Raw genomic sequence first — 57,512 nt, 5'->3', positions numbered from 1 at the left:
GGGGAACCACCTTTCACACACGGTCGTCACGACGTGACGTCGCGGTCGGCCCGCCGTCACTCGCGCTGACCCCGGCATGCCCGCCCCGCCGCGGATCGGCGCGGTCTGTGCCGCGTCACACCCCACGGGCAACGCTCCCCGCGCGAGGGACGCCTGACATGCGGACAGGTGCCTGTCCCACGGTGCGGAGCCCGCCCACGACCCCGCCCTCCCCGGCCGGCAGGTAGGTTCTTGACCCTCACACCGTGTCAGGCGGTCGACTCGGAGACATCATGTTCACCATCGGAGACTTCGCCCGGCACGGCCGCGTCTCGGTCCGGATGCTGCGTCACTACGACGCGACCGGTCTGCTGCGCCCGGCCCATGTCGACCCCGTCAGCGGCTACCGTCACTACACCGCCGCCCAACTGGCCCGCCTCAACCGGATCATCGCTCTCAAGGACCTCGGGTTCTCCCTGCGACAGGTCCGGGACATCGTGGACGAGAAGGTCGCCGCCGAGGAGCTGCGCGGCATGCTGCGACTGCGGCGGGCCGAACTCGAGAGCGCCATGGCCGCGGCGGGAGCACGGCTGGTCCAGGTCGAGGCGAGGCTCCGAGCCATCGAGAGCGAGGGGCACATGCCCACGAACGACGTCGTCATCAAGAGCGTCCCCGGCGTCCGGGTGGCCGAACTGGCCGCGACCGCGGACAGTTTCTCACCCGAGGACATCGGCCCGGTCATCGAGCCGCTGTACGCCGAGCTGTTCCGGCGCCTGGACTCGGCCGGCATCGCGCCCACGGGCCCCGGCGTCGCCTACTACGAGGACGCCCCGGAGGGCGGCGGCAGGATCACCGTCCACGCCGCCGTCCAGGTCTCCGCCCGCCTCCAGGACGACGGTGCCTTCCGCGTCCTGGACCTGCCGGCCCTGGACCAGGCGGCGACCATCGTGCACCGCGGCTCCCCGGACACCGTGCTGCCCACCGCGCAGGCCCTGACCCACTGGATCGACGCGGGCGGCTACCGGTCGACCGGGTACCCCCGCGAGGTCAACCTGGAGTGCCCCGAGAACCGCGACGACTGGGTGACGGAACTCCAGGCGCCGGTGAGCCGGGCCTGACCACCGGCGGGAGGAACGGCCCCCGCGCGGTTCCCGCCGTCGCGGGGGCCGGCCACCGCAGCAGCCCGGGCACCGGCCCGGCACGCCGCCGGCACCGGCCACCGCACCCCGAGTCCGGTGTCCGCGCCGCCTCTCGACGGGCGGCGCGGCGAGGCAGGCCGGTCCGACGCCCTCGGCTATTACGGCGTAATCGTCTCCTGATGTCTCCGTACCCGGACGCGGCGGGTGGAAGGATCGGCGACAGGATCCGGTCCAGGAACGCCAGGAGAAGGAGACGCCGTTGTCCGGACGTACCGTGCTGATCACAGGAGCGTCGAAGGGGATCGGCCTCGCCACCGCGCACCGGCTCGCCGACCGCGGACACCGGGTGCTGGGCATCGCCCGCGGGGTCCCGGACGGCGACTTCCCGGGGGTGCTGCACGCCTGCGACCTCGCCGACGCCGGGGCGACGCGCGAGCTGCTGGAGACGGTCACCCGCGAGGAGCGCGTGGACGCGGTCGTCAACAACGTCGGCGTCGTCCTGCCGGAACCGCTCGGCGAGATCACCCTCGACGCGCTGCACGAGGTGTACGACCTGAACGTACGCGTCGCCGTACAGGTCACCCAGGCGTGCGTCGGCGGGATGCGGGAGCGCCGCTGGGGCCGGATCGTCAACGTGACGAGCCGGGCGCAGCACGGGTCGCGCACCCGCAGCGGTTACGCGGCGGCCAAGAGCGCGCTGGTGGGGCTGACCGGCACGTGGGCGCTGGAGCTGGCGGAGCACGGGGTGACGGTCAACGCGGTCGCCCCGGGCCCGGTCGAGACCGGACTCTTCCGCCTGCAGCACCCGGTGGGCGGCGCGGAGGAGGCCAGGGTGCTGCGCTCGGTGCCCATGGGCCGCTTCGGCCGCCCGGAAGAGGTCGCAGCGGCCATCACGTTCCTGCTGGGCGAGGACGCCGGCTTCATCACCGGACAGGTGCTCGGCGTGGACGGCGGGGGGACGCTTCCCGGCCGGTGAGGCGCGGGGCCGCGACCCGGACGACCCGCCCGGCCCACGGGCGCACCCGGGGACCGAGCCGGTTCGTTCGTCCGTACGCGGCGCCGGCCGGTGGGGTGTTCAGCCGCAGCTGAGGAGGCCGGCGGCGGACTTGGCGGCGAGGATGCGGTGCACGCTGTCGGCGACGTCGGCGCGGAACGCGGCGTCGGTCTTCATGCGGGCGCTGACCGCCTGCGCCATCGCCGGTACGGTGGACGCCTTCACGGTGAGGATCATGTTGCCGCCCGCGGAGAGGAAGTTGACGGCCCGCTGGCCCGGGGTGAACGACTTCACGGCGACGGCCTGTCCGAGGTCGTCCGAGATGACGACGCCCTTGAAGCCGAGCTGGGTGCGCAGCAGTTTGCGGATGACCGTCGGCGAGAAGGCCGCGATGTGATGTGCGTCGATCTTCGTGTAGGTGGCCGAGGACATCATCACGAACGGCGCCCCGGACTTGATGCCGGACCGGAAGGGCCCGAGGTAGGAACTGGACGTCGTCGTCACCGAGTCCACGACGTTCGCGGTGGTGTCGGTGTTGCCGGTCACCCGGCCGAGACCGGGGAAGTGCTTGAGCGTCGTCATCACATGGGCCTGCTTGAACCCCTCGGCGAAGGCCCCGCTGTGCGAGGCGACGACCTCGGGGGTGTGGCCGAACTCGCGGTTGTAGCGGCCGATGGGCGCGTTGCGCGTGCCGAGGCTGGCCGGCACCGTGTCCGCGACGGGAGCGAGGTTGAGGTTCAGCCCGGCGGACTTCAACTGCGTCGCCCAGTCCGCGGCCCGGCTGCGCAGCGTCGACGTCGACCAGGTGCCCTGGGTCAGCGCGGCCGGCATGGTGGAGAACCCGGGGCCGCTCAGCACCTGGACCTGGCCGCCTTCCTGGTCGGTGGAGACCATCAGGCCCACCCGCCGGCCGGACACCGTGTCCGCCTGGCCCCGGAAGCCGTCCACCACCTTGCGCGTCGCCTTGGTGCCGGCGCTGCTGCGCCCGGTCAGCATGACGGAGCCGACGTGGTAGTCACGCAGCGTGCGCAGGTCGGTCGCGCTGGGGTGCGCGGCGGACACCCCGCCCATGAAGAGCTGGCCTATGCGCTGTGCCTGGGTCATACCCGTGTACACGCGGTCGGCGCAGGTGGTGGCGACGGCTCCCGGACCCGGATCGGCGACGGCGCCGACCGGCTGGACGGTATGCGCCTGGGCGGCCGGTTCGCCGACGGCGACCGCGGTCAGCAGCAGGGTGACGAGCGGGATGCCGGTGCGCAGAGCCGCCGAACGGCCCCTTCCGCGCCGGCGGACACGTGCTGTCATGGATGGCGCTCCTGTCTCGGACGATGGGCGGGCAGGGAATCGGTGGCCCGCTGTTCCTGTACGGCGGGGGCAGACCGCTCCGCCACGCGCCCCCGCTCCCACACGCTACGCCGCACGGCCGGGAGATGCGCGCCTTGCCTGCCAGGAAGCCGTGAACCGGCCCTCCGGGGCCGCGCTTCCGCCCTGGGAGGGGGCTCGGATCCGTCCTGGGAGGAGGCGCGGATCGTCCTGGGAGGAGGCGCCGATCCGTCCTGGTCTAGACCGAAATCGGTAAGCAAATCAGACATTGATGACTATTGCTTGATATAAAGATCACGTATAGGCGTGGCCGGTCCTGGGGGGCAGCGCGGCCGCGCCGGTTGTCTGGGATTGGAGCTCCTAAGGAGAGGCATGCGGCCCTTCAGAATCGCGGCAACCCGACAGACCCCGGTTTCCGTGCCGCGTCGGCCGGCCCATCCGGAAGGCACCCACGCTCGCTGGTACGGCCCCCTGTCCGTCTGCGTGGACCTGGCCGGCGCCGCACTGCCGGTGACGGCGGCGATCGTGGAGGTCCACGAGCCCCACCCCCTGCGGCTCGCGGCCGTCGCCACCCTGCTGTGGCCGCTGATCAGGGCGGTCGGCAAGCGGTACACGCCCGCCGCCTGGGGTGACGGCGGCGGCCTGGGAGCCGTGCTGCGGGACTGGCTGCTGCTGGTCGGCGCGCTGGCGACGCTGCGTGTGCTGTGCGGGCTGGAAAGCGTGCCGGCCGAGGCCTTCACCGCGCTGATCCCCGCCCTGGTCCTCACCGCGGTCTGCCACGAGGTGATCCACCGTCACCTCCTGGCCGCCCGCCGCAACGGCCGCGCGCTGCGCCATGTCCTGGTGGTCGGGGAGGGCCCGACGATCGACGCGGTGGTCGGTCAACTGGCCCAGCGCACCGACCACGAGTACGCGATCGTCGGCTGCTGCCCGGTCGGGGAGGACGAGGTGTTCTCCGGCGTCCCCGTGTACGCGCGGCTGCCCCGCGAGGAGCCCGGGATCCCGGGTGAGGACGCCGCCACGGTGCTCGGGGCGGCCGACGGACTCTGCGCCGACCTGGTCTTCGTGGCGACGGGCCCGCACCTGTCGGGCGAGCGGCTGCGCCGGCTGTCCTGGTCGATGCACGACCGGGGCTGCCCGGTCGTCGTGCTGCCCGGCATCGTCGAGGTCGCCCGCCGGCGGGTCCGGCTCACCTCGGCGTCCGGGCTCACTCTGCTGCACATCTCGCCGCCGCTGCGCCGTGGCGTGCCGGCCCTGCTGAAGGCGGCGGTCGACCGCGTCGGCGCGCTGCTGCTGATCGTGCTGCTCTCGCCGCTGCTGCTCCTGCTGGCGCTGGCCGTGCGGCTCGGCTCCCCCGGTCCCGCCCTCTACCGTCAGATCCGGGTCGGGCAGTACAAGACGCCGTTCCCCATGTGGAAGTTCCGCACGATGGTGGTCGACGCGGAGAGCCTCAGGAACGAGCTGGAGGCGGCGAACGAGAACGACGGCCACATGTTCAAGATGCGCCGCGACCCCCGGGTCACACCGGTGGGACGCGTCCTGCGCCGCTACTCGCTGGACGAGCTGCCCCAGCTGTTCAACGTCCTGCTCGGCCACATGTCCCTGGTCGGCCCGCGCCCCCCGGTGCCGGAGGAGGTCGTCAAGTACGACCCGGTGGAGATGCGCCGGCTGCACGTCAAGCCGGGGCTGACCGGGCTGTGGCAGGTGAGCGGACGGTCGGACCTGTCCTGGCACGAGACGGTCTCGCTCGATCTGCGCTACGTCGACAACTGGTCCCCCGCCATGGACATGAACGTGATGGCCCGCACCGTACGCGCGGTGCTGAACGGCCAGGGCGCCTACTGAAGTTCGTCCATCCGGGCAGGCCTGCCGCCAACACGCGCCGATCGCGACGGCGGAACGGGCGGGGAACCGGCAAGGTACCGGGGAGGAACCGGGAGGAACACCGTCATGGCGCAGACCGCAGCCGCCCCGCACCGGCCCGTCGTCGAACGATCCCTGCGCGGCTTCACCGGCGCCGGTTACGACAAGGGACGCCCCCTGCTCGTCCAGGCCGCCTGGTTCGCCGTCCTCCACCTGGTCTTCGTCAAATGGTGGTGCCCCGACCGCTGGCGCCCGGTGCTGCTGCGCGCCTTCGGCGCCCGGGTCGGACAGCGGGTGCTGATCCGGCACGGGGTGCGGGTGCACTGGCCGTGGAAGCTGGAGGTCGGCGACGACGTGTGGATCGGCGAGGAGGCGTGGATCCTCAACCTCGAACCCGTCACGATCGGCAGCGACTGCTGTGTCTCCCAGGGCGCGTTGCTGTGCACGGGCAGCCATCGCGCCCGTTCCGCCACGTTCGAGTTCGACAACGGCCCCGTCCGGCTGGAGCCGGGCAGCTGGGTCGCGGCCCGTGCCGTCGTCCTGCGCGGTGTCACGGTCGGCCGGGGCGCGGTGGTGGGCGCCGCCGCCGTCGCCCACCGGGACCTGGCGCCCGGCGAGGTCCTGACGACGAAGGGACGTACGGCATGAGACTGCTCCACGTGGTCACGCTCCTCAGCGACGACGGTGCCTTCGGCGGTCCGCCGAGCGTCGCCGTCGCCCAGGCGCGGGAGCTGGCCGCGCGCGGTCACGACGTCGCGCTGATGTCGCTGTGGCGGGGCGGCGGCCGCGCGCCGGAGCGCGTCGGCACGGTCCGGCTGCGCTCCCGTCCGGCCCGCACGCTGCTGCCGGGACGGGGTTTCATCGGTCTGCTGCACCCCCTGCTCGTACGCGATCTGTGGCGGGCCATGGGCGGTGCCGAGGTCGTGCACGTGCACGCGGGGCGCGACCTGGTCTCCCTGTCCGCCCTCGCCGTCGCCGCCCTGCGCCGCGTGCCGTGTGTGGCGCAGACGCACGGCATGGTGGAGCCGCGCACCGCGCTGCCCGTCCGGCTGTTCGACCTGTTGTACCTGCCGTTGCTGCGCCGGGCGCGCGCCTGCTGCGTCCTGACCGAGCAGGAACGCGGTCTGGTGGCGCGGGTGCTGGGGCCGGACGGTCCGCCGCTGCGGCTCCTGCCCAACGGCATCGAGCCGGGGCCGCCCGAACCGGCGCCGCGGCGCCCGCGCGAGCCGCATGTGCTGTTCCTGGCCCGGCTGCATCCCCGTAAACGTCCCGAGGCCTTCGTGGAGATGGCCGCGCTGGTCCACAAGGAGATGCCCGAGGCCCGCTTCACGCTGTACGGCCCGGACGACGGATCGCTGCCCGCCGTGCGCCGGCTCATCGCACAGGGGCCGGCGGGCGTGGTCCGCTACGGCGGTGCGCTCGACCCCTCCGAGGCGCGCGAGGCGTACCGTACGGCGGCCGTCCACGTGCTGGCGAGCGTGAACGAGCCGTTCGGCATGACGGTCATCGAGGCGCTGGCCGCCGGTACGCCCGTGGTCTGCACCGACACCTGCGGCATCGCCGACGAGCTGGCCCGCCGTGGCGCCGCCCTGGTCACCGACGGCAGCCCCGGGGCCATGGCGGCAGCGGTCCGCCGGCTGCTCGGTGATCCGGAGCTGTGCGCGCGGATGGCGGAAGCCGGCCGCCGGGTGGTCGAGGACGTCTACTCCATCGGCGCCGTGGTCGACCGGCTGGAGGAGATCTACCGGGGCAGCCGCCGGAACGAGCCGGTCGGCCGGGGCGACACGCGCGGCGCGGCACGCCCGGCCGCCGGCCGCCCCCGGCAGCAGCCGGCCCCGCTCGCCTGACCCCGCCCACCCGGGCCCACCGCTGTCCGGCAGGCACCCGCCCACGCCCGCTCCCGCGCCGCGCGCACACCGGGGTACCTCGACACGCTCGCGCGCGAGCCTCCCGCCGCCGCTTCACGGAACGCGGTGGCGGGAGGCTTCGTTCAGGGGCGGTGGCGGGTGCCGCCGGCGCTCGCGTGCAGGATCGCCTCGAAGCGGGAGGCGCAGTCCTCCAGGGCGAACTCCCGCTCGGCCAGGGCGCGGCTCTCCTTGCCCAGCCGCTCGGCGCGGGCCGGGTCGGACAGCACCTCCCGGACCCAGGCGGCCGCGGCGTCCAGTGCGGACTCCCGCGGGGGGAAGACCGCCGACCCGGCCTGCCGGAGCAGCCGCGCGGCGAGGTTGTCGGCGGGCATCAGGCCGAGCACCGGCCGCCCGGCGCACAGATAGGACAGCGTCTTGGACGGGACCGAGAACTGTCCCGCGCCCGGGTCGAGCAGGACGACGAGGACGTCACCCGTGCCCAGCACCTCGGGCAGCCGCTCGTACGGCTGGAACGGCAACAGGGTGAGGTCGACGCCCCGTGCCGCGGCGGCGTCCCTGAGGACGGGTACGGCGGGGCCGTCGTTGACGACGACGAGTCGCACCGGGCCGCCCTGCTCGCGCAGTCGCTCGGCCAGCCGCACCAGCAGCTCCGGGTTGTGCTTCAGTCCGAGCGTGCCGGAGTACAGCACCGTCCGCACGTCGTCCAGACCGTGCTCCGCCGACCAGCCGTTGGCCCGTGCCACCGGGACGATCTCGTCCAGTGGCGCCCAGTTGGGGATGACGGTGACCCTGTCCGCGGTGCCCCACTCCTCGTGGACCCGTACGAACGAGTCGGCGATCACCACGACGGCCGCGGCCTGCCGCGCCGACCACTTCTCGCCCGCCTCGAACACCTTCGCCGCCAGGCCCATCGACTTGGCGACGTCGGCGGCGGCGAAGCTCTTCAGCGCCACCGCGGTCACGTCCTGGTGCCACAGCACCCAGGGGATGCGCAGCCGCTTCAGGACGGCCGCGGCCACCACCAGGACCGGGATCGGCAGGTTGGACAGCAGGGCCACGTCGGGTTTCTCTCGGCGTACCTGCCGGGCCAGTTCGAGCCCGAGCCGGGTCTCCTGGCCGAGCCGGCGGAAGTAGGCGTCCTTGCGCAGCCTGACGCCGTCCCCGATGGTGGCGAAGCGCAGGCCCGCCGTGGATCCGGCGAGGTCGCCCTTGCCGGAGACGTAGGCCGTGCACGTCGAGTGGACGACCCGGTGACCGCGGCGGGCCAGCTCCCGGCTCAGCTGGGCCTGGAACGGGTGGCCGCTGTAGTCGTGGACGAGGATCCTCATCGTCCCGTGTCCCCGCAGCGCGTCCGGTGTCACTGGTGGGAGCGCTTGACCTGGTCGTAGACCCACGCGTAGGTCTGTTCCAGCCCGTCGGCCAGGGAGACCGACGGCTCCCAGCCGTAGATCTCGCGGATCAGGGTGTTGTCGGAGTTGCGCCCGCGCACGCCCTGGGGCGCGTCCAGCCGGTGGCTGCGCTCGCAGCGGATGCCGGCGATCCGTTCGACGATGTCGACGAGCTGGTTGATGGTCACCAGCTCCGAGGAGCCGAGGTTGACCGGTTCGCCGCTGTCCCCCTCCATGATCATCTGGGTGCCGTGGAGGCAGTCGTCGATGTACATGAAGGAGCGGGTCTGCAGGCCGTCGCCCCAGATCTCGATCCGGTGGTCGCCGGAGAGCACCGCCTCGGCCACCTTGCGGCACACCGCGGCGGGGGCCTTCTCCCGGCCGCCGGCCCAGGTGCCGTGCGGGCCGTAGACGTTGTGGTAGCGCGCGACGCGGGTGGTGAACCCGTAGTCCTCCGTGTAGTGGCGGCACATCCGCTCGGAGAAGAGTTTCTCCCAGCCGTAGCCGTCCTCGGGCTGCGCCGGGTAGGCGTCCTCCTCGCGGAGCGCGGTGACGTCCGGGTCGGTCTGCTTGGCGGCGGCGTAGACACAGGCGGAGGAGGAGTAGAAGTAGCGCTCCACCCCGGCCTCGTGGGCGGCCTGGAGCATGTGGGTGCTGGTCAGCACCGACATCATGCACGCGGCCTTGTTGTTCTCGATGAAGCCCATGCCGCCCATGTCGGCGGCCAGCATGTACACGTGCCGCGCGTCCCGGACCCCCGCGCGGGCGTTCTCCAGGAGCGACAGGTCGGCGATCACGTTCTCCGCGGCGTCGTGGACCTGGTACCACTCGTGCCGGGGCTTGATGTCGATGGAGCGTACGGTCAGCCCCTGGGAAAGCAGGGAGCCCACGAGATGGCCTCCGATGAATCCCCCGCCACCGGCAACGACGACGTCGACCTGCTTGCCCATGGGCAACTCCCTTGTCCGAAGATCCGATGACCTGGTGCGATAAAGCAATGCATATTTGTCAGGATTTGGTGCAAATGGCACGCCGACCTGTCCCCCGCGTCACCCGATGACGACGCTGTGCGGACGGCCGCGCGCGGCTTCCGGCTTCGCGCGCGCCTGTACGGCTTCATGAGGTACGGGCGCTATAACCCTGTTGATGAGCTTTCAGGGGAAATACCCGGCTGGTGAAGACCTTCGGTGGCGCGAGGTCCCCGTCCGCAGCGTGGCCGCGGTCTCCCTGTGGGCCGTGGCGCTGCTGGTCCTGCTGCCGGGACTGATCCTCCAGTCGGACGGCGCGCACCCCTCGGTCCCGCTCGCCGCCCAGGGTGTGGTGCTGGGACACACCGGCGTGGCCCTCGTCCGTGTGCTGACCGCGACGACGGTGCGGCTCACCGCCCTCGGGTTCTGGGTCTTCGCCTACGTCTGGCTGGGCCTCGCGCCCCTGGCACAGCTCGCCACCGACACCTACCCCTGGGCCTACCGGACCGGCCAGGCAACCGCCCTCACGGCCGTGGCCGTCGTCGAACTCGGGCTCCTCGCCCACAGTGCGGGAGCCGCCGTCGCCGCCCGCCGGGAGCGGGCCCGCGCGGCCGGACCCGCCGCCTGCTCGCCCGGACCGGTGGAACGGCTGCTGTCCCGCCGCCTCGCCCCCTGGCGCCTGCTGTCGCTGTGCGGGCTCGCCCTCGTCCTGGCGGCACTGCTCGTCCCCGGCCAGCCGGGCGGCGTCGGCGCCTACTTCACGAGCCGTCAGGCGCTGCGCGAGGCGGGCATCGCCGACGGCTCGAACGACGCGTTCCTGGCGGCCGTGCGCAGCTGGTCCCTGTCCGTGCCCGCGTTCTGGGCGCTGCTGGGGCTGATGCACGTACCGCGCGAACCCGGGGGCGACCGCCTGCTGCGCGGTGCCCGCCGGCTGCTGCTGCCGCTGCTCCTCGCCCTGAACGTCGTCGTCAACAACCCCGTCAGCAAACCGCGGTTCTGGTTCGGCACGGTCCTGCTGACCCTGCTGTTCGCCGTGCCCCGGCTGAGCCGGCCCCGCGCCTTCCGCGTCATCGCCGCCACCCTCATGGCGACCGTGCTGCTGCTGTTCCCGTACAGCGACTACTTCCGCTACAGCGACCGGGAGCAGTTCGCCGTCGTCTCCCTGTCCGCGCAGTTCACCACCAACGGCGACTACGACGCCTTCCAGCAGGTGCAGACCGGCATCGACATGGCACGGGACCGGGGCTTCTCACCGAAGGACGCGCTGGGGCCCGTGCTGTTCCCGGTCCCGCGCTCGGTGTGGCCGGACAAGCCGGGGGACACCGGCATCACCCTGGCCCAGTACGCCGGTTACGACTTCCTGAACCTCTCCGCCCCGCTGTGGATCGAGAGCTACCTGTGGGCGGGCCCGCCCGCCGTGGCCGCCGTGTTCCTCGTGCTCGGCGCCGTCGGACGGCGCATGGACGACGTACGCCACCGGCTCCGCGACCGGACGGGCACCCTCGCCGCGTTCCTGGTCCCGGCGTTCGGCTTCTACCAGATCGTCTTCCTGCGCGGCAGCCTGCTGGGGATCGTCGGCCCGCTGACGCTGCTGGTGACCGTTCCGCTGCTCGTCACCACCCCCGCCGCCCGCGCGGCCCGGCTCCTGCCGTCGGCGCCGCCGACCGCACCCACCCGACCCGCACAGCTCCCCGGAACAGGAGGGCACCCGTGACCGGCCCCATCCACCTCTACGACCGGTACGACGAGCCGGACCAGCTACGCGACCAGCTGCGCCGGCTGCTGCGCCACCGTGGCGTCATCACCCTCGGGATCGTCCTGGGGCTGCTCGGCGGCGCCGCCCTGGCCCTCTCCCGCGCCCACACGTACACCTCCACCAGCGAGGTCCTCGTACGCTCCACCGCCGACCCCTTCGGCACGGTCAGCGTGGCCGCCGACAACCAGGTCAGCATGGGCACCGAGCAGCAGATCGCCGCCAGCACCGCGGTCGCCGTCCGCGCGGCACGCCTCCTGGGCCAGGCCGACGGCACGGCGAACGCGCTGGAGGAGGCCCTGCGGATCACCAACCAGGCCAAGTCCCAGGTGCTGCGCTTCGAGTTCACCGCCCGCACCCCGGGGCGCGCGGCACGCGGCGCCAACGCCTTCGCCGAGGCCTATCTGGCCGACCGCAAGGCCCGTAACCAAGCCGCCGCCCAGCGGGCCACCCAGGGGGTGGAGCAGCAGATCAAGACGGTGGAGGCCGCTCAGAAGAAGGCGACGGAGGACGACGACACCGCCAAGGCCCTGCAGAGCCAGCTGGACACCCTGCGCGAGCGTGTCGTCGACATCAACTCCCGCGACACCGACGGAGGCGACATCGTCCGCCGCGGCGAGCCGCCCACCCGGCCCTCGGTGCCCGGCCGGCCGGTCCTGCTCGCCCTCGGGCTGGCGGGCGGGCTGGCCCTCGGCATCCTGCTGGCCTGGCTGCGCTCCGCCCTCGACACCCGGGTCCGGTCGGCCGACGAGGCCCGGGCCGCGCTGCGCACCCCGGTGCTCGGCCTGCTGCCCCCGGGGCACCAGGAGCACGACGACGACCTGCTCGCGGTCGGCCGCCGGGGCGGGGACCGGGCCGAGGCGTTGCGCGCCCTCGCCTACCGGCTGCGCGGCACCGGCCTGCGCGCCGGCACCGGCCGGGTCCTCGTCGTCTCCCCCCGGCGCGGTGCCGCCGCCGAGGAGGTCGCCGTGAACCTGGCCGCGGCGCTCGCCGAGTCCGGCGAGGAGGTGCTGCTCGTGGACGCCGACCCCGGCACCGCCGCCCTCTCGGACCGGCTGCCGCTGCTGCCGGACGACGCCCGCACGTCCGAGGACGCCTCCTCGCTGCCCGACGGCAGCCGCCTCGTCGACGCCGGGACCGCCGGGCGGTTCGCCTGCTGCGCCGGCGGCACCGGCTCGCCCGACCGCGCGGGCGGGCCCGCCGCCGTCCTCCGGCTGCCGGCCGGGCCCGGCTCCCGCACCACGGTCGTCGTCGCGCGGCCGCTCCTGGAGCACGCCGACGCCCTGGCCCTCGCGCAGCGTGTCGACGGTGTCCTGCTGGTCGCCGGTCTCGGCACCACCCGGCGGGACGACCTCAGGCGGGCGCACGAGCTGATCGAGTGCTCCGGCGGGACCCTGCTCGGGACCGTGCTCGACGCCGGCCGCCGCCGCGGACGCCTGCGTGCCGTGCTGCGCCGCCGCCCCGCGCGCCCCGAGGCGGAGTCCGCCACCCCGGTCGTCGAGCTCCCGGCGCAGGACGACACGCTCTCGGTCTCCCGCGGATGACCGGCCCGGACGCGACCGCCGCCCCCGCCCCCTCGAACAGCGTCGCCGCCGCCGCGCGGGGCGGGTGGTGGGGTGTGGCGGGTTCGGCGACGAACGCCGTCTTCGCCTTCGTCTTCGTCGGCCTGCTCACCCGCGCCCTCGGGGCGCAGGGCGCGGGTGCCGTCTTCACGGGCGTGGCCCTGTTCACCATCCTCAGCAACACCTGCAAGCTCGGCGCCGACAGCGGGCTCGTCCGTCTGGTCTCGCGGGACATCGCGGTGGGCGGCGGCCGCTCGGTGGGCGGTCTGCTGCGCGCGGCCGTCGTACCCGCGGCCGTGGCCAGTACGGCGGCCGCCCTCATCCTCCTGCTGTGCCCGGCCGTGGCCACCACGCTGCTGCCGCACCTGCCGCCGGCCGACGCGGTCGCCCTGGTCCGGCTCTTCGGGCTGTTCCTGCCCGTCGCCACCGTCGGACTGGTCCTGCTCGGCGCCACCCAGGGCCATGGCACCGTGGTGCCGTTCGTCGGCGTGGAGCAGGTCGGCAAACCCGTGCTGCGCGTGCTGATCGCCGTACCGGTGGCCGCCTTTGCGCCGGGTCTGCTGCCGCTGGCCGCGGCCTGGTCGCTGCCCGCGCTGGCCGGCACCCTGACCGCCTGGCCGGCCCTGCGCCGCTGTCGCGCTCTGCGCGGCACCACGCGGCCGGCCGTGCGCGGGGCGGTTCCCTGGCGCTCCTTCTGGAGCTTCGCGGCACCCCGCGCGATCTCGTCCGTCTTCGACATCAGCGCGGTCTGGGTCGGCGTCATCCTGCTGTCCGCGCTGGCCACCGGCGCCGAGGCGGGCGTCTACACCGCCATCGGCCGCGTGGTCACCGCGGGCACCCTGCTGCAACTGGCCGTGCGGCTCGCCGTGGCACCCCAGATCAGCAGGCTGCTCGCCGTCGACCAGGTCGCCGAGGCGCGCCATCTGCACCGCGTCTCGACCTGCTGGATCGTGCTCTTCTCCTGGCCGGTGTTCGTCCTCGTCGCCGCCTTCCCCCGGACCGTGCTGTCGGTCTTCGGCCCGGAGTTCGTCCGCGGGGCGCCCGCCCTGGTCGTGCTGTGCCTGGCCTCGATGGTCAACGTGGCGGTCGGCAACGCCCAGACCGTGCTGCTGATGTCCGGCCGCAGCTCCTGGCACCTGGCCGTCACCGCGCTGGCGTTCACGGTGCAGTTGACGGTCGGCCTGCTCGCCGTGCCGCCCTGGGGCGTCGTCGGGGCCGCCGTGTCCTGGGGCGCTGCGATCGTGGTGGAGAACCTCTCGGCCGCGCTGCTCATCCGGCTGCGCCTCGGCTTCACGACCGTGGACCGGGGCTACACCACCGCCCTCGGGACCGGACTGGCCGTCTCGGTGGTGCTGGCCGCCGCGCGCTCACTGGGAGGTGACACCACGTCAGGACTCGCCGCCGGGATGACTTTGGGATTGTGTACCTTTGGCACTACTTTGTGGTGGTATCGCAGGCCGCTGGGAGTGAGTGAGCTGGTCGGAGTCCTGCGCCGTCGCGCCGCATGAGCCCGGGCAAGGGTGTGCGGTCCGGGTGCGGCGGACCCCGCGTCATTCCCCGCGCGTCGCCCACACCACTGCCATCCGGGGTGTCCTTTGCGCCTGAGAAACCTGCCGTCGAGGGCGGCCACCAGTGCCGTCGCCGCCACGCTCCTCGGCTCCGCCGCCCTGCTCCAGCCCGCTCCCGCCGCGGCCGCCGGCGAACCCAGGACGTCGTTCACGGCCGATCCGCTGACCACGTGGCAGACGAACGGCATCGTCTGGTCGCTGGCCTCCGCGCACGGTGTCGTCTACGTCGGGGGAACCTTCGACGCGGTGCGGCCGCCCGGCGCGGCGCCGGGCGAACGGGAGGTCCCGCGCCGCAACTTCGCCGCGTTCGACGCGGTGACCGGCGCCCTGCTGCCGTGCGCGCCGTCGTTCACCGGGGGCGCGGGAACCGTCCGCGCGCTCAGGACCTCGCCGGACGGCCGGGTGCTGTACGTGGGCGGCTCCTTCAGCCGTGTCGGCTCCGCCGGCGTGGCCAGCGCCGTCGCCCTGGACACGGCCGACTGCTCCCTGCGCGGGGATTTCCGCCCGGCGGTGTCCGCGACCGTCCGGGCGATCGACGTCACGGACCGGACGGTCTACCTCGGCGGTGACTTCCGCCGGGTCGACGGCCGGACCCGGCAGCACATCGCCGCCTTCACCCCCGACGGTGGCCTGCGGCGCTTCCGGGCCGACGTCGACGCCCCGGTGCGGGCGCTGTCGGTGGCGCCCTCGCACGAGAAGATCTACGCGGGCGGTGACTTCGAGTGGGTGAACGGCCGGCGGGCCCACTCGCTGGTCGCCCTGAACTCCACCAGCGGGGCGACCGAGCACACCTTCCCGGACTGGCTGCCGCCCCGGTCGTCGGTGAAGTCGATCGCCCAGGACGGCAGCCGGTTCTACGTGGGCGCCGAGGGCCACGGCGAGGGCGTCTTCGACGGCCGTATCGCGGGCCGGGTCGACAACGACCGGATGGTGTGGAAGGACACCTGCCACGGCGCCACCCAGGCCGTCCTGCCCTACCAGGGCGTCCTGTACAGCGCCTCGCACGCGCACGACTGCCGTGAGACTCCGGGCGGGTTCCCCGAGCGGCACGACCGGCAGCACCTGCTGGCCCAGTCGCCCGGGAACAGCAGGATCCTGCACTGGTTCCCCGACACCGACGAGGGGACGGGGGAGCAGATCGGACCCCGGGCGCTGACGGTCGCCCGGGGCGTCCTCTGGGTGGGCGGCGAGTTCACCAAGGTCAACGGCGAGCCCCAGCAGGCCCTCACCCGCTTCGGGCCCGGCCCCGACACCGGCGCGCCGACGGTGCCCGCGCTCTCGCTCGCCACCAGGCGCCCCGGACAGGTCACCCTGCGCTGGAAGGCCTCGTGGGACCGGGACGACGCGACGCTGACCTACCGGCTCTACCGGGACGGCCGGCTGGTCTCCCGGCAGAAGCAGTCGTCCACCTACTGGAACCGCCCGCTGATGAGCTACACCGACCCGGTGGGCGCCGGCACCCGTCACCAGTACCGGATCGAGGTGACGGACGGCACGAACACCTCGCGGAAGTCGCCGCCGTTGCAGGTGTCCGTGCCGGTGCAGGCGGGGGGTGACACGGCGCAGTGACCCGCATCGGATTCGCGCCCGGCGTCTACGACCTCTTCCACATCGGACACCTCAACGTCCTGCGCGAGGCGCGCCGGCACTGTGACCACCTGGTCGCCGGAGTCACCTCGGACGACCTGGTGGTCCGCCTCAAGGGCAGGCCGCCGGTCGTCCCGCTCGCCGAGCGCCTGCAGATCGTCGGCAGCCTGCGCTGCGTCGACGCGGCCGTCGTCGAGTCGCAGGAGGACAAACTGCAGATGTGGAAGCGGGTCGGCTTCCACGTCATCTTCAAGGGCGACGACTGGCGAGGAACGCCCAAGTGGAACGAGCTGGAGCGGCGTTTCGCGGAGGTGGGCGTCGAAGTCGTCTACTTCCCCTACACCCTGCACACCTCCAGCACCCTGCTGCGCGGCGCCCTGGAACTGCTCTCCCGCGGCGAGCCGCCGCGGATCCCCTCAGCGCAGCTCGCGGAACCACTTGACCAGGAAGGCGGCCATGAACACGAGGTGGGCCAGCAGCAGGACGCAGTAGACGGAAAGGAAGACGTGCTGGCTGGCCAGGAATAGGAAGCCGAGGCAGGTCACGCCGTAGTCGACGGGCAGGAGCAGCAGGGACCGCAGCGCCGGCGCGGGCTCCGCCGGCGCCGGGGCCGCCGTCCGCCGCTTGAGCTGCTCGGTCAGGATGCCGGCGAAGAAGATCACCACGGCCGCCAGCTCGAACAGCATCGGGGCCAGCAGGAAGGCGGGGTCGGGCAGGGAGAAGAACCGGTAGAACGACACCAGGACGACCAGGTGCACCGTGACCAGCTTGACGCAGTCCAGCACATGGTCCAGCCACTCGCCGGAGGGGCTCCCGGAACGCTGTGTGCGGGCGAGTTGTCCGTCCGCCGCGTCGAGGGCGAACCCCACGGCCAGGGCCGCGCAGACGCAGACCGACAGTCCCGGACCGGGTCGCACCAGGGCCACGGCGGCCAGTGCCGGAAAGGTGAACAGGGCGCCGAGCACCGTCAGTTGATTGGGGGTCGCGCCGATCCGGTAGGCCAGGGCAGCCAGGACGCGACCGGCCGGGCGGTTGACGAACAGGGTGTAGACCGACACCCCCTTCGCGGGCTTCTGTGCCGCCGACATATGCCTGAGCACCTCGATGAACCCGGTCATTTAGCTCCTTATTGTCTGGAAAGAAGGGGATTATGACAGAAGGGGAGGGATCGATGGCCCGTGTGAGCCGTCGGCGGCTGCTGCGTGGCGGCACCTCGGTGCTGGCCGCGACGGCCCTGTCCACCCGCGGCGCCTCCGCCGCCCCGCGCCCCGCCTCCGACACGGACACCGTCGTCAACGTGGTCGACCTGGGCGCGGTGGGCGACGGGCAGACCGACGACAGCGCAGCGTTCGAGATCGCCTACACGTTCGCCGCCGCACGGGTCACCGACGGCGTCGGGCGCGTGGTGATCGAGATCCCCGCCGGCGAGTTCCTGATCACCCGCCCGCACGCGCTGCTCAACGGTGTCGCCCCGCCGCGGCCCGCGAGCGGCCTGCGGTTCTCCGGTGCCGGCAGGCGTATGACGACTCTCGTCTTCCGCCCCGGCACCGGCCCCGGCTCCTCCCTCTGCCGCAACCAGGACGTGTGGTCCAACCTCTCCTTCGAGCGCATGCGGTTCCGCTCGGCCACACCGGGCGCCTCCTTCCTCGACTCCTACTCCACCGGACAGGCGCAGGACTACCGGTTCTCCGAGTGCGAGTGGACGGGGGAATGGGAGTACGGGCTCGTCCTGAGCGGCACGGACACCAACTCGGAGATGCGGTGGGAGGCGTGCCGGGTCGGCGGCCGCTACCGCAGGGCGTTCCTGTACTCGGGGCTGACGCGGAACGGGCAGCAGGAGCCGAACGACCAGGACCAGTTCCTCAACTACTGGTTCACCGACATGAAGGTCGAGTACGAGTGGGGCAACTTCCTCGAGTTCCCCTACGGCGGCTCCATCGCCTGCCGGGGCGGCTCCTACATCATCACGGGCAGGCGCCCGCAGAGCACCCCGGAATACGGCACCACCAGCACGTTCTTCCGCTTCCCGGTGGCCCGGCACCACGACTCCGTGCAGCGGTTCCACGCCCAGGACATCCGTTTCGAGGTGCGCAACCCCGACGTGGTCGTCATCGACTGCGTGTGGAACGGCGGCACGGTCCACTTCGACGACTGCGACGACACCGGTCTCGCCTTCAAGGACTTCTCCGCCGAAGTCCGCCCGCACCGCTACAACGTGGGCCCGCGCGGGCCGCTGATCCGCTACGACTCCTGCCAGTTGGTGGGCCGCCACGAGTACCGGCCGGCCGCCGCGCCGGACACCCTCCCGGTCCTCGCCCGCTACGACATGTGCCTGCTCCGCAGCCACACGGCACACGACTTCGCGGTGGCCGGCGGCACGGGCCAGGTGCCCTTCGTGCAGTTCGTCGACTGCGTCGACGCGGGCGGGAAGGCCGGCTCGTCCGTGTCCGCCCCGTCCACCCCGTCGACCCCACCCGCTCCGCCCCCGTGCCTGGTGCCGAGCCCGAGCCCGAGTTCCAGCCCGAGCCCGGGTCCGAGCCCCGCGCCGGCGCCCGAGCCGGGTCCCGCCACGGCCCCCTCGCCGCAGCCGGCGGCGCCCCCCGAGCCCGCTCCCGCGACGACTGCCGGCACCCCCGGGACCCCTGGGACCCCGACGCCGTACGACACCGGCCAGGCCGGCTGCTCCGGCCCGCGCCAGGAGTCCCCCTGACCCGGCGTACTCCGTCCGCGCCCATCCGCGCGGCGGCGGGTCACCCGTGGGAGGGACTTCCCCGGCGCCGATGACCGGCGGCGGACGTGCCGGCGCGCAAGCTCACTGGTATCCGCAGTCCCGACGCCGGGAAACGCCCGTCAGCACGACGGGCCGGTCCCGGTGGCCGTTCGCTTCAGGGGGCGCCTGAACTCCGGAAAGGAGCCGTTGCCACGCTCCGGCCCATGCCCTGTCCCCCGGGTCCACCGCGGCGCAGCGCGGCGATGAGCACCCCCCTCGTATCGCAGTCGGCCGCGTCGTTCCGTCCGGAATCACGCGGTCGCGCCACGACATGAAAGGCATCAGGATGTCACGCTTGGCGCATGCGGCGCTGCATCGGGTCCGTCCGGGCATGGCCGCGCTCACCGCTGTCGCCGCCGTCACCACACTCGGCGTGTCCGGGGCGCCCGCGACGGCCGGACAAGGCTCCGCCGGCCCGCGCGCGGGCGGCGCCCCGTCGGCGATCAGCAAGCTGACGGGCGAACTGACCACGCCCTGGGGGATCTCGTTCCTCCGGGGCCGCAACGCGGCGCTGGTGACGGAACGCGACACCGCCGTGGTCTGGAAGGTCGCCCTGGACGGCGCCAAGAAGAAGGTCGGCACGGTGCCGAACGCGGTGTGGAGCAAGAAGACCGAGGACAAGGGCGGCCTGCTGGGTGTCGCCACCTCCCCGACCTGGAACGGGACCACCGACCGGGACGTGTTCTTCATGGAGACCACGGCCAAGGACAACCGGGTGGTCAGGATGAAGTTCGACGGCACCAGGCTGAGCGACTACACCCCCATCCTGACCGGCATCGTCCGGGACACCCAGCACAACGGCGGACAGATCGCCTTCGGGCCCGACGGATACCTGTACGTCACCACCGGCGACGCGCAGAAAGGCCGGCTGGCGCAGGACAAGAAGTCGCTCAACGGAAAGATCCTGCGGATCACCAGGAACGGTGCCGCGGCCCCCGGGAACCCGTTCGGGACACGCGTCTACAGCTACGGCCACCGCAATCCCCAGGGGCTGGCCTGGGACCGCGCCGGACGGTTGTGGTCGACCGAGATCGGCCTGGACACCTGGGACGAGCTCAACCTCGTGAAGCCGGGCCGGAACTACGGCTGGCCCACCTGCGAGGGTGCCTGCCGCGCCGCTGGAATGACGAACCCGAAAATGGTCTGGGACCCGAACAAGGGAGGCGTGCCCGCCCAGATCGCGATCGTCGACAACGTGATCTACGCCTCCACGCTGAGCGGCCATCGGCTGTGGCGGGTGCCGATCGACTCCACCGGACAGGACGTCGGACGGGCGACGGCCTACTACAACGGCGCCTACGGCCGGTTGCGGGCGCTGGTCAAGGTCCCCGGCGCGGACCAGCTGTGGATGGGCACCAGCGACCGCGGCACCCGCAAGGACCTGATCCTCAAGGTGACCGTCAAGCAGTGACGGCCGACTGAAGGCTCCCTCCCGCCCGGGAGGGCAACACCCCCTCGCAGAAAGGAAGGTGCGCACCATGACCGAAGCCGTCGAGCAGGTCGAGCAGCCCGCCCGCACGACCGAGGAGATCGACCGGACCGCCTGGCAGACCCCCGGATACGTGGTCGTCGACACCGCGCTGGAGGTCACCGCCTACTCCCTCAGCGTCCGCTAGCCGCCGGCATGCTGCTGCAGGTTCTCGGTACCGCGGCCGGCGGCGGCATCCCCCAGTGGAACTGCGCGTGCCCCGGGTGCTCCGGGGCACGCGCCCACCCCGGGTGGCGCCGCCGGCACGCCTCGCTTGCCGTCCGTGCCGACGAGGGCCGCTGGTACCTCGTCAACGCGACCCCCGACATCGGCGACCAGATCGAGGCCCACCCGGTCCTCCATCCCGGGCCCCGGCCCCGGCAGACGCCGGTCGCCGGAGTCGTGCTCACCGACGCCGAACTCGACCACACGCTGGGGATCGGACGGCTGCGCGAGGCGGGCGCCCTGGAGATCCTCGCCACCGCCCCGGTCCGCGAGGCGGTCGAGGGCCGGCTGCGCCTCGGCGCGGTCCTCGCCCCGTACACCGATCTGACCTGGCGGGAGCTGCGGTGCCGGGGCGCACAGCCGCTGCACACCGGCACGGGCCTCCCGGCCGGATCCGGCGTGCTGATCAGCGCCGTACCCGTCTCCGGCAAGCGCCCGCGCTACGCCGCCGACGCCCCCGGTGACGACGCCTGGGTCGTCGCGCTGCGCCTGTACGACCCCGTCACCGGCGGCACCGCCCTGTACGCCCCGGCCGTGGCCGCCTGGTCCGACGAGCTGCACCGCGCCGCCGCCGAGGCCGACTGCGTCATCGTCGACGGCACCTTCTGGGACGACGAGGAGCCGCGCCGCACCGGCGTCTCCCCCCGCACCGCGACGGGCATGGGGCACCTGCCCGTCGACGGACCGGGCGGCACCGCCCGCATCCTCGCCACACTGTCCGCCCGCTGCCTCTACACCCACCTCAACAACACGAACCCCCTCGTCGACCCCGCCGCGCCGCAGCACAAGCGGCTCGCCCGGCTGGGCCTCGGGGTGGCCGAAGACGGAATGGTGATCGAGCTGTGACCACGACACCCGCCCCGCCGGTGAAGCCCTGGAGCCGCACCGAGTTCGAGGACCGCCTGCGCGCGGTGGGCCAGGACCGCTACCACGACCGCCATCCCTTCAACGTCCGCATGCACGAGGGCGACCTCGGTCCGGACGAGGTGCGCTGCTGGATCACCAACCGCTTCCACTACCAGCGCCACATCCCGGTCAAGGACGCGCTGATCCTCGCGAAGCTGGACTCGTCGCGGCTGCGGCGCATGTGGCTGCGGCGGATCGAGGACCACGACGGACGCGACGAGGGCGAGGGCGGCATCGAGCGCTGGCTGCGGCTCGGCGAGGCGGCCGGCGTGGACCGTGAGGTCCTGTCGTCGGGCGCGACCGTGCTGCCGGGCGTCCGGCTGGCCGTGGAGGGCTACGTCACCTTCTGCCGCCTGCGCTCCGCCCTGGAGGCCGTCGCCGCCTCGCTCACCGAGCTGACCGCCCCCGGTCTGATGCGCCGGCGCATCGAGGCGTTCGAACGCCACTACCCCTGGATCGCGCCGGACGGGCTCGCCTACTTCCGGGCCCGCGTCGACCAGGGCCGGCGCGACAGCGCCGAGGCGCTGGACCTCGTGCTGGAGTGGGCCCGGACCCGCGAGGAGCAGGAAAAGGCCGTGGCCGCGCTCTCCTTCAAGTGCGATGTGCTGTGGTCCCTGCTCGACGCCGTACAGCAGTACGCGGGCACGCCCGGGCAGGACGGGCGGGGCGAGCGGGCGCACGGCCGGGACAGCGCGCTGGAGCGGGTGTGACGCCGCGGCCCATGGAGCAGTGGTGCCCGGCGCTCGCCCCCGCGCTGATGCTGCGGCACGACGCCGTGCGCGGCACGGACCTGCTGGTCCTGCCGGAACGCGTGGTCGTGCTCGAAGGACACGGCGGGATGGTCGTGAGCCTGTGCGACGGCACCCGCACCGTGCCCGGGATCGTCGGCGAGCTGGCCGAGCGCTTTCCCGGAGCGCCGGTGGCCGCCACCGTCCCCGCCTTCCTCGACAGCCTGCGACAGGAGGGCTGGCTGACGTGACCACCCCCGTGAACCCCGCGTCCGTCGTGGCGCCCGCGCCGCCCTGGGCCCTGCTCGCCGAGCTCACCCACGCCTGCCCGCTGCACTGCCCGTACTGCTCCAACCCACTGGAACTGGCCCGCCGCTCCACCGAGCTGAGCACCGACGCGTGGACGGACGTACTGCGTCAGGCCGGTGAGCTGGGCGTCGTGCACACGCACCTGTCCGGCGGTGAGCCGCTGCTGCGCCCGGACCTGGAGCTGATCGTCGCCGCCGCCGAGGCCGCCGGGATCTACACCCAGCTGGTCACGAGCGGGACCGGGCTGGACGAGGCCCGGCTGGCCGCCCTCACCGAGGCCGGGCTGCGCAGCGTCCAGCTGTCCGTCCAGCACGCCGGCCCGGAGGCCAACGACCGCATCGCCGGGCGCCCCGCCTCCTTCGCCGCGAAGGAACGGGCCGCGGCGCTCGTCCGCCGGGCCGGGGTCCCGCTCGGCCTGAACGTCGTGCTGCACCGGGACAACCTCGACGCCGTCGACGCCGTCATCGAGCTCGGCCTGGCCTGGGGTGCGGACCGCGTCGAGCTGGCCAACGCGCAGTTCTACGGCTGGGGCCTGCTCAACCGGGCCGCGCTGCTGCCCACCCGCGGCCAACTGGCCCGCGCCCGGGAGACCGTGGAACGCCGCCGGGGAGAACTCGCCGGGCGGATGGACCTGGTGTGGGTCGTCCCCGACTACTTCGACGGCGTGGCCAAGCCCTGCATGGGCGGCTGGGGGGCGGTCTCGCTGACCGTCGCGCCGGACGGGACCGTGCTGCCCTGCCCGGCGGCCGCCTCCCTGCCGGACCTCGACCCGCCCAACGTCCGCGACCACCGGCTCGCCTGGATCTGGGAGCGGTCCCCGGCGTTCAACCGCTTCCGGGGCACCGACTGGATGACGGGCCCCTGCCGGGGCTGTCCCCGGCAGGAGGATGACTTCGGCGGCTGCCGCTGCCAGGCGTTCGCCCTCACCGGCGACGCCGCCCGCACCGACCCGGCGTGCGCGCTCTCCCCCGACCACCACCTCGTCCGGGACCCGGCCGACGGCGACCGGACCGAGGCGCCGCCGTACGTCTACCGCAGGCCCGGAGCGGTGCCCGCACCGGCCCCGGCCCCGGAACCCGCCGCCGTCACCACCGACGGACCGAAGGGCGGGACCTGACCGGCGGACCACGGATGCGCACCACCGTCTTGCCGCGACCGTCAACTTCGTCGGCATGGGGACGGCCCCGCTCGGCTCGCTGCTCGGCGGCCTGCTCGCGGACGTGTGGGGAACGCGGGCCGGGCTGCTGACGACAGCGGCGGGCATGCTGCTGTCACCGGCGCTGATGGCCCTGTCCCCGCTGGGCCGCCTGGGCCGGACGCTTCCCGGCCCGCCGAAGACGCCACTTCCCGCCGCATGACGGCCCGCTGACGGGGACGGGCATGTGAGCGGCTGGTGCGCACCGGGCACCGCCCACGGCGAACCGGTGGGCACCGGTGGCCGGCGCACGGCCGGCCGGAACCCGGGGCCCGGCCGCCTCGCCGCCCCGGCCCCCGGCCGGGGCGGCGAGCGACGTCACTTCGCCAGGAAGGCGAGCAGCGCGGCGTTGACCTCCTCGGCGTGGGTCCACAGCAGACCGTGCGGAGCGCCCTCGATCTCCACGTAGTCGGCGGACGGCAGGGCCTTGTGGAAGGGCCGGGCGGTGCCCTCGACGGGCAGGATCCGGTCGCCGGTGCCGTGCAGGATCAGGGCCGGCACGTCGATGGCCGGGATGTCGGCGCGGAAGTCGGTGTACCAGGTGGACGGCGCGGCGGCGGCGGCGAAGAACCCACCGCTCGCGGCGACGTTCCAGCTGTTGCGCACGGCCTCCTCGCTGATCCGGGTGCCGAGGTTCTCGTCCAGGTTGTAGAAGTCCTTGTAGAAGTCCGTGTAGTAGGCGTACCGGTCCGCCTTGACGGCCGCGACGACGCCGTCGAAGAACTCCTTCGGGGCGACCCCGTCGGGGTTGTCGTCGGTCTTGAGCAGGCAGGGCTCCAGCGAGGCCAGGAAGGCGACCTTGGCGACGCGGGCGGAGCCGTAGGCCGACACGTACCGGGCGACCTCGCCCGTGCCCATGGAGAAGCCGACCAGAACGGCGTCCCGCAGATCGAGCGTCTCCATCACGGTGTTCAGATCGGCCGCGAAGGTGTCGTAGTCGTACCCGGTCGTGGGCTGGCCGGACTGCCCGAAGCCGCGGCGGTCGTAGGTGATCACGCGGTAGCCGGCGTCCAGCAGCACGGCGCTCTGCCGCTCCCAGGAGTGGCCGTCGAGCGGGAAGCCGTGGATGAGGACGACGGGCTGCCCGGTGCCGTGGTCCTCGTAATACAGGTCGATGGTGGTGGAGTTCTCCTGGCCCACGGTGATGTACGGCACGGTGTCATGTCCTTCGCTGGGAGTGGATTGCGCGCTCATGCTAGGGCGGCGGGTGCCGCCGTCTTTTGTCGGCGAGCGCACCGCTTCTTGTCCGTCAGTGCCAGGACGGGCCGTACAACCCTGTGGGCGGGTTGTGAGTCTTCTGTTCGATCACACTGTGATCGGAGCAACGAGGAGACCATCATCAACGCCATACGCAAGACCCTGACCGCCACCGCCGTCGTCGGTGCCGTCCTCGCGGGTTCCGCCGCCTGCGGAACGGTGGAGCAGCTGTCCGCCGGCAAGAAGCTCGACCGGGCCTTCGAGGAACTGGGCAAGAAGAACAGGCTCTCCTTCGAGCTCGACGTGGACGCCGACGCCGCGACCCTGAAGGCGCTGGACGCCGAGTCCGACCCCGCGCCCGGTGAGGAGATCCCGGACGAAGCCGCCCAGCTGATCAGCGGCGCGAAGATCACGGTGACCGTGGAGTCGAAGAAGCCGCTCGCCGAGTCCGGCGAGAAGGACCTCGTCGGCACGGCCCTGAAGGTCAGCACCCCGGACGGCGACCTCGCCGAGTACCGGGTGATCGGCGACTACACCTACCTCCGCGCCGACATGGACGCCATGGGCAAGGTGTCGGGCAGCCCCGTACCGTCCGCGGACGACCTGCCGCCTCAGGCCGGGGCGTTCAAGGCCGTCCTCGAGGGCAAGTGGGTGAAGTTCAGCACCAAGGAGATGGACAAGGCCGCCGCCGAGGGCGAGGGCGGTCCCGCGCCCGCGCCGTCCCTCGACGCCAGGACGCAGAAGAAGCTGGTGAAGGCGCTCCGCGAGGTCGTCGCCCGTGAGGTGCGCTTCAAGACGGCCGGCGGCGGGGACGGCACCGAGCACGTCACCGCGACGGCGCCCTTCCGCACGCTGGTCACCGAACTGTTCGGCGAGCTGCGGCCGCTGGCCAAGGACCTGCCGCCGGGCATGGAGCTGCCGACGGACAAGGACCTGAAGGACGCGCCCAACGCCAAGGTGACGGCGGACTTCACCCTCAAGAACGGCGAGCTGTCCCAGGTGGACGTGGACCTCGCCAAGCTGGCCGAGACCGCCAAGGTCAAGAAGCTCGGGCTGACGCTGCGGATGAGCGAGGGCACCAGGCCCACCGCTCCGGCCGGTGCGACCAAGCTGGACCTGGGCGACCTGATGAACGGCTTCCTCGGCGGCCCGCCCATCGACGGCTCCGACATCGACACGAGCGGTCTCGACCAGGACTTCCCGGGCGAGGACTTCTGACGGGGGGACCCCTGTCGGGCGGCCGGCCCGACAGGGGTCCTCGGTTGGGCGCGTGTCAGCCGTCAGGCTGCCGGCGGCAGGACCGTCAGCCGTCGGACTCCGCCGACGGGATGTAGGCGCCGGGCACGTCGTTCGGGGCGTAGATCTTCTTCTCGCCGGGGTACGGACGCGTCCAGTTGTGGGTCTGGTACCAGGTGAGGTGGTTCAGCTGGGCCGGGTTGGCGTAGTCGGGGATGGCGTGCGGGCCGGTCAGGTGCTGCTTGGACTTCCAGGCGTCCCACTCGGCGGCGAGGGACTCCTTGCCGGCCGGCACCTTCGCCGACGGCACGGCCGCGGCCTTGGGGTCCTGGGCGGCGGGGGTGTCCACGCCGCAGGCCGGCGGGGTCTTCACGCCGTCGGTGAGCGAGGTGCGGTTGGGCAGAGCGGTGAACGGCGTGTAGTCGGGGTGCCGGGTGAACGCGCCCCGCATCGGAGTGGCCGCGCTGTCCTTCTGGTTCATCGGGTGGATCCCGAGGATCTGCTCGATGGTGCGGATCATCGTGATCTGCGAGTAGTAGTGGCTGTCGACGGTGCCGTGCTGGGCCCAGGGGCTGATGATCTGGACCGGGGCGCGGTGGCCGTCCACGTGGTCCAGACCGGCCTGGGAGTCGTCCTCGACGACGAAGATCGCCGAGTCCTTCCAGTACTTGCTGTGCGAGATCTTGTCGATGATCCTGCCGGTGGCCAGGTCGTTGTCGGCGACCTGGGCGGCCGGGCTCGCCGGACCACCGGTGTGGTCGCTGGAGAGCCAGAACATGTTGAGGTTCGCCGGGCCGTTCTTCTCGAAGTCCTGCTTCCAGATCTCGTACCGGTACAGGTCCGGGACGCTGGTGTCGAACTTCGGGAAGCCGGGCACCGAGACGCTGTTGAGCGACGGGATCGGCGAGGACGAGTTCAGCGGGTAGGCGGTGGCCTGGCCGGTGGCGTCCATGTTCCTGGCGTCGCAGTACAGGTTCTGCCAGCTGGCGCCGGACGGCTTCGTCAGGAACTGCTGGAACTCGCCGAAGTTGCGCACCGACTTGCCGGCCGCCTGCGCGCCCGACCACAGGAAGCCGGTCTTCTGGTGACCGAGGGCGTCGTCCTCGGTGTCGTAGCTGCGCTTGTACTCGCCGGCCGAGGACTCGGTGTACTCGGGGTTGTCGGCCTGCATCAGCCAGTTGTGGCCCTCGGCCGAGTTGGTGCCGATGTCGTAGGTGTTGTCGTACAGCCCGAACTGCTCGGCCAGCGCGTGCTGGTTCGGCGTGACGTTCTCGCCGAACTGCGTCAGCGACGGGTCGCCGTTGCCCTCGGGGACGTCCCCGAGGACCTGGTCGTAGGTGCGGTTCTCCTTGACGATCAGGAAGACGTGCTTGATCGTCGACGGGTCGCCGATCCGCGCCGGCACCGGCTGCGCCTTGCCGTTGCCGTTGCCGTGGCCCTTGGCCAGCCGCACGGAGTCGGCGCTCCAGCCGTTCTGCTGGAAGACCTTGGCGGTCTGGGAACGGATGACACGGTCGCTGGGCAGGGTGAACTGCGTCAGGCTGGAGGTCGTGTCGTGGGTGCCGTGGCCGGCGGCGGCGGGGCGGCGCGCGTCGATGCCGCGGGTGTTGGAGACGACGACCTTCTTGCCCACGGTGGTGATCTCGGCGGGGAAGTAGTCCGTCGGGAGGAGGCCGACGTAGCTGACCGGCTCCTGCGGGGAGGTGTAGCGGTAGACGGCGACGGCGTTGGCGCGGCCGAGCGTCACCAGCAGCCGGCCGTCGTCGGTGAGGGTCACCGCGTCGGGCTCGTAGCCGACCGAGGCCTCCGGCCACGGCTGGGTGGAGATGGTCTGGACGACCTTGTCCTTGGCGGTGTCGATGACCGACACGTTGTTGTCGGCGGTGTTGGTGACGAACACCGCGCCGCGCTGGGCGTACACGGCGGTCGGGTGCAGGCCGACGTCGATGGTGCCGACGGCGGCGGACGGGTCGGCCAGGTCGATGACGCTGACGGTGCCGGTGGTGGTGGCGCCGGTCTTCGGGTCGGCCGGCACCTGGGTGCCGTAGGAGTTGAGCGTGGACTCGCCGGCCTTCGCGGGCCGGCCGCCCTCGTTGCTGACGTAGAGCTTGTCGCCGACGCGGGCCATGCCGCGCGGGGCGTTGCCCACCGTCCAGCTCTGCTTGACGGTTCCGCTCGCCGCGTCGATCGCGACCACCCGGTTCTGGCCGTTGACCGCGGCGTACACGGTGGAGCCGTCGGCCGAGAAGACGGCCGCGGCGGCCAGGGCCTGCTTGCTGCCGTCGGCCGGGATCTTGACGGCCACCGGGTTGGCGAGGGTGCCGTCCGGGTTCACGGTGAACTTGGTGTAGCCGTCGAGCTGGCCCAGCCACAGCTGCTTGCCGTCGGGTGAGTACGTCGGGCCTTCCTGGCCGACGGCGTTGCTGCTGATGCGCAGGTCGTCGGCGGCGTTGGTGCCGACGCGCTGCTTGATCTGCCCGGTCGCGAGGTCGACGACGACCAGCGAGGCGTCGCCGTCGGTGACCGAGGCGACGAGGCGGCTGCCGTCGGGGCTGACCGTCGACGACATGATCTTGCCGTCGTCGACGACGAGGCGGTCGCCGTACGGGGCGATGTACTGGTCGGCGGAGACGACCTGGCCCTTGTCGGTGACCTGGCCGACCTGCTCGGTGCCGAACTGGCGGGTCTCGGCGACGGCGGTGCCGGTGGCCAGGGCGGCCGTGGTGATGCATGCCGTGACCAGGGCGGCCCGGCGGCTGACACGTCTGCCCAGCAGGTCGTAGTACTTCTTCTCGGCCTGCCGGCGGCGGCGTGTTATCTGCATGCGTCATTCCTCGGGATTCGAGAGGGAGTTGGGGGGTGGCCGGGAAGGAGAGGTTCAGGGGGTCCGGGAGTCCGGGGAGGCGGAGAGCAGGTCGACGTCGCCGTCGAACTGCCACAGCGGGTTCGGTGCGTCTCCGGTGGACGTGCGCACCACGAAGTAGCCGTTCACTTCCTTCGGCCCGTCGCCGTCGGCGACGAACCGCCCGTCCGCCGTGATGTCGAGCTGGTAGACGGCCGACCCGGTGGCCGCGACGCCCGGCAGGTGCCAGGAGACGACGCACCGCCAGTCGTTGCCCGGGCCCTGGGCGCCGTCCTGGACACCGGCCTTGGTGCACGCCGCCGAGGTCCTCAGCTGCGCCTCGGTGACGGTGGGCCGGTGGAGCTGCTCGGTCTGCAGGCGGTACAGGTGGGCGAACTCCGTGGCGAGTGAGCGCTCCACCTTGGCCTGCTCGATCCCGGAGCCCGTGGCCGTGGTCGTCGCCGCCACGACCACGACCGTCACACCGAGCAGTGCCGCGAGCGGCAGGGCCGCCGTGATGACCGCGCGGCGCGCCGAGCCGTCGTCGGTGGGGTTGGTGAAGTCGCGCCGCAGGAAGAGGACACAGGCCAGCGCCGTCGCCGTCACGGCCCACAGGAGACTGACAACGATGCCGATCAGGAGCGGGGTCAGCTGCGCCGGGCTGGTGAACAGGCCGTTCCAGGTGACGAAGGCGTCGCCGGGCAGGGCGAGGCGCAGGGCGACGGGGAGCGGCAGCATCTGGGCCAGTTGCATCGCGAGCGCGACGAGCGCGGGCAGCAGCAGACCCATCGGGGAGCGTCCCAGTACGACCGAGCCGAGCAGCCCGATCCCGGCGAGGGCCAGGGTCGGGGCGAGGACAGCGGCCCAGGCGGCCAGGACGGTGCCGGCGGCGTCCCCCGGCGTGAGCAGGTGGCCGTCGAGGCCGACGAGCGGCTGGTCGCCGACCGCGACCAGCCCGCCGACCGTGCTGGAGACGGCCAGCCCGGCGACGAGCAGCAGGATGACGGTGAGGCCGGCCAGCGCCTTCGCCGCGAAGATCCGCCGGGGCGAGCGGACGGCGACGAGGAGGTGGCGCCAGGTGCCGAGCCGGTCCTCGGAGGCGAACACGTCACCGGCGACGACGGAGGTGAGCAGCGGGAGCGCCCAGGTGCCGGCGAAGCCGAGCGTCACCAGCGGGCCGGCCCATCCGGTGGCGTGCATCCAGCGGCCGAAGAGGGTGTCCGTGGGCAGCGTGCTCTGCCCGCTCACCCCGGCGACGAAGAGCGCCGGCACGATCCAGCAGGCGAGGAGCAGCAGGCGGATACGCCATTGGGAGAGGAGCTTGACGACCTCGAAGCGGTAGCTTCGGGCAACCGTGACACGGCCTGATGCGCTGGTGTGCGCGAGGGGTACGGGGGTGGGGGCCGGAGCCGGGGGCGTGGTGGGGGTCGGGGATGTGGTCGCGGTGGGGGTCGGCGTTGCGGTCATCGGCCGGTCTCCTGCTGCTGGGCGGCGGACTTCTGCGGGGCGTCCTGCTGCGGGGTGCCGACGCCGTCCAACTGCCGTGCGGCTTGACCCCGTTGCCCGGCGGCGGCGTCATCCCGCTGCGGGCTCTCGGCGCCGTCCGGATGCGGGGGCTCGGCACGGTTCCGCTGCCGGGCGGCGGTGCCGTCCCGCTGCGCGGCGCTGGCATCGTCCCGCTGCGGGCTCTCGACGCCCTCCAACTGCCGGGTCTCGGCACCGTCCCGCTGCCGGACAGCGGCGTGACCCCGCTCCGGAGTTTCGGCGTCCTCCAACTGCCGGGTCTCGGCACCGTCCCGCTGCCGGACGGCGGAGTCATCCCGCTGCCACGCGACGGAGTCACCCCGCTGCGAGGCGCCCGCGTCATCCCGTTGCCGGCCGTCGGGTTCCCGTCGCTCGGTCAGGGACAGGAACGCGGCCTCCAACGGGGAGAGCAGCGGCGCCAGTTCGCGCAGCGCGATGCCCTCGTGGACGAGCCGCGCCACCAGGTCGTCGAGGGCGGGCACCAGCGCGCTGAGCACCAGTGCCTCTTCTCCCCGGCGTCCCGCGGCGTCGTCGGACAGGCGGATTCCGGGCGCGTCGGCGGCCAGCCGGCGGGCGCGCTCCGGGTCGGACGTGACCAGCCGGTAGTCGAGTTCACTGTTCTCGGCCGCCAGTTCGCCCAGCGGCCCGGAGAAGACGACGCGTCCGGTGGCGAGGATGGTGACCTCGGAGCACAGGGCCTCCAGGTCGTCCATCCGGTGGCTGGAGAGCACGACGCCCGTACCCTCCCGGGCGAGCCGGGTGAGGACACCGTGGACGTGTTTCTTCCCGGCCGGGTCCAGGCCGTTGGAGGGTTCGTCCAGGATGAGCAGCCGCGGCCGGGTGAGCAGGGCCGCGGCGAGGCCGAGCCGTTGCCGCATGCCCAGGGAGAAGCCACGGGCGCGCTCGTCGGCGACGTCCGTGAGCCCGACCTCTTCGAGGGCGTCGTCGATCCCCGCGGACCGCGTGCCGTCGCCACGCAGGGCGGCGAGCGCGGCGAGGTTCTGCCGGGCGGTGAGCGAGGGGTACAGCCCCGGCCCGTCCACGAACCCGGAGACACCGCCGGGGGCTTCGAACGCGCGGCCCACCGGCGTGCCGAGGATCTCCAGGCTGCCGCCGTCGGCCACGGCGAGGCCGAGGAGGAGGCCGAGCAGCGTCGTCTTGCCGGCCCCGTTGGGGCCGACCAGGCCGTGGATCTGTCCCCGCGGCACGTCCAGATCCACGCCGTCGAGCGCGACGACGTCACCGAAACACTTGGTGATGCCGCGCGCCCGGATCGCGAGCTGTGCGTCCATGAGCCCCTTCTTTCGGAAAGCCTCATGGACCCTAGGAAGCGCACACGACCCTGACGGCGATTCCTGGCTGAACGCTCAGGGAACGGAACACCAAACGCGAGTCAACCGGCGTCCGGAGCGCGTGCGGTCGTCCCTGTATGGGCGTTCTGCCCAGACGTTCTGACGTAGCGTCAGCGCGGCGGGAGCCCGGCACGGAGGGAACCGTTCTGTTCCCGGAGTGCACGGACCGCGCGGTCGCGGAACCGCCCGGACGGTCCTTCGCTCTAGCCGGACGCATGCAACTGGCAGCTACCGGACTTGAGGAAAACCCCATGTTGAGCAAGACGCGTGTATACGGCGTGATCGGCGCGATCGGCGCGTGCATCGCCTTCTCCCTGACGACGGCGGGACCCGCGTCGGCCATCCAGGGAGGCACGGTCAGCAAGCACGGCCCCTGGGCGGTGCGCGTCTACACCGACGGCGAGCCGTCCTGCACGGGCACCGTCGTGGCCCCGGAGTGGGTGATCACCGCAGGTCACTGTGTCCGCTACGACAACTGGGACGTCACGTTCCGCGTCGGCAGCCTCGACCAGCGGCACGGGAAGGTCGTGCGTCGCGTCGAGAACGGCACGGTGTTCGCGCCGGGGGCCGACGTGGCCCTCGTACGGGTGCCCCGCCTGGACGTCGAACCCCTCGCGGTGGGAACCGGCGACAGCGTGAAGGTGGGGCGCGGTGTGCGGTCCTACGGCTGGGGGGCCACGTGCGCGCCGCCGCGGGACGAGACCTCGTGCCAGTCGAACGTGCTCAAGCAGGCGCAGGTCACCATCGTGAGGCACACGGACCCGCGGTGCGATCTGCTCGTGGGGACCGGGGACTTCTGCGTCCAGCGCGGTACCGGTCTGCCGGCGGGCGGCGACTCGGGTGGCCCGGCGACGGCGTTCGACAAGGCGGGCCGCGAGGTGCTCGTGGGCGTCCTGTCCGCGTCGGACCGGACGGAGGTCGCCTCGTTCGGGGACGTCACGCGCCTGCGCTCGTGGATCAAGTGGGTCGTCCGCACCGGGGGTCACTGAGGCCTGCCCGGCGACGCGCGCCCACCGCGCGACGCCACGCACGCTCCCCCACGGTCGTACGGGAGCGGTGGCCGCCGGCCGGCCCTTCCGCTGCCACCGGAGGCACCGGCGCGTCCGTGGCCGTCTCGCCGGACGGCGGGCGTCCGGCCGTCGAGGCGGAGGGCGTGCCGTGGTCGCCGCCCCGGGCGGGCGTCGCGGCGACGGCACCGACCGGGGCCAGGCCCCGACCGGCCCCGGTCGGCCTGGCCGCCGGACGGTTCCGGTCCGCGGGACGACCGGGGTGTCCATGAGGCCGGCGGCCGTCGCACCGGGTTCGCGTCCGAGCGCGGCGGGCACGCCGTTCGCGCGGCTCGTACTCCGTCCGGACGGTGGACGTGCGCACCGGTGAGCTGACGCGGCTCACCCGTGACGCCGGGGCGGAGGACCACGACCAGGCCGTCGGGCGGTAGGCACGCCGGATGGCCGCAGGCGGCCCTCCCGGGAGCGCGGGCGGCGGCGTGCGCTGACGGGCGTCCCGGTGATGCTCTGCATAGCATCCTTGTGTGACAGAAATTCCGGGCGAACTGGTCGAGCTGGAACGTTCCTGTGAAGCGGAGCGTGCGAAGCTGGCCGGCCTGTGCGGTGAGGAGTTCGACGCCCAGTGGCGGGCGTGGCGAGGGGCGGCCGAGGCGTTCCAGACCGCCCTGACGGCGTACGCGGCGCGCGAGGGCGGGTCGCGGTACGAGCTGGAACAGTCCGTGAAGAAGGCGGTCCGGAGCACGCAGGAGGATCCGGCGCCGTAGCCGACCGCCCCCTGACGGCACGGCCCGGGCCCGCTCGTCCCTCCGCCGGGCGGAGCCCGTGTCGGGGGCGCGGCACCCTCGTGCTCAGTCTGCCGCCTGGTCCCGGACCGTGGTGAGACCGGCCGCGACCGGCGGCGCCGCGTCGGGAGCCGGTCCGGCCGGGGCCTCGGAGTGCTTCCGCCGCCGGGGGGCGGCGGTGAGGACCGCGAGGCAGGCGACGACCAGTGCGATGCCCGCCCAGCCCACGCCGGGCAGGCGTTCGCCGACGACCAGGACGGCGAGCACGGCCGCCACGGCCGGCTCCAGCAGGGAGAGCGTGGTGGCGGTGCTGGCGGGTACGTGCGCGAGGCCCCAGCCGAACAGGACGTAGCCGGTGAACATGGGGATGGCGGCCATGTACGTGCCGACCGCCGCGTTGGACCAGGAGCCGACGAGGGGGGCGCCGGTGGCCAGGAGGACGGGCAGGAGGAGCAGTCCGCCGAGCCCGAAGACCGCGCCCATCGCCGCGCGGGAGGGTATGCGGCGCGTGATGAGCCGGTGAGCCGCCCAGGAGTAGAGGGCGTAGGTGGCGGCGGCGACCAGGCCGAGGCTCACGCCGAGCAGCGTGGCCGCCAGGGACGGCCGGCCCGTGCCGTCGCCCGCGTGCGCGGCCTCGGCGACGCACAGCAAGGCGGTGCCGAGCAGGCCGAGGGCGGCGGCGGTCGTCCAGCGGCGGGTGAGCCGGCGGCCGTCCACGACCCGTTCGATCACGGCCGAGGCGAGCGGGGCGGTGCCGAGCGACACCACGGTGCCGACGGCGACTCCGGCCAGGTGCATCGAGCTGTAGAACGCCAGGGGGTACACCGCGACGGAGGCCGCGCCGAGCAGCACCGTGCCGCGCTGTTCGCGCAGGCGGGACGCGTGGCGGGCGATCCTCGGGGCGGCGACGAGGGCCTGGAGGAGTCCGCCCAGGCCCATCGCGACGGCGCCGATGGCGAGCGGGCCGACCCGGGGGGCGAACGTGGCGGCCGTACCCGTCGTACCCCACAGGACGGAGGCCGCCAGCACGCAGAGCGCCCCCGTCCCGGCGGACCGGCCGGGTCCGGCGGGCCGGCTCACAGCCGGTCCAGCAGGGCGGCGGCCATCGCGCGGGCGTGCCGGAGGCGTTCGCCGTCGCCCTCCAGACCGGCGCGGGCCATCGCGCCCTCCAGGAGGAAGGCGAGGTGCTCGGCCGTCGCCCGGGCCTCGTCGGGCCGCTCGGGCAGCAGTTCCTCCAGGTGGCCGGCGATCAGCCGCTCGACCTCCTCCTTGTGGGCGCGCACCACGGCCCGGCCCTCGTCGCCGGCCGGCAGCTCGGCGGCGGCGTTGAGCAGTCCGCAGCCGCGGAAGCCGTGCTCGTAGGCGAAGGCCGCGTGGTCGGCGTAGGCGTCGAACACCGCCAGCACGCCGTCCCGCGGGCCCCGGGCGTGTTCCAGCCGGCTGCGGTACAGGCCGAGCCACTCCTCGTGCCGGGCGTCCAGGTAGGCCCTGACCAGGTCGGCCTTGGAGGAGAAGTTGTTGTAGAGGCTCATCTTCGCCACGCCGGCCTCGGTGGTGATCGTGTCGATGCCGGTCGCCGCCACGCCGTCGGCGTAGAAGCGGCGGGCCGCCGCCGCGAGGAGGCGTTCGCGGGCCGGGCGCCGGCGTGCGCCGTCCGGGGTGCTCACATCGGTTCCCCTCATCACAGTCCAGACTAGGTAGGTCGGTCTACCCAGACTAGGTCACGCGAGCGGTCCCGTCCACACGAGCCGATCAGCCCGCGCTCCCCGCACCGGGCGACGGCGGCCGGGTAACAGGGGCGTGAATACGTCACGGCGGCAAGACGCCAGAAGCAGCGCATTGACGGGTCCGGTCTCCCGGGTGATCTTTCTTCTCACTGGCGAACTCCCTTGACCGACACCGCAGTCGGACCGGTTCCGCCTCCAAGCCCGCTCTCCTCCCCCGGAGTCGTCCCGTGCGTAGACCTCCCGTCCCGCGCCCCGGCCGTGGCCGCGCGAGACCCGTCCTGGGCGCGGTCACGGCCGTGCTGCTGGCCGCGCTCACGGCCCAACTGCCCGCCGCCGCCGCGGCATCGGCCACCCCCGCCGCGCCCCCGGCGGCGTCCTCCTCCCCCGCGACGCCCGGCACCCCCGGCACCGAGGCCCTGTGCGGGACCCCCCGTCCGGGACACTTCGGCTGCTTCGCCGTCCGCCGTACCGGCGCCCCGCAGACACGTGTGCGCGCCGACGGCACGGTCACCCCCGAGGGCTACGGCCCCGCGGACCTCCGCTCGGCCTACTCCCTGCCCGCCGACGGCGGCGCCGGCGCGACGATCGCGATCGTCGACGCGTACGACAACCCCCGCGCCGAGCAGGACCTCGCCACCTATCGCGCGCAGTACGGGCTGCCCGCCTGCACCACGGACAACGGCTGCTTCCGCAAGGCCGACCAGCGCGGCGGGGCGGACTACCCGGTGCCCGACGACGGCTGGGCGGGGGAGATCTCCCTCGACCTGGACATGGTGTCCGCGGTGGCGCCCAAGGCGCACATCCTGCTCGTGGAGGCCGACAGCGCCTCGACGGACGACCTGGGGGCCGCGGTCAACACGGCGGTCGCGCTCGGCGCCCGTTACGTGTCCAACTCCTACGGCGCCTACCAGGAGGACGCGAGCCTGCCCGCCCTGGACGCCGCGTACTTCGACCACCCCGGCACCGCCCTGCTCTTCAGCTCCGGCGACAACGGCTACGGCGTCAGCTACCCCGCCTCCTCCCCGCTCGTGACCTCGGTCGGCGGCACCTCGCTGACCCGGGACCCGGGTACCGCCCGCGGCTGGTCGGAGAAGGTCTGGAACACCGTCGTCACCTCCCCCTCGGGCGAACCGTCGTGGGGTGCCACCGGATCGGGCTGCTCGGCGGTCGAACCCAAGCCGTCGTTCCAGCCGGACACGGGCTGCGCGGGCCGTTCGGTCGCGGACGTCAGCGCGGTCGCCGACCCCACGACCGGCGTGGCCGTCTACAACAGCTTCTCCGACGCCGGCTGGAACGTGTACGGCGGCACCAGCGCCTCCGCTCCCATCATCGCGGGCGTCTACGCGCTGGCCGGCACCCCGGCCGAGGGCACCTACCCCGCCTCCTACCCCTACCTCACCCCGGGCGCCCTGCACGACGTCACCGAGGGCGACGACGCGAGCTGCGGCGACTCGGGACTGTGCGGTTCCGGCCCGGTCCCGCACTGCGAACCGGCGAGGAGCTGCATCGCCGGCCCCGGTTACGACGGGCCGACCGGCCTCGGCACACCCGACGGCCCGGCCGCCTTCCGGCCCGGGGCGCACGGCACCGTCGCCGGCACGGTCACCGACCGCGCGAGCGGCCGGCCGATCCCCGGCGCCACCGTACGCCTGGGGGACTACCACACCCTGTCCGGCGCCGACGGCACCTGGTCACTGGTCGTACCGCCCGGCACGTACCGGCTGACCGTGAGCACCTTCGGCTACGCCGAGAAGGACCTCGGTCGGATCGAGGTCGCCGACGGCGCCCAGGTCCGCGGTGACGCGGCGCTGGAGGCCATACCCACCGTGACCCTCTCCGGCAGCGTCCGCGACGGCGGCGGGCACGGCTGGGGCGTGTACGCCCGGCTGACCGTCGACGGCGTGCCCGGGACCGCGTTCACCGACCCGGCGACCGGCCACTACGCGATCCGGCTGCCCCGCGGGGCGAAGTACACCGTGCGGGCCACCGGCCTGTACCCCGGGTACCGGCCCGCCACCGTCGAGGCCGACCTGAGGTCGGCCGGCCGCACCGTGAACCTGGAACTGCCGCTCACCGGCACCGGCGTCCTCCCGCCCGGTTACGCCGTCTCCTACCACGGCGGCGGCCTCCAGCCCTTCGACGGGGCCACCACCCCGGACGGCTGGAGCGTGGTCGACCACACCGGCGCCGGCGGCTGGGACTTCGGCGACCCGCTGACCCGCGGCAACCAGACCGGCGGCGCGGGCCGCTTCGCCCAGACCGACGACTACGCCCTCGGCTGGGCCCCCGTCGACACCGAACTCATCAGCCCCGCCTACGACTTCTCGGCCCTCACCCACCCGGCCCTGGAGTTCGACACGGCGCTGCCCGGCAGCTACCGCTTCAACGACCCGACCGCCGACGTCGACGTCAGCACCGACTCCGGGACCACCTGGGAGAACGTCTGGCACCACACGGACGTCGTGAACGGCCCCGCGCACGAGAAGGTGGCACTCACGAAGTACGCGGGCGAGAAGTCCGTACGCGTCCGGTTCCACTACACCGGCTCCCTGACCGGCTTCTGGCAGGTCGACAACGTGGCCCTCGGCACCCGCGCCCTGGACGTCGTGCCCGGCGGCCTGCTGACCGGTCATGTCCGGGACGCCCACACGGGTGCCGGCGTCCTCGGCGCGACGGTCGCCGCCCGCCGCACCCCCGCCGACAGCGGCCGGAGCATCGCCTCCCCGGGCGACCCGGCCGTGGACGACGGCCTGTACTGGGCCTTCTCCTCCGGCACCGGCCGGCAGGAGTTCACCGCGGACCTGGCCGGATTCGGCTATCCGGCGCAGACCCGCGCGGTGCAGGTCCGGGCGGACGCCGTGACGACGGCCGACTTCCGGCTGAGTCCGGCGAAGCTGGAGGTCAAGCCCTCCGCCATCGGCGTCACCGTGCCCTGGGGCACGAAGAGCGACATCACCGTCCGGCTGCGCGACAACGGCAGCGCGCCCGCCACGGTCACCCTCGGCGAGCAGGACGTCAGGGCCGGGACCACGGCGACGGTCAAGGGCGCCCCGCGCAGGCGCGCGGCCACCGGGGCCGGCCCGCTGGACACGCCCCGGACCACCGCGGGAGCCTCCGCGGCGGCCACCGCCACCGTCACCGCCGACCCGGCGTGGCAGCCGGTCACGGACCTTCCCCAGGGCACCGCGGGCGGCATCGCCGCCACCTACCACGGCGTCGTCTACACCGGACTCGGCGCGACCCCCGACGGGCAGTGGAGCGACGCCCTGCGCTCCTACGACCCGGCCACCGGCGCCTGGAAGACCCTGGCCCCGGCCGCGACCAGGCGGTACGAGGCGGCGGCCGGCTTCATCCGGGGCAAGCTGTACGTGACCGGCGGCAAGAACGCCGCGGGACAGCCCGTCGCGGGCGGCGAGGTCTACGACCCGGCGACCGACTCCTGGTCGGCGATCGCCGACGAGCCCGTCGCCTACGCCGGTTCGGCCGCGGCGGTCGTGGGGGACAAGCTGTACGTCATCGGCGGCTGCGCGCAGTTCAGCTGCGGCACCGGTGACGTACAGGTCTACGACCCGGCGACCGACTCCTGGTCCTCCGGTCCGGCCTACCCCACGCCGACCTCGTGGCAGACCTGCGGCACCGTCGACGCGACCGTGTACTGCGCGGGCGGGGTCTCCCAGAGCGACGGCGGCACTCCGCGGGCGACCGCCGTCGGCTACGCCCTGGAGGCCGGCGCCGGCCACTGGACGCCCATCGCCGACCCGCCCGTCGACACCTGGGGCGCGGCCGGCACCACCGCCGGGGGCCGCCTGCTGACGGCGGGCGGCGTCCTGACCGGGGCCGGCGCCCTCACCAACGAGGCGTACGCCTACGACCCCGTCGCCGACACCTGGGCCGCGCTGCCCAGCCTGCCGCAACCGCTGTACGCGGCGGCGTCCGCGCCGGGCTGGTACGTGCTGGGCGGACAGGGCGCGGACGGCGTCGTCCAGTCAGGCGCCCAGGTGCTGCCGGGCTGGGACACACCGCACGCCGACGTGCCGTGGCTCGGCGAGAAGACCGGGACGACGACCGTCGCCCCCGGCCGGACGGTCCGGCTGACGGTGACCGCCGACGCCCGCGCGATGGGGCCCGCCGACGCGGGCGTCCACCGGGCACGGCTGATCATCGACAGCGACAGTCCGTACGGCGCCGTGACCGTCCCGGTCACCATGACGGTGGTGCCGCCGCGGGGCGCCGTCCACCTCACCGGCACGGTGACGGGGGCGGGTCCGTCGGCGGCACCGCTCGCCGGCGCGAAGGTGAAGGTCACCGCGAAGGGCGCGACACACACCCTGAACACCGCCGTGGACGGCCGCTACGAGGTGTGGCTCATGGACGCCCCCACCACGATCGGCGTCACCGCGGACGCCGAGGGCCACCGGACCGGACGGCGCACCGTACACCCGCACGGCACGACCACCATCACCGCCGACCTCGCCCTCACCAGGCGGTAACCGGCACGACGACACCGTGGGGCCGGCCGGACACCCGGCCGGCCCCACGACGTACGTCCCCGGGGTGACACTGCTGGGCGACGCCGCCCACCTGATGCCCCCGCTGGGGGCGGGCGCGAACCTCGCGATGCTGGAAGGCGCCGAACTCGCCGAGTCCATCGCCGCCGGGCCGGACGATCCGGACGAGACCGTCCGCGCCGTCGAGCAGAGGATGTGGGCACGGGCCGGCAAGTGGGCGAGGATCACGACCGCCGGCCTGGAACGCCTCGTGAGCCCGGACCCCGCCGAAGCCCTCGCCCTCTTCGACCAGGTCCAGCCGTCCTGACCGCCGGGCGCGCGGCTTTTCGGGCGGGCGGGGATCAGCGGGCGACTTCCTCAGCGGTCTGCTCGCGTACGGCGGCCGGTGCCGGGAGCGGGGACGCGGAGTGCCGAAGTGCCCGGACCTGTGGGGACGCCAGGGCGGCGAGGGTGGCGATGACGACGACGGCCGCGCAACCGGCCAGAGCCGCGCTCGGACCGACACCCTGGGCGACGGGGCCGGCGACGAGCAGGCCGAGCGGGGCGAAGGCCAGGGAGCCGAGCAGGTCGTAGGAGCTGACGCGGGAGAGGACCTGTTCCGGGATCTCGCGCTGCAGAGTGCTGGACCACAGCACGTTGAAGACGTCGCTCGCCACACCCGCGCAGAACGCGGCGGCGGCGGTCAGCCAGACCGGGGCCGAGACGCTCAGGAAGACCATGGGCAGCGCCGCCGGGAACGTGGCGATGACCGCGACCAGGACCGGCCGGCGGACCCGGACCCGCGCGGCCAGCCCGGCGCCGGCGATGGCTCCCAGAGCCTGGGCGGCCACGATGACCGACCAGGACCCCGCCCCGCCCGGATGCCGCTGGGCCTCCAACGGCCCGAGGACTCCGAGGGTCGCGCTGAAGACGGCGACCACGGCCGTGCACTGGGCGACCACCACCCACAGCCACTGCCGTGAGGCGAACTCCTCCCAGCCCTCCCGCAGGTCCGTCCGCACGGACGACGTCCTCACCGGCCTCGCGGGCAGCCGCAGGCGACCCGTGAGGCCGGCACTGACCACGAACGAGACGGCGTTCAGGGCCAGGGCCCAGCCCGCGCCGACCCACGCGACGACCACGCCCGACAGCGCGAGTCCGAGAAAGAGACACGTGTTGGTGCTCATCCGCAGCACACCGTTGGCCCGTTGCAACCGGTCCGCCGGGACCACGAGCGGCACGACACCGTCCATCGCCGGCGCGAAGAGCGCGGTCGCGAGCCCCGCCATCACCGCGAGGCCGCACATCGGCACCAGGGGCGCGTGCCCGGTCAGGGTCATCGCCGCCAGTCCCGCGTAGGCGAACGCCCCGACACCGTCGGCGACGACCATGAGGCGAGACCGGGACATCCGGTCGGCGACCACACCGCCGAGCAGGATGAACACCAGCTGCGGCAGCGATTGGCAGGCGAGCACCAAGGACAGCGTGCCCGGGCCGGCGCCGGGAAGTGCCAGCACGGAGAAGGCCAGGGCCACCCGAGCGAACCCGTTCCCCAGGACCGAGACGGTCCGCGCCGCCGCGAGCAGTACGAACCGCTGGTCACGCCAGAGCGCCGGCCTTCTCGGAGTGATCGTCATGAAGAGGAACCCCAGGTCTTTCGCGCGGGTCGGTTCCCCGTCGCCTCGCGTGCCTCGGTGAGGGCTCGCCGCCTGAGGGCGCCGCCGGACAACTGAACCGTGGTGGCGGCCAGGACGTCGTCCCTGCCGATGGTCCGCCCGTCCCCCCTGCGGGTGGACCGGGCCCGGAAGGCGTCCTTGGGGAACGAGGACGGGGCCGGTTCGCCCGGCGTCACCAGGGCGACCGTCCCGAAGCGTTCGGCCCCGCCCTCACGGACGACCATGGCCGCGTCCCGGGCGAGGTCCGTCAGGAACACGCTCGCGATTCCGTCCAGGTCGCGGACCATCGCGGGGACGGCCGTCACGCCCTGGCTCCGCAGCAGCTTCCTGACCCCGGCCTCGAACCTGTGGGCGCCGGCCACAGCACTCGGCCTGCGCGACCTGCCGCGCCCACGAGAAGGCACGATGACACCCTCGGCGTCGTACAGGACACCGGTCAGCCCTCGGAACGTAGGACTGTGGTCGTACCACGCGCTCCCCACCTCGAGCTCGACGTTCCGGTCGATCGCCGAGAGGAGGTCACCGGGAACCAGCTTCCTCCGGGCCCGCTCCGCCGCCACTCTCCTCGCGCCGTCGATGATCTCCGTCAGCACGGTCCGCGTCACCGACGCGGCGGCCCACGCGGCCGGCCGGGAGACGTGCATCGAGGTGACGTCCCTGAACACCGCTCTGACGAGAGAAGACTTGAAGGGCGAGACATCCGTGACCGAGGCGGTCCCGGGACCGCTGCGCTCAGGACGTGCGGGCTGTGTGGTCATCGGAACAAGCGCTCCCTGCTTCCGGAGTTGTCTGTGGCCCCCACTCCACCACGCGGACCGTCCTGCGCACACTCCCACGGCCGGGCCGGTGACCGGCCACCTCCCGCACGCGGACGAAATGGGTTGCGGCGGGACCCGCGCGTCCGGTGAGGATACGTCCATGGACAGTGCGACGGACGACGTGAACCAGGCGATCGCAGGCGAGTTGCAGCTCATGGACCCGCTTGTCCGCTCCTCCCGGGAACGCGCCGCGCGGCTCCTCGACCCAAAGTTCGTGGAGGTCGGCGGGTCGGGGCGGCGGTGGACGTACGAGGCCATGCTCGCCGAACTGCCCGACCATCCGGGCAGTTCGGCCGACGGTGTCCGGTACGAGCCCTCGGAGATCTCGGGAGTGCTGCTCGCACCCGGCCTGGTGCACCTGACCTTCGAGACCGTGCTCGGCGACCGCAGGACCAGACACAGCTCGATCTGGCGCAGGAGGGACCCGGCCGCAGGCTGGCGGATGTACTACCACCAGGCCACGCGCGTGCCGCCCGGGGTCGAACAGGGTCACCGGCACCTCGCCGACGACAACGGCCGCGCGCGGCGCCCCGCGTGAGATCATCCGTCCATGAGCAGCGACCTCGATGTGAGCGCTCTGGCGATCAACGTCACGATCCCGCAGGCACTGCGCTGGACGGACACTCGACGCGGTGAGACGTTCACGCTGACCACGCTCAACGTCCGGCTCCTCCCGGACGGTCACCTCGCCGTGAAGGCCTACGGCAGACCGGTCGGCGGTGGTCGGGGCGCATACGTCTCGTTCCCTGTCCCCGACAAGCCCGAACTGGCGGCCCTGGTGGCCGAAGCCGCGAGCCGGGCCGGGGAGTTGTGGGCCGCGCATCGTGGTCTCGGCTGAGCCCGGTCGCTCCACGCGCGGGGCGTCCTCATCCGGACGGCGGGCGAGGTGTGGTAGGCAGGGCTGGTGATCAGCCGACTCCCTCTCGACCAGCAACTCGAGTCCCTGCGCGTGGTGCTGTCCCGTAACGACGTGTTGACGGAGGTTCTGTCGCGCGCGGCGACGCTGGAGCTGCCCGGGTGGTACGTGACGGCCGGCTGCCTCTTCCAGACCGTGTGGAACGTCGTCACGGGCCGGCCGCCGGCCGGCGGGATCAAGGACTACGACCTCTTCTACTTCGACGGCGGCGACCTGTCCTGGGAGGCCGAGGACACGGTGATCAGGGCCGGACGCACGGTCTTCGCCGGCCTGCCCGCGGAGGTGGAGATCCGCAACGAGGCACGAGTCCACCTCTGGTACCAGGACAAGTTCGGTGTCCCGTGTCCGCCGTACGACTCCAGTGAGGCCGCGATCGACAGTTTCGCCGCGACGACCTGCTGCCTCGGGGTACGTGTGGAGGCGGACGGCCGGTGGCGCGTGTACGCGCCGCACGGCCTGTCGGACGTGTTCAACCTCGTCGTCCGGCCGAACCCGGTGCTCGCTCCCCAGGCGGTCTACGAGGCCAAGGCGGCCCGGTGGCGGGAGCGGTGGCCGGAGCTGACCGTTCTGGACTGGCCCTCCACGAGTCGCACGCCGGCCCCGACCGCCGACTGACGCCGGCCGCGCCGGGGTGTGAGGTTCTCGACGAGCGTTTCGGTACTTGGCGCAAGAGGACCGTTCGTCCTGCTCGATCCGCGGGAAGGACCGTGAGGCGCCGACGGTGCTGTGGTGGTCGAACGTCCACTTGGAGGACTTCCTCCACGAAAGGAAGGAGCGATCCTGTTCGGAGTGGTAGATCGGTACTTGTCCGCTCCGTCGGCGCAGGAGAGGTGGAAGCATGAAGCATCCGAATGGAACGGTCCGGGGCAGGAAGCCAGGGAGGACAACTTCGACGCTGAGCCTGCTCGCCGTGCTGGCGAGCACGCTCGTCGTGTCGGCCGCGTCCTCCGCACAGGCCGACGGTGACTACTGCGGCCACAGCGTCCTGGGCGCCATCGAACAGCGGTACCTCGCCATGGGCGGTCCCGGTGGCCCCCTGGGCTGTCCCCTTACGGAGGAGTTGGTCAACCCCGACGGTATCGGCCGACGCACGCAGTTCCAGAACGGAACCATCTACTGGTCTCCACGCAGCGGCGCCTGGCCTGTCTGGGGAGACATCGGCACCTACTGGTGCGACCAAGGGTGTGAGGCAGGATGGATCCGCTACCCGACGTCCTACGAGTACGCCGTGGGCAGCGAGATCCGGCAGAACTTCCAGTGCACCGTGATTCACTGGCAGGCCCTGTCCGGAGGTGCCACGAAGACCTGGTCCGACGGAGACACATGCGTCTGACTCCACGCCGCTGCCCTCCGACCACGAGCGCGCGAGCGTCTGGCGCGAGCTGGCAAACCTGACGGGGGGGATATCGCGGACCGTCGTCCTGGCCCGGACACGGCTCAGGGGCAGATCCGGCGGTACGCGACTCCGTCGGGAACGTAGCGGTGCCATTCCTGCTCGGTCAGGGACCGACCCGCGATGGTGCAGGCCCTGCCGGTGAGGATGCCGGGGTCACTGAAGGCGTCGGTGTCCCACAGCCGTACGGTCCCGTCGTCGCTGCTGGTGGTGAGCGTGTTCCCTTCCGGGGCAAAGACGGCCGACCGCAGGACGTCGGTGTGGCCGGTAAGTAGGGCCAGTTGCCTGTGGGTCCGGAGGTCCCACAGGCGTACCGTCCGGTCATCGCCGAAAGTTGCCAGGGTCTGACCGTCCGGGCTGACGACGGACGACCGAACGGTGCCGATGTGGCCGCTCAGGGTGGCGAGGCGACGATGGGTACGTACGTCCCACAGTCTCACCGCAGCGTCCCGACCGCTGCTGACGAGAGTTCGCCCGTCCGGGGTGAAAGTCACCGACTGCGCAAAGTCGGTGTGACCCGCGAGTGTTGTCGTGAGGCGGCGGCGCTGCACGTCCCACAGCCGCAGTTTGCCGTCCCACCCTGCCGTTGCCAGGATGCTGCCGTCCGGGCTGAAGGCTACGGAGCTGACCATTTTGGTGACAGCGTCGAGGGTGCCGAGGCGGCGGTGGTTCCGTGCGTCCCACAGATGTACGGATGAGGACTGGAAACTGCCGGTTGCGAAGACCCTTCCATCCGGGCTGAAGGTCATCCAGTCGGCCCCGTCGGCGAAGGACGCCAGTTGCCGATGAGTCCGTACACTCCACAAGCGGGTTGTCCCGTCGATGTAACTGCTGGCGGCGAGGGTTCGGCCGTCGGGGCTGAAGCGGACAGACTGCACGGGGCTGCGATGGCCGTCGAAGGAGGCGAGGCGGCGGTGGGTTTGTGCGTCCCACAGCAGAACAGCCGGATCGTCATTGCTGCTCGCGGCGATGAACCGGCCATCCGGGCTGAACCGTACTGTATTCACCTCGCCGGTGTGTCCGGTCAGGCGGCCCAGCGTGCGCTCCCTACGAACGTCGTGCAGGTACACGGTTCCGTCGCTGTCACCGGTCGCGAGCACTTTCCCGTTCGGGCTGTAGGCCGCCGGGTTGGCCGAACCACGTGGTCCGGCGAAGACGGCCCGAGGCCGCCCGGCCTGCATGTCCCACAGCCGGACCGTGGCGTCCCCGGATCCGCTGGCGAGCGTCGAGCCGTCCGGGCTGAACGCGAGTGCGTCCACGGCCCCGGTATGGCCGCTCAGTACGGTCAGGGCCGTGCGCTCCCGCACGTCCCACAGCCATACGGAACGGTCCTGGCTTCCGCTTGCCAGGGTCCGGCCGTCCGGGCTGAAGGCCAGGGCGAACACGGTGCCGTTGTGTCCGGTGAGCGTGGTCAGTGAACGGTGTGTGCGCACATCCCACAGACGCGTCGTGGAGTCACTCGCGCCCGTGGCCAGCGTGATGCCGTCCGGGCTGAACGCCAGCGACTGGACCCAGCCCGTGTGGCCCTTCAGCGTGGCGATGCGGCGCTTCTGTCTTACGTGCCAGAGCTGAACCGCGGACTTGTCGCTACCGCTGGTGCCGTAGCCGGTGACGGTGACGGCAAGGGTCCTGCCATCCGGACTGAATGCGAGGAGGGAGGTATAGACACCATCGTCGTCGTGGTAGGCCTGGAGTTCGTCAGTCTTCTGGTGGGTATGGGCGTCCCAGAGCAAGACCTTGCCCCGCTGGCTGGTGGTGGCCAGCGTGTCCCCGTCCGGGCTGAAGACCGTCGGGCCCCCCACACCTGTCAAGACAGCAGTCTGCACACGCCTGTGGACGTCCCACAGCCGTACCTTCCAGCCGTCATGGCTGGTGACGAGAGTCTTGCCGTCGGGGCTGAACGCCGCGGTCTGCACCTGGCTGCTGTGGCCGTCAAGTGAAGCCAGATGTCGGCCCCTCGCCACGTCCCACAGTCGTGTGGTGCCGTCATTGCCGCTGGTCGCGAGGGTCTTACCGTCCGGGCTGAAGGCGACCGACTTCACCTCTCCGGAGTGCCCCGTGAGAGTGGCCCGCAGGGGGGAGGACACCGTGGACAAGAGCTGGGCGCGGGTCTCCGGGGTTGGGGAGATGCGTTGAGCGGCCAGGGCAAGGCGTGCTGCCAGGGCAGGGTCGGCGTTGGCGTACTGCCGGCTCTGCTCCGTCAGACTTCGAGAGGCGGCCAGGGCCCGCTGCTCGTTGCTGCCGCTACGAGCGTTGAGGGTGGTCAGACCGGCCACAACGAGGATGAGTGCGGTAAGGAGGGCGGAGCCTGCGAGGACCAGGCGACGTCGACGCTGTACCTGAGCACTGGCCTCGATGAACCCGGCCTCTTCGGCGGGTATTTCGGCGGCGCGAGCGCCGATCCACCGTCGTGCCTCCGCGATCTGTTCCCGGCCGAGTGAGAGTTTGCGCGGATGGCCCTGCTCATGCCAAGCCCGCAGGGAACGGCGCAACCCCTCTTGCCAGCTGCGGAACTCCCGGTTGTCCTCGATCCAGCGTTGCAGCCGCGGCCATTTCTCCACCAGTGCCTGGTGGGCGAGCTCAGCGGTGTCCCACCCCGTCGGGCGTCGCGTTACCACGACCAGCCGCGTACTGGCCAGCCGGTGGACCAATGCCCAGTCGCCCGCGGAGAACTCAGTACGGGCGGCGACCCGGCGAGTGTCCGGGCCGCGCTCCCCGGCGTCCAACTGCTCGCCGGGGCGAACGAGCTGGATGAAAATCCGCTCCAGCGCTTGCTGTTCGGCCTTGTCCGCCCAGTCCCACAGACTGTGCTCCGCTTCTCCCGCAAGGGCTCCCTCAACGCCGCCGAGCTCCTGGTACGCGCTGGTGGTGAGCCACCCGCGTTCCTGCCGCTCCCACAGTCGGCTCAGGGCGTACTCCAGCATCGGCAGCGCGGCCGGACCGGGCGGCGTATCCCGTAGCAGCTGCTCGACCAGACCGTCGGCGAACCGAACCCCCGCGTGTCCCTTCAGCGGACAGGTGATCGCCTCCCGCAGCTCGGTACGCGTCATGGGCTGTACCACCATGGATGTGGCGTCCCATGCCGTACGAAGGTGGGGAAGCTCCTCGATCTGCTGGAGGAAGTCAATCCGGGTGACGACCACGGCCTGGGCGGGACGGCTACCGTCCGTGCGGCGAGCAGTCAGAACCCCGAGTATGGTGTCCAGCCGCCGGGCTGTGTCGGGCGCGTCCGCGAGGAGCGTTTCGAATTGGTCAGCCACCAAGACCAGCCGGGACCGTCCGCCGTGGCGGGCCAATGTCTGCTCTACGGCGGTACGAATGCCTTGTTCGTCGGTGACCTGTCGGGCCAGCGCCAACCATCGGTCGTGCCAGCCGGCTTGCATGATGTCCGCATCTCCCGCCGAGGCCAGGGCCCAGGCCAGCAGCTCCTCAGCGGTCAGGCGCAGTCCGTGGGGCAAGCGGGCGACCACATACCGGTCGCGGTCCAGATGACCTAGGAGGCCGGCGCCCACCAGTGAAGACTTGCCGACGCCGGAGGACCCGAGTACAGGAAGGATGGGAACCTGCTGCTCAAGGAGTTCGATCAGCTGTTGCGTCTCGTTCGTACGACCGTGAAAGACAGAACGGTCGTGCTCGGTGAACGGCAGTAGTCCGCGATACGGGGTATCCGCCACCAGCCTTCTGCGTAGTTGGGGCCATTCCCTGGTGAGGGACTCCACGGTGAGGGCGTACCCGGTCCGGCGCCGCTGGTCCCGCTCGACAGCAACGACGACGCCGATGACACCGCCGTATTCCTCGTCCCACACCGGCGCCCCACTGAAGCCGCCTGCCAGAGGGAAGGGGGCCTCTTCGTCGCAGGTCAACTGCCACCAGCCGGTTCCTTGGGGACCCTCGACGGTTCCCCGAGTCCAGATTCCGGCGTCCTTGCCACCGCCTCGCTCCGGGTACTTCGGGAAGCCGAACGCCCGCCAGCGGTGCCCGGCCAGGTCTTCCGCCTCCACGATCCGCAGAGGTACGGCACCCCGCGGGGGCTCGCCGCTTAGCTGCAGGACAGCGACATCACCGCTGCTGTCACCTGCCACAGGCACGCTGAAGTGCACGGAAGCCGTGGCCTGGGGACGCCCGGGGAGTAGCGGAAAGTCAAGGGTGACGGGAAGGAGATCTGGGAGCGGCTCGTCGAACGGGAGGTCCGCGGTCGAGGCGACGACGTGTGCGCATGTAAGCAGCAGTCGGCCGGGGATCAGGAACGCCACCCCGACCGGACGTCCGTCGAGCAGCACCCGAGCTGTCCCGCGTTCCCATGCGGAGTCCGGCTGGCTTGCCAGCGTCACTGGCCGCCCTCGGAGCGGCTCCATTCCAGCTCCAGTTTGATGTGCGCGTCCCCGGACCCCTTAGCCACGACCAGGCCCGCCTCGGCTGTCACGCGCAGTCCGAACTCTGCACGAACGTGATCAGGACTGCGTGGCAGATCCGTCAGCCGCTCCAGCATTGTCGCGGCCACCCGCTGCACCCGAGCCATGCCCGACTCGAACGTGTCGGCGGACGTCTCGAAGAGCTCATCGCCACGACTCGCCCGGATCACCCCGGAACCCTGCTCGTCGGACAATTCGACGACGAAGACCTCACCGTCCTCGAAGGGGACACTCAGGTACACGCGACGACCTTTCTGCTGCTTCATCAAGTCACTTGCACGTGCTGCAGGTGACCAGAGCTACCACCCCACCGGCCATTCCTCTGCGGGCCGGAAGCGCGTTCCCGTAGCTCCCAGTCTGCTGACCCGACCCAGCATGCCCCGCCGTCACGGACGAAGGGGGCGTCTCGCGGGAAGTCGCCAAAGGCAAGGGGGATTGTTCGGAACAGCGGCGCGACCGTGCCGCGCTGTAGCTGCGCAGTATCCTGCGGTCCGCATCCAGTGGCCGAGCGTCGACAGGAACCACTGCCCCCGCCCTGCGCGTTCCGCCCGGTGGCCGGGTGCCGGCCACCGGTACCGTGATCGGCGGGGCCCACCTGGCCAACTGCCACCAGGACCCCGAAGGCTCCCCGGTCTGTACGCCGTGGACACAGGCCGGCACCTGGCACCTGATCCTCACCCACGTCCAGGAGCTGCGACTGCCAGTCCCCGTCGTGAGACCACTCGCGCCCTGGAAACCGGCACCGGACCTGCTGACGCAGGTGTTCCGGCAACTGCCCGGCTTCCGGCCGTGACCGACCGGGGCCGCAGAAGACTGCTGTGAGAGCCGGGCCTCATCAGCAGCGTGAAAGCACGCACTCCCCTGCCAGAAGCGAGAGGATTACGGACCTTGGGGGTCCTGCGCGTCAGGCGGGTCGCCCCTCCTGAACGGTCGGTTCCCGAAGCAGGGCGTTGTACCCGTCCGAGTGCTGGGAACAAGGCGTCGTCATACGGCAGCCGGCGTGGCCGGCTGTCCTCGGCCCTGTCCGCCGACACTCTCCGGGGGACCGAGCATCCAGGCGCGGATCAGGGCGGATTGCGACCGTCATCTTCCGTGAGCCCGTCGCCCTGTGTCGGCCCGAGACGAACTCCGCCCTCCCGCCCACAGATTCCACCCACTTTCTTGACTTCAAGGTCAAGAACAGTGCTGGTGTTCCGGGCATGGGGAGGCCCAAGCAGTTCGATCCGGATGTCGCCATCGATCAGGCCATGGAGGTGTTCTGGCGAAAGGGGTACGCCGGAACCACTCCGCAGGACCTCGTCGACGCGCTCGGCATCGGCAAGGGGAGCCTCTACAACACCTTCGACAGCAAGCACGCCCTGTTCGAGCGGGCGCTCCGCCGTTACCGCGACAGCCAGGCCGTCACGCTCGTCGAGATGCTCGGGGAGCCCGGTCCGGTCAAGGCGCGTCTGCTCAGAGCTCTCGGGTTTCTCGCCGAGATGGACCTCGCCGACCCGGACCGCCGGGGCTGCATGGCCGTGAACACGGCAGCGGAACTCGCCGGAACGGACGAGGTGGCGACCGAACTCGTCTAGCGCATGTTCGCCCGTACCGAGAACGCCTTCCGGGCACTGGTCGAGGAGGGGCAGCGTTCGGGAGAGATCGCACCCGACCGCGACCCCACGGCGCTGGGAAGTCTGTTGCTGAACACGGTCGTCGGTTTGCGGCTCACGGCGCGCGTCACCGAAAGCCCCGATCGGCTCCTCCAAGTGATCGACGCGGCTGTCGACTCCCTCTGATCCACCCACAGTTCCCGTACTTCCGGACCCACTCCCGCAGCGTCCGCTACCCATGTTTTGTACTTCCAATTCAAGAATCGGAGTGCCGTGAACTTCGATCTCACGTCCATGACAGCCGTCGTCACCGGCGCCGGCCGGGGCATCGGACTCGCCATCGTCCGGACCCTGACCGCCGAAGGCGTCCGCGTCGTCGGCGCGGCCCGCACCATCACGCCCGAGCTGGAGGAAGCCGGCGCGCACGCGGTGTCGGCCGACCTGAGCACCGCCGACGGTGTCGCCACCCTGATGGACAGCGCTCTCGACGAACTCGGTGGCGTCGACCTGCTGGTGAACAACGTCGGCGCCGGGGACGACGTGGAGCCCGTCGGCTTCCTCGACACGGACGACGCCCGGTGGACCCGGGTCTTCGACCTCAACCTGCTCAGCGCCGTCCGCACCACCCGCGCTGCCTTGCCCAGCCTGATCGAGCGCCGCGGATCGATCGTCAACGTCTCGTCGATCAGCTCCCGGCTGCCCGCCGCCGGCCCGGTCGCGTACAGCGCGGCCAAGGCGGCCCTCGCCGCGCTGGGGAAGTCCCTGGCCAAGGAGTTCGGGCCCCGGGGAGTGCGAGTGAACACCGTCTCACCCGGAGTGGTCCGCACCCCCCTCTGGGAGGACCCCGACGGCTTCGGCGGCAAGGTGGCGGCCGCGGCCGAGGCAGAGCACTCCGCGTTCCTCCAGCAGATCCCCGAGGCCTTCCGACATCACCACCGGCCGGGTCACCGAGCCCAAGGAGGTGGCGGCCCTGATCGTGTTCCTGCTCTCCGGCGTCGCGCGCAACATCACCGGCGCCGACCACGTCATCGACGGCGGCACGGTCAAGACACTCTGAGTCGCGGAGGCACCGGTGACGAGGGTGTCTCGGCCGGTCCCCGTGGCCGGTCGCGACACCTGCCGGGCACCGACCCGGGAGGCCGGGTGCGCGCCCGAACGGGCCGTGCGGCCCCCGCACGCCGCCGACCCCCGGGCGGTGACGCCACCATTGAGCCGGCAGCGGTGGAACGGTGCAGCCGTGCGGCCAGGCGAAGGCCCGCTCGACCACCTGTACAAGATCCCCCGTTTTGTCCCTGTCTGACGTGCAACCTTCCGGTGCGGCGGGCCGTCTCACCTGGCATCAGAGTTCCGCGACCAGGCTCGGCCAAGGGGGACACGATGCGACGTACGAGAGCGGCAGTGACGGTGATGGTGCTCGCGGGGGCCACGCTGTGGACGGCGGCGGGCACCGCGGGCGCGGCCCCGGTGCAGGGACCGCGCGCGGTGGCGGCCTGCCCGACGGGCTGGGGCAGCGGCGCCAAGGGCGGTGCCGCCGTGGGGGCCGAGCACCTGACGGACATCAGGACCGGACAGCACGAGTGCTACGACCGCATCGTGTTCGACGTGCCCGGCGGCGGCGACCGCATCGGCTACCACGTCCAGTACGTCGACCGGTTCCACGCGGACCCCTCGGGCCAGTACATACCGGTTGCCGGCGGGGCGGTCCTCGACATCCACGTCGACGCGTGGAGCTACGACCTGGAGGCCGGCAAGCCGACCTACCCGGGGAAGGTGGGCGAGGCCCTGCCCGGCGTGAACGTCGGCGGGTACCGCACCTTCCGGGACACCCGGTTCGGCGGCACCTTCGAGGGGCGGACGCAGGTCGGTCTCGGTGTACGCGCCCGGCTGCCGTTCCGGGTGATCCAACTGGACGGCCGGATCGTGGTCGACGTGGCCCACAGCTGGACGAGTCAGCCCACGCCCCTCGCGCCGGCCGTGAACGGGCGGTGACCGGGAGCGCGGCGACGGATGGCCCGCGCGGTGGAGCGCGTCGTCGCACCGCTCCACCGCACAGCCTGGCTACCAGGACGGACGGTTGCGCCCGTCCATGCGTGAACCGCACGCGCCCGTCGCACGGCGCGGCGGGATCGACGCGGGCCCCGGCGCCCTGGCCGAGCTGACCTCGACGAGGGCATCCGCGTGCTTCTCGTCCGTCCTCAAGGCCGACCGGGCCAGCTGGCGCCCTGGCCCCTTCGCAGACGCCGCGGTCGGTACAGGAGCACCGGGCGGGGTGCCGGAACATGCCCTTCCGCCATGTGAACGTCATGTTCCTGCCGGGCTGTTGCCCCGCCGCAGTAGTCATGACCGGGTCAACTACCCCTGCATTCACCGTGACAGGGGAGAGACCGGATGACATCCGCAGCACGCCCGTCCCAGCATGCCCCCGAACTCCGCGCCGCCGCCAGGCACCTCGGCCGGCGCCGCTTCCTCACCGTCACCGGCGCCGCCGCCGCGCTCGCCTTCGCCGTGAACCTGCCGGCCGCCGGCACGGCAGCCGCCGCCGAGCTGGACGCCCGCGCAATCACCGGCGACCCCTTCACGCTGGGCGTGGCCTCCGGCGACCCGCTGCCCGGCTCGGTCCTGCTGTGGACCCGGCTGGCCCCGCAGCCGTACCAGCCCGACGGCGGACTGCCCGCGCGGCGCGTCACCGTGCAGTGGGAACTGGCCCACGACGCGGACTTCCGCCGCATCGTCAGGCGCGGCACCGCCCCGGCACACCCCGAGTTCAGCCACACCGTCCACGTCGAGGTCCCCCACCTGCCGGCGGACCGCGTCTTCTTCTACCGCTTCCGGGCGGGCTCCTGGCTGAGCCCCACCGGCCGCACCCGCACCGCCCCGCTGCCCGGCACCCGTCCCGGCGCGCTCACCCTGGGCGCCGTCTCCTGCCAGGCGTACGCCGACGGCTACTACACCGCCTACCGCCACCTCGCCGAGGACGACGTGGACGTCGTCTTCCACCTGGGCGACTACCTGTACGAGTACGCCGTCAACGCCACCGGCAACGACCGCAACTACACCGACCGCACCCTCCCGGCCCACTTCAACCACGAGACGGTGACACTGGAGGACTACCGGCTGCGCTACGCCCTGTTCAAGTCCGGCCCGGACCTGATGGCCGCGCACGCCGCGCACCCCTTCGTCGTCACCTGGGACGACCACGAGACGGAGAACAACTACGCCGACGACACCCCGGAGGACGGCGGCTCCTCCGAGGAGTTCCTGCTGCGCCGCGCCTCCGCCTACCGCGCCTACTGGGAGAACCAGCCGCTGCGCCGCCCCCAGCTGCCCACCGGCTCCGACATGCGGCTCTACCGCCGGCTGCACTGGGGCCGGCTCGCCCAGTTCGACGTCCTGGACACCCGCCAGTACCGCTCGGACCAGGCCTACGGCGACGGCTGGCAGTACCCCGGCCCCGAGTCCGAGGACCCGGCGCGCACGCTGACCGGCGCCACGCAGGAGCGGTGGCTGATCGACGGCTGGCGCGCCTCGCGGGCGCTGTGGAACGTCGTACCGCAGCAGGTCACTTTCTCCCAGCGGTACAACACCACCGCCACGCCGTCCAAGGTCTCCATGGACTCCTGGGACGGCTACCCGGCCTCCCGCGAGCGGATCCTGGCGGGGGCCGAGGCCGTCGGCGTGGAGAACCTCATGGTGCTCACCGGTGACGTGCACGTGCACTACGCGTTCGACATCAAGCGCGACTTCGGCGACCCCGGCTCCCGGACCGTGGGCACGGAGATCGTCACCACGTCGATCACCAGCGGGCGCGACGGGGCGGACCGGCCGAGCAACTGGGCCACCTACCTCGCGGCCAACCCGCACATGAGGTTCTACAACGGCCGGCGCGGCTACGTGACGGTCACGCTCGGCCAGGAAGCGGCCCGCGCCGACTTCAAGACCGTCCCCTACGTCACCAGGCCGGGCGCACCCCTCACGACCGCGGCCTCCTTCGTCACGGAAGCCGGCGCCCCAGGACTCATGCCGGCCTGACACCCGGTACGGACGTGTTCGGTGTGCTGGTGGAATCGGTACCATCAGCGCACCGTTTCCACAGGTGTTGTTCTGCTGGGCCTCCGACGGCATGGTCGACAAAGGTCACCCCTGGCACACCGGCCGCACGGACAGGCGGCGCGAGGCGTGCGGTGCGGCTCGCCCGCGCGTCTCTCAGTGCGGCGGCCCGGCCCGGAGCTGTTCGCGTACCCAGGCGGGATCGGGGTTGGTGTGCGGCCGGCCCGCCACGACGACGGTCGGCACGGTCTCGTCGCCCCCGTTGGCCGCCCTCACCACCGCGGCTCCCGCCGGGTCACGCCAGATGTCCACCCAGTGCAGCCGGCGGGCGCCACGGCCCAGCCGGATGCGCAGCCGCATGCAGTACGTGCAGCCCGGACGCCAGTAGACGACCGGGCGGCCGTCGACCGCGCTGCGGCGTTGTGCCTCGCGCGTACCGACCGGCCTCGGGAAGAGCAGGGGCGAGGTCGTCCCGGCGAGTACCAGGAACGCCGTCAGGAGTGCTGCGGCCGTGCCGGGGCTCCCCGCGAGGATCTGCCCGGTCGCGACGGCTGAGCCGCTGAGCACGAACAGTATCGGCAGCATCCAGGCTCGCATCATGGTGACGCAGGCTATCGGTACGTGGTCACGGAGTGGTTCCCGGGCCGGTCCGCGGCGTCCGCGTCGGTCAGGGGGTGCGGAGACTGGTGGTGTACACGTCCGTCCGGTTTCCGTGCGGCAACGTGGCCGGATACGGCCACGGTGGGCCGGGTGCCGTCACCCCCTGCGCGGACCGGTCAGGTGATCGCCTGCGAGGTCCCGTCCGGCAGCGCGCAGAAGTCGCCGGCGTAGGGGCGTGAAACGATCTGTCCGCCGGCGGCCGCGCAGTCGTCCCTGGAGATGGTCGGGGACGAGGCGGACGCGGCGCTGACAGCGCCGACGGCGCTCACGCCGGCCAGGGTCGCCGCGGCCAGGGCGAGGCCCAGGATTCTTCGCATGCGCATGACTTCCTCCTCCACTCAGGCGCCTTCGTTCGGCCTTCTGGAGGGACAAGTCCCAAGACGACGGCGCCTCTTCCTCAGCATGGGCGCTCGGCGTGACGCCCGCGACGCGAGGCAGGGCGCCGCGCCAGGGCGGCCCCGCGGTACGCACAACCGTGGCCACGGGCCGTACCCGCCTCCGGCCGGTGCCTGCGGGCGGTTGCCGGGCGCGGACTCGCTAACGCGGTTCGTGGGCCGCCGCCCGGCAGGCACCGGTCGCGGCGCCGCCCGCGACTCCGGCCCCGGTCAGGCCCGTCACACAACCTTGCAGGTCTCCGACCACGCCACGGCCGCAGGCCGCGGTGACGGAGTCGGAAGCGGTGGCACCGGCCAGCTCGGCCATCCGCGTGCAGGCGGGGATGTCCGCCCGCACCGCGGGAGCGGCGAGGACCGCACCGCCGAGGGTGAGGGTCAGGCCGGTGAGGGCACCGGCGATACGGGTCGACGTGCGCATGGGACACACCTGCCTTCCGGGGTGGTCGCGCGGTCCCGGCCGGACCCGCGCGATGAGGCCGCCTGGCGACGCCCGGTGAGCGGTGCCCCGGCCGGCGCGCTCACAGGCGCGGTTCCGCGCCGCATCCCCCGCGAGCCGCATCGGGACGCGGTCGCCAGGCCGCGGGAGAGGGCCCCGGGACTCGGACCGGATGAGACGCACACGCACGCACACGAACCTCCGCCGGCGAGCCCCTCACCCCAGCATCGCATCCTCGCCGCGAAGCCGCCCCGCGTCACGATGCCGTGACGCTTCCCCCGTGCCAGGGGTGCGATCTCTTCACGTGCCGACCACATGTACGATCACGCGACACTGGATGTGGGGGGCACCTACCTGCGCTGACGCCTGTCGGTGACCCCTCCGGCACTCAACGGAGATCGGTACGTGGGCAGCAGCAAGAGCAGCAGTGATTCGGTCATCGGATGCGGCATCCTCATGGCCGTCGTGCTCGTGTGTTCGATGGTGTCCGCGTGCAGCGGCGGTGACGACGGCAAGGCGGACACCGCGTCGGCGACCGAGCACAGCGCCGCTTCCGGCGTCGCGGACGGCTCGCCGAAGCCCACCCGGCCGAAGCCGAAGAAGGTCACCCTGTCCCTCGACGAGATCGTCAACACCCCGGGGACCTTCCAGCAGTTCCAGCACTTCGTCGCCGAGCACGGGACTGCTCACGAGAAGAAGGCGGTCGAGCACCTGGAGAAGTGGCGGGGATTCTCGCGGAAGGCGTACCCCGCCATCGAGGTGGCGTCCGACTATCCGACCGTCGACTACGAAGCCGACGGTGCCACGGACGAGGTCATGGCGCTGGAGAAGGAGTCCCAGTACGTCGCCGAGGCGTTCGCCGCCTGGTGGCGGATCGACGAGCCGTCGGTGATCCAGGTCTTCGATCGCGGCGGCCGGTACACCGCCGGGACGGCCTGCATCCGGGCCGACAGCGCCGAGAAGGAGGGGTCCTGTCTCTGACCCCTCCCGCGGCGCCGGCCGTCAGGCGGCACGACGGCCGGTGGCCGAGCGGCCACGGCGTCGGCGGCTGCTTCTGACGTGGCCCCCGGCCCGGCTCCGGCACGTGCGCGACCAGTGACGGAGCGCGCATGCCGGAGGCGGACTCGCGCCCGTGTCAGCTGGCCTGGGCCGTCGGCATGATGAAGACCTGCGGGAGGTTGACCCGCAGCGGCAGGGAGGCGATGAAACCGACCGTCCGCGCGATGTCGTCCGGCAGGAGCCAGTCGACGGTCTCCTTCGACCCCTCCAGCCATTCGCGGGCGCCGGTGTCGGTGACGTGGTCCTGGAGTTCGGTGCCCACGATCCCGGGCTCGATGGCGGAGACCCGTACCTTCTTCGGGCCCAGCTCGATGCGCAGGTGCTTGGAGAGGTGCGAGACGAAGGCCTTGGTGCCGGCGTA

45 protein-coding genes and 6 pseudogenes are annotated in these 57,512 nt (G+C 72.5%); 33 read left to right on the top strand and 18 right to left on the bottom strand.

What is annotated here, in order from left to right; genetic code table 11:
* The first annotated feature begins 272 nt into the window (after positions 1-272).
* Positions 273-1,097 (top strand): MerR family transcriptional regulator, encoded by an 825-nt coding sequence (locus tag AB0946_RS38395; RefSeq protein ID WP_366765365.1) that lies wholly within the window; start codon positions 273-275, stop codon positions 1,095-1,097.
* 280 nt (positions 1,098-1,377) lie between these two features.
* A complete protein-coding gene (locus AB0946_RS38390) occupies positions 1,378-2,094 on the top strand; it encodes an SDR family oxidoreductase (RefSeq protein ID WP_366765364.1) in 717 nt (238 codons plus the stop codon).
* 99 nt (positions 2,095-2,193) lie between these two features.
* On the opposite strand, the gene AB0946_RS38385 is transcribed toward AB0946_RS38390, so the two are convergent.
* Positions 2,194-3,417 (bottom strand): glycoside hydrolase family 3 N-terminal domain-containing protein, encoded by a 1,224-nt coding sequence (locus AB0946_RS38385; RefSeq protein ID WP_366765363.1) that lies wholly within the window; start codon positions 3,415-3,417, stop codon positions 2,194-2,196.
* 435 nt (positions 3,418-3,852) lie between these two features.
* Here AB0946_RS38385 and AB0946_RS38380 point away from each other — a divergent pair, with 435 nt between their 5' ends.
* From AB0946_RS38380 to AB0946_RS38370, 3 genes are all read left to right on the top strand, one after another.
* Positions 3,853-5,280, top strand: coding sequence for a sugar transferase (locus AB0946_RS38380; RefSeq protein WP_366765362.1), 1,428 nt, complete (start codon positions 3,853-3,855; stop codon positions 5,278-5,280).
* 105 nt (positions 5,281-5,385) lie between these two features.
* Positions 5,386-5,946, top strand: coding sequence for a DapH/DapD/GlmU-related protein (locus AB0946_RS38375; protein WP_366765361.1), 561 nt, complete (start codon positions 5,386-5,388; stop codon positions 5,944-5,946).
* The gene (locus AB0946_RS38370; protein WP_366765360.1) at positions 5,943-7,145 is read left to right on the top strand and encodes a glycosyltransferase family 4 protein; all 1,203 of its coding nucleotides are present in this window, start codon (positions 5,943-5,945) and stop codon (positions 7,143-7,145) included. The genes AB0946_RS38375 and AB0946_RS38370 overlap by 4 nt, the downstream gene beginning before the upstream one ends.
* Before the next feature lie 143 nt (positions 7,146-7,288).
* Here the strand turns inward: AB0946_RS38370 and AB0946_RS38365 are convergent, their stop codons facing one another.
* Together AB0946_RS38365 and AB0946_RS38360 are read right to left on the bottom strand one after the other, a co-directional pair.
* Positions 7,289-8,494, bottom strand: a complete 1,206-nt coding sequence (locus AB0946_RS38365) for a glycosyltransferase family 4 protein (RefSeq protein WP_366765359.1) — start codon at positions 8,492-8,494, stop codon at positions 7,289-7,291.
* A 29-nt stretch (positions 8,495-8,523) separates the two neighbouring features.
* Entirely contained in the window at positions 8,524-9,504 is a 981-nt protein-coding gene (locus AB0946_RS38360; protein ID WP_366765358.1) for an NAD-dependent epimerase/dehydratase family protein, read from the bottom strand.
* 262 nt (positions 9,505-9,766) lie between these two features.
* Between AB0946_RS38360 and AB0946_RS38355 the strand changes: the two genes are divergently transcribed.
* The 5 genes and pseudogenes from AB0946_RS38355 to AB0946_RS38335 form a co-directional block, all read left to right on the top strand.
* The gene (locus AB0946_RS38355) at positions 9,767-11,236 is read left to right on the top strand and encodes a hypothetical protein (RefSeq protein WP_366765357.1); all 1,470 of its coding nucleotides are present in this window, start codon (positions 9,767-9,769) and stop codon (positions 11,234-11,236) included.
* Positions 11,233-12,819: a hypothetical protein gene (locus tag AB0946_RS38350; protein ID WP_366765356.1), complete on the top strand. Its 1,587-nt coding sequence runs from the start codon at positions 11,233-11,235 to the stop codon at positions 12,817-12,819. The genes AB0946_RS38355 and AB0946_RS38350 overlap by 4 nt, the downstream gene beginning before the upstream one ends.
* Positions 12,816-14,345 (top strand): oligosaccharide flippase family protein, encoded by a 1,530-nt coding sequence (locus AB0946_RS38345; protein ID WP_366765355.1) that lies wholly within the window; start codon positions 12,816-12,818, stop codon positions 14,343-14,345. The genes AB0946_RS38350 and AB0946_RS38345 overlap by 4 nt, the downstream gene beginning before the upstream one ends.
* A gap of 87 nt (positions 14,346-14,432) precedes the next feature.
* Positions 14,433-15,974, top strand: coding sequence for a fibronectin type III domain-containing protein (locus AB0946_RS38340; protein ID WP_366765354.1), 1,542 nt, complete (start codon positions 14,433-14,435; stop codon positions 15,972-15,974).
* Positions 15,971-16,384, top strand: a pseudogene (locus AB0946_RS38335) (adenylyltransferase/cytidyltransferase family protein); the annotation flags it as partial. The gene AB0946_RS38340 and the pseudogene AB0946_RS38335, both read left to right, overlap by 4 nt.
* Positions 16,385-16,408: 24 nt before the next feature.
* Here AB0946_RS38335 and AB0946_RS38330 read toward each other — a convergent pair.
* The gene (locus tag AB0946_RS38330) at positions 16,409-17,110 is read right to left on the bottom strand and encodes a CDP-alcohol phosphatidyltransferase family protein (RefSeq protein WP_366765353.1); all 702 of its coding nucleotides are present in this window, start codon (positions 17,108-17,110) and stop codon (positions 16,409-16,411) included.
* Positions 17,111-17,163: 53 nt separating this feature from the next.
* Between AB0946_RS38330 and AB0946_RS38325 the strand changes: the two genes are divergently transcribed.
* The 8 genes and pseudogenes from AB0946_RS38325 to AB0946_RS38290 form a co-directional block, all read left to right on the top strand.
* Entirely contained in the window at positions 17,164-18,702 is a 1,539-nt protein-coding gene (locus AB0946_RS38325; protein ID WP_366765352.1) for a glycosyl hydrolase family 28-related protein, read from the top strand.
* Between the two features lie 391 nt (positions 18,703-19,093).
* Positions 19,094-20,173: a PQQ-dependent sugar dehydrogenase gene (locus AB0946_RS38320; RefSeq protein WP_366765351.1), complete on the top strand. Its 1,080-nt coding sequence runs from the start codon at positions 19,094-19,096 to the stop codon at positions 20,171-20,173.
* Between the two features lie 67 nt (positions 20,174-20,240).
* Complete coding sequence (gene pqqA, locus AB0946_RS38315) at positions 20,241-20,378, top strand: pyrroloquinoline quinone precursor peptide PqqA (protein WP_014669248.1); 138 nt, start codon at positions 20,241-20,243, stop codon at positions 20,376-20,378.
* An 8-nt stretch (positions 20,379-20,386) separates the two neighbouring features.
* On the top strand, positions 20,387-21,301 hold the full coding sequence (gene pqqB / locus AB0946_RS38310) for a pyrroloquinoline quinone biosynthesis protein PqqB (RefSeq protein WP_366765350.1): 915 nt from the start codon (positions 20,387-20,389) through the stop codon (positions 21,299-21,301).
* Positions 21,298-22,071, top strand: coding sequence for a pyrroloquinoline-quinone synthase PqqC (pqqC, locus tag AB0946_RS38305; protein WP_366765349.1), 774 nt, complete (start codon positions 21,298-21,300; stop codon positions 22,069-22,071). The genes pqqB and pqqC overlap by 4 nt, the downstream gene beginning before the upstream one ends.
* Positions 22,072-22,082: 11 nt before the next feature.
* The gene (pqqD, locus tag AB0946_RS38300; protein ID WP_366765370.1) at positions 22,083-22,340 is read left to right on the top strand and encodes a pyrroloquinoline quinone biosynthesis peptide chaperone PqqD; all 258 of its coding nucleotides are present in this window, start codon (positions 22,083-22,085) and stop codon (positions 22,338-22,340) included.
* Positions 22,337-23,515 carry a pyrroloquinoline quinone biosynthesis protein PqqE gene (gene pqqE / locus AB0946_RS38295; protein WP_366765348.1) on the top strand — a complete coding sequence of 393 codons (1,179 nt, stop codon included), beginning with the start codon at positions 22,337-22,339 and terminating at the stop codon, positions 23,513-23,515. The genes pqqD and pqqE overlap by 4 nt, the downstream gene beginning before the upstream one ends.
* Before the next feature lie 25 nt (positions 23,516-23,540).
* A pseudogene (locus AB0946_RS38290) lies at positions 23,541-23,756 on the top strand (MFS transporter); the annotation flags it as partial.
* Positions 23,757-23,911: 155 nt separating this feature from the next.
* On the opposite strand, the gene AB0946_RS38285 reads toward AB0946_RS38290, so the two are convergent.
* Complete coding sequence (locus AB0946_RS38285) at positions 23,912-24,748, bottom strand: alpha/beta hydrolase (protein ID WP_366765347.1); 837 nt, start codon at positions 24,746-24,748, stop codon at positions 23,912-23,914.
* A 261-nt stretch (positions 24,749-25,009) separates the two neighbouring features.
* On the opposite strand from AB0946_RS38285, the gene AB0946_RS38280 reads away from it, so the two are divergent.
* Positions 25,010-26,008 carry a hypothetical protein gene (locus AB0946_RS38280; RefSeq protein ID WP_366765346.1) on the top strand — a complete coding sequence of 333 codons (999 nt, stop codon included), beginning with the start codon at positions 25,010-25,012 and terminating at the stop codon, positions 26,006-26,008.
* A gap of 85 nt (positions 26,009-26,093) precedes the next feature.
* On the opposite strand, the gene AB0946_RS38275 is transcribed toward AB0946_RS38280, so the two are convergent.
* The 3 genes and pseudogenes from AB0946_RS38275 to AB0946_RS38265 form a co-directional block, all read right to left on the bottom strand.
* Complete coding sequence (locus tag AB0946_RS38275) at positions 26,094-28,850, bottom strand: bifunctional YncE family protein/alkaline phosphatase family protein (RefSeq protein ID WP_366765345.1); 2,757 nt, start codon at positions 28,848-28,850, stop codon at positions 26,094-26,096.
* A 54-nt stretch (positions 28,851-28,904) separates the two neighbouring features.
* The gene (locus tag AB0946_RS38270; protein WP_366765344.1) at positions 28,905-30,335 is read right to left on the bottom strand and encodes an ABC transporter permease; all 1,431 of its coding nucleotides are present in this window, start codon (positions 30,333-30,335) and stop codon (positions 28,905-28,907) included.
* Between the two features lie 413 nt (positions 30,336-30,748).
* Positions 30,749-31,684 (bottom strand): annotated as a pseudogene (locus tag AB0946_RS38265) (ABC transporter ATP-binding protein); the annotation flags it as partial.
* A 311-nt stretch (positions 31,685-31,995) separates the two neighbouring features.
* Here AB0946_RS38265 and AB0946_RS38260 point away from each other — a divergent pair.
* A complete protein-coding gene (locus AB0946_RS38260; RefSeq protein WP_366765343.1) occupies positions 31,996-32,733 on the top strand; it encodes a trypsin-like serine protease in 738 nt (245 codons plus the stop codon).
* 542 nt (positions 32,734-33,275) lie between these two features.
* Positions 33,276-33,515 (top strand): hypothetical protein, encoded by a 240-nt coding sequence (locus AB0946_RS38255; protein WP_366765342.1) that lies wholly within the window; start codon positions 33,276-33,278, stop codon positions 33,513-33,515.
* Between the two features lie 84 nt (positions 33,516-33,599).
* On the opposite strand, the gene AB0946_RS38250 is transcribed toward AB0946_RS38255, so the two are convergent.
* Complete coding sequence (locus AB0946_RS38250) at positions 33,600-34,613, bottom strand: DMT family transporter (RefSeq protein WP_366765341.1); 1,014 nt, start codon at positions 34,611-34,613, stop codon at positions 33,600-33,602.
* Positions 34,610-35,215 carry a TetR/AcrR family transcriptional regulator gene (locus AB0946_RS38245; RefSeq protein WP_366765340.1) on the bottom strand — a complete coding sequence of 202 codons (606 nt, stop codon included), beginning with the start codon at positions 35,213-35,215 and terminating at the stop codon, positions 34,610-34,612. Before AB0946_RS38245 ends, AB0946_RS38250 begins: the two co-directional genes overlap by 4 nt.
* A gap of 272 nt (positions 35,216-35,487) precedes the next feature.
* Here AB0946_RS38245 and AB0946_RS38240 point away from each other — a divergent pair, with 272 nt between their 5' ends.
* Together AB0946_RS38240 and AB0946_RS38235 are read left to right on the top strand one after the other, a co-directional pair.
* Positions 35,488-39,750 carry a carboxypeptidase regulatory-like domain-containing protein gene (locus AB0946_RS38240; RefSeq protein ID WP_366765339.1) on the top strand — a complete coding sequence of 1,421 codons (4,263 nt, stop codon included), beginning with the start codon at positions 35,488-35,490 and terminating at the stop codon, positions 39,748-39,750.
* 49 nt (positions 39,751-39,799) lie between these two features.
* A pseudogene (locus tag AB0946_RS38235) lies at positions 39,800-40,075 on the top strand (FAD-dependent monooxygenase); the annotation flags it as partial.
* A 34-nt stretch (positions 40,076-40,109) separates the two neighbouring features.
* On the opposite strand, the gene AB0946_RS38230 reads toward AB0946_RS38235, so the two are convergent.
* Positions 40,110-41,384 (bottom strand): MFS transporter, encoded by a 1,275-nt coding sequence (locus AB0946_RS38230; RefSeq protein ID WP_366765338.1) that lies wholly within the window; start codon positions 41,382-41,384, stop codon positions 40,110-40,112.
* The gene (locus tag AB0946_RS38225) at positions 41,381-42,181 is read right to left on the bottom strand and encodes a hypothetical protein (RefSeq protein WP_366765337.1); all 801 of its coding nucleotides are present in this window, start codon (positions 42,179-42,181) and stop codon (positions 41,381-41,383) included. The genes AB0946_RS38230 and AB0946_RS38225 overlap by 4 nt, the downstream gene beginning before the upstream one ends.
* Positions 42,182-42,341: 160 nt before the next feature.
* Between AB0946_RS38225 and AB0946_RS38220 the strand changes: the two genes are divergently transcribed.
* The 4 genes from AB0946_RS38220 (at position 42,342) to AB0946_RS38205 (ending at position 44,490) form a co-directional block, all read left to right on the top strand.
* Positions 42,342-42,779, top strand: coding sequence for a DUF4440 domain-containing protein (locus tag AB0946_RS38220; protein WP_366765336.1), 438 nt, complete (start codon positions 42,342-42,344; stop codon positions 42,777-42,779).
* Positions 42,780-42,791: 12 nt separating this feature from the next.
* Positions 42,792-43,079: a hypothetical protein gene (locus AB0946_RS38215; RefSeq protein WP_366765335.1), complete on the top strand. Its 288-nt coding sequence runs from the start codon at positions 42,792-42,794 to the stop codon at positions 43,077-43,079.
* A gap of 66 nt (positions 43,080-43,145) precedes the next feature.
* Positions 43,146-43,772, top strand: coding sequence for a nucleotidyltransferase family protein (locus AB0946_RS38210; RefSeq protein WP_366765334.1), 627 nt, complete (start codon positions 43,146-43,148; stop codon positions 43,770-43,772).
* Positions 43,773-43,995: 223 nt separating this feature from the next.
* Positions 43,996-44,490, top strand: a complete 495-nt coding sequence (locus AB0946_RS38205; protein WP_366765333.1) for a hypothetical protein — start codon at positions 43,996-43,998, stop codon at positions 44,488-44,490.
* A 104-nt stretch (positions 44,491-44,594) separates the two neighbouring features.
* On the opposite strand, the gene AB0946_RS38200 is transcribed toward AB0946_RS38205, so the two are convergent.
* Together AB0946_RS38200 and AB0946_RS38195 are read right to left on the bottom strand one after the other, a co-directional pair.
* A complete protein-coding gene (locus tag AB0946_RS38200) occupies positions 44,595-48,830 on the bottom strand; it encodes a trypsin-like peptidase domain-containing protein (protein ID WP_366765332.1) in 4,236 nt (1,411 codons plus the stop codon).
* A gap of 47 nt (positions 48,831-48,877) precedes the next feature.
* A complete protein-coding gene (locus tag AB0946_RS38195; RefSeq protein ID WP_366765331.1) occupies positions 48,878-49,228 on the bottom strand; it encodes a CU044_2847 family protein in 351 nt (116 codons plus the stop codon).
* A gap of 293 nt (positions 49,229-49,521) precedes the next feature.
* Here AB0946_RS38195 and AB0946_RS38190 point away from each other — a divergent pair, with 293 nt between their 5' ends.
* The 5 genes and pseudogenes from AB0946_RS38190 to AB0946_RS38170 all read left to right on the top strand — a co-directional run bounded on the left by AB0946_RS38190 (position 49,522) and on the right by AB0946_RS38170 (position 54,583).
* Positions 49,522-49,755, top strand: coding sequence for a hypothetical protein (locus AB0946_RS38190; RefSeq protein ID WP_366765330.1), 234 nt, complete (start codon positions 49,522-49,524; stop codon positions 49,753-49,755).
* A 406-nt stretch (positions 49,756-50,161) separates the two neighbouring features.
* Positions 50,162-50,740, top strand: a pseudogene (locus tag AB0946_RS38185) (TetR/AcrR family transcriptional regulator).
* 87 nt (positions 50,741-50,827) lie between these two features.
* Positions 50,828-51,611, top strand: a pseudogene (locus AB0946_RS38180) (oxidoreductase).
* Between the two features lie 320 nt (positions 51,612-51,931).
* Positions 51,932-52,543: a hypothetical protein gene (locus AB0946_RS38175; protein ID WP_366765329.1), complete on the top strand. Its 612-nt coding sequence runs from the start codon at positions 51,932-51,934 to the stop codon at positions 52,541-52,543.
* A gap of 399 nt (positions 52,544-52,942) precedes the next feature.
* Positions 52,943-54,583 (top strand): alkaline phosphatase D family protein, encoded by a 1,641-nt coding sequence (locus AB0946_RS38170; RefSeq protein WP_366765328.1) that lies wholly within the window; start codon positions 52,943-52,945, stop codon positions 54,581-54,583.
* Positions 54,584-54,757: 174 nt separating this feature from the next.
* Here AB0946_RS38170 and AB0946_RS38165 read toward each other — a convergent pair whose 3' ends face one another.
* From AB0946_RS38165 to AB0946_RS38155, 3 genes are all read right to left on the bottom strand, one after another.
* A complete protein-coding gene (locus AB0946_RS38165; protein ID WP_366765327.1) occupies positions 54,758-55,201 on the bottom strand; it encodes a glutaredoxin domain-containing protein in 444 nt (147 codons plus the stop codon).
* A gap of 176 nt (positions 55,202-55,377) precedes the next feature.
* On the bottom strand, positions 55,378-55,584 hold the full coding sequence (locus tag AB0946_RS38160) for a hypothetical protein (protein ID WP_366765326.1): 207 nt from the start codon (positions 55,582-55,584) through the stop codon (positions 55,378-55,380).
* A gap of 214 nt (positions 55,585-55,798) precedes the next feature.
* Positions 55,799-56,074 (bottom strand): hypothetical protein, encoded by a 276-nt coding sequence (locus tag AB0946_RS38155; RefSeq protein ID WP_014669621.1) that lies wholly within the window; start codon positions 56,072-56,074, stop codon positions 55,799-55,801.
* Positions 56,075-56,497: 423 nt separating this feature from the next.
* Between AB0946_RS38155 and AB0946_RS38150 the strand changes: the two genes are divergently transcribed.
* Positions 56,498-57,073, top strand: a complete 576-nt coding sequence (locus AB0946_RS38150; protein ID WP_366765325.1) for a hypothetical protein — start codon at positions 56,498-56,500, stop codon at positions 57,071-57,073.
* Between the two features lie 154 nt (positions 57,074-57,227).
* On the opposite strand, the gene AB0946_RS38145 is transcribed toward AB0946_RS38150, so the two are convergent.
* The coding region (locus AB0946_RS38145) for an SDR family oxidoreductase (protein ID WP_366765324.1) at positions 57,228-57,512 on the bottom strand (285 nt) is incomplete at its 5' end.

It is taken from the genome of Streptomyces sp. NPDC046870 (genome assembly GCF_040704595.1).
Taxonomy (GTDB): Bacteria; Actinomycetota; Actinomycetes; order Streptomycetales; family Streptomycetaceae; genus Streptomyces; species Streptomyces argyrophylli.
Note: the sequence above shows the minus strand (reverse complement) of the source record. Positions and strands in the feature narration are given on the sequence as shown.

Bases quoted from the DNA above. Each gene is read 5' to 3' on its own strand.
- AB0946_RS38395 (WP_366765365.1), top strand. From the start codon at position 273: ATGTTCACCATCGGAGACTTCGCCCGGCACGGCCGCGTCTCGGTCCGG.
- AB0946_RS38385 (WP_366765363.1), bottom strand. From the start codon at position 3,417: ATGACAGCACGTGTCCGCCGGCGCGGAAGGGGCCGTTCGGCGGCTCTG.
- AB0946_RS38375 (WP_366765361.1), top strand. From the start codon at position 5,386: ATGGCGCAGACCGCAGCCGCCCCGCACCGGCCCGTCGTCGAACGATCC.
- AB0946_RS38370 (WP_366765360.1), top strand. From the start codon at position 5,943: ATGAGACTGCTCCACGTGGTCACGCTCCTCAGCGACGACGGTGCCTTC.
- AB0946_RS38365 (WP_366765359.1), bottom strand. From the start codon at position 8,494: ATGAGGATCCTCGTCCACGACTACAGCGGCCACCCGTTCCAGGCCCAG.
- AB0946_RS38360 (WP_366765358.1), bottom strand. From the start codon at position 9,504: ATGGGCAAGCAGGTCGACGTCGTCGTTGCCGGTGGCGGGGGATTCATC.
- AB0946_RS38345 (WP_366765355.1), top strand. From the start codon at position 12,816: ATGACCGGCCCGGACGCGACCGCCGCCCCCGCCCCCTCGAACAGCGTC.
- AB0946_RS38330 (WP_366765353.1), bottom strand. From the start codon at position 17,110: ATGACCGGGTTCATCGAGGTGCTCAGGCATATGTCGGCGGCACAGAAG.
- AB0946_RS38325 (WP_366765352.1), top strand. From the start codon at position 17,164: ATGGCCCGTGTGAGCCGTCGGCGGCTGCTGCGTGGCGGCACCTCGGTG.
- AB0946_RS38320 (WP_366765351.1), top strand. From the start codon at position 19,094: ATGGCCGCGCTCACCGCTGTCGCCGCCGTCACCACACTCGGCGTGTCC.
- pqqA (WP_014669248.1), top strand. From the start codon at position 20,241: ATGACCGAAGCCGTCGAGCAGGTCGAGCAGCCCGCCCGCACGACCGAG.
- pqqB (WP_366765350.1), top strand. From the start codon at position 20,387: ATGCTGCTGCAGGTTCTCGGTACCGCGGCCGGCGGCGGCATCCCCCAG.
- pqqD (WP_366765370.1), top strand. From the start codon at position 22,083: ATGGAGCAGTGGTGCCCGGCGCTCGCCCCCGCGCTGATGCTGCGGCAC.
- AB0946_RS38275 (WP_366765345.1), bottom strand. From the start codon at position 28,850: ATGCAGATAACACGCCGCCGCCGGCAGGCCGAGAAGAAGTACTACGAC.
- AB0946_RS38270 (WP_366765344.1), bottom strand. From the start codon at position 30,335: ATGACCGCAACGCCGACCCCCACCGCGACCACATCCCCGACCCCCACC.
- AB0946_RS38260 (WP_366765343.1), top strand. From the start codon at position 31,996: ATGTTGAGCAAGACGCGTGTATACGGCGTGATCGGCGCGATCGGCGCG.
- AB0946_RS38245 (WP_366765340.1), bottom strand. From the start codon at position 35,215: ATGAGGGGAACCGATGTGAGCACCCCGGACGGCGCACGCCGGCGCCCG.
- AB0946_RS38230 (WP_366765338.1), bottom strand. From the start codon at position 41,384: ATGACGATCACTCCGAGAAGGCCGGCGCTCTGGCGTGACCAGCGGTTC.
- AB0946_RS38225 (WP_366765337.1), bottom strand. From the start codon at position 42,181: ATGACCACACAGCCCGCACGTCCTGAGCGCAGCGGTCCCGGGACCGCC.
- AB0946_RS38220 (WP_366765336.1), top strand. From the start codon at position 42,342: ATGGACAGTGCGACGGACGACGTGAACCAGGCGATCGCAGGCGAGTTG.
- AB0946_RS38215 (WP_366765335.1), top strand. From the start codon at position 42,792: ATGAGCAGCGACCTCGATGTGAGCGCTCTGGCGATCAACGTCACGATC.
- AB0946_RS38205 (WP_366765333.1), top strand. From the start codon at position 43,996: ATGAAGCATCCGAATGGAACGGTCCGGGGCAGGAAGCCAGGGAGGACA.
- AB0946_RS38195 (WP_366765331.1), bottom strand. From the start codon at position 49,228: ATGAAGCAGCAGAAAGGTCGTCGCGTGTACCTGAGTGTCCCCTTCGAG.
- AB0946_RS38175 (WP_366765329.1), top strand. From the start codon at position 51,932: ATGCGACGTACGAGAGCGGCAGTGACGGTGATGGTGCTCGCGGGGGCC.
- AB0946_RS38170 (WP_366765328.1), top strand. From the start codon at position 52,943: ATGACATCCGCAGCACGCCCGTCCCAGCATGCCCCCGAACTCCGCGCC.
- AB0946_RS38165 (WP_366765327.1), bottom strand. From the start codon at position 55,201: ATGATGCGAGCCTGGATGCTGCCGATACTGTTCGTGCTCAGCGGCTCA.
- AB0946_RS38160 (WP_366765326.1), bottom strand. From the start codon at position 55,584: ATGCGCATGCGAAGAATCCTGGGCCTCGCCCTGGCCGCGGCGACCCTG.
- AB0946_RS38155 (WP_014669621.1), bottom strand. From the start codon at position 56,074: ATGCGCACGTCGACCCGTATCGCCGGTGCCCTCACCGGCCTGACCCTC.